Source organism: Nocardia sp. NPDC005366 (genome assembly GCF_040606855.1).
GTDB lineage: Bacteria > Actinomycetota > Actinomycetes > Mycobacteriales > Mycobacteriaceae > Nocardia.
This window is the reverse complement of sequence record NZ_JBEXFQ010000019.1, coordinates 1-56,155: the sequence shown is the minus strand read 5'-3', so window position 1 is coordinate 56,155 and position 56,155 is coordinate 1. Positions and strand designations below refer to the sequence as shown.

At 67.0% G+C, this 56,155-nt stretch carries 55 protein-coding genes (1 of these 55 cut by a window edge); 29 read left to right on the top strand and 26 right to left on the bottom strand.

Annotated features, from left to right (window positions below):
* Positions 1–122 carry the end of a DUF1707 domain-containing protein gene (locus ABZS43_RS21910; RefSeq protein WP_355037774.1) on the top strand. It extends 571 nt beyond the left edge of the window, so the window shows 122 of its 693 coding nt (coding positions 572–693); the start codon falls outside the window, past its left edge; the stop codon is at positions 120–122.
* Positions 123–419: 297 nt separating this feature from the next.
* Here the strand turns inward: ABZS43_RS21910 and ABZS43_RS21905 are convergent, their stop codons facing one another.
* The gene (locus tag ABZS43_RS21905) at positions 420–2,099 is read right to left on the bottom strand and encodes an NTF2-like N-terminal transpeptidase domain-containing protein (protein ID WP_355037773.1); all 1,680 of its coding nucleotides are present in this window, start codon (positions 2,097–2,099) and stop codon (positions 420–422) included.
* A 424-nt stretch (positions 2,100–2,523) separates the two neighbouring features.
* Between ABZS43_RS21905 and ABZS43_RS21900 the strand changes: the two genes are divergently transcribed.
* Positions 2,524–3,132, top strand: coding sequence for a hypothetical protein (locus ABZS43_RS21900; RefSeq protein WP_355037772.1), 609 nt, complete (start codon positions 2,524–2,526; stop codon positions 3,130–3,132).
* Positions 3,133–3,177: 45 nt separating this feature from the next.
* Complete coding sequence (gene aroQ, locus ABZS43_RS21895) at positions 3,178–3,624, top strand: type II 3-dehydroquinate dehydratase (RefSeq protein ID WP_355037771.1); 447 nt, start codon at positions 3,178–3,180, stop codon at positions 3,622–3,624.
* 7 nt (positions 3,625–3,631) lie between these two features.
* Here aroQ and ABZS43_RS21890 read toward each other — a convergent pair whose 3' ends face one another.
* Together ABZS43_RS21890 and ABZS43_RS21885 are read right to left on the bottom strand one after the other, a co-directional pair.
* The gene (locus tag ABZS43_RS21890; RefSeq protein ID WP_355037770.1) at positions 3,632–4,078 is read right to left on the bottom strand and encodes a nitroreductase/quinone reductase family protein; all 447 of its coding nucleotides are present in this window, start codon (positions 4,076–4,078) and stop codon (positions 3,632–3,634) included.
* A 222-nt stretch (positions 4,079–4,300) separates the two neighbouring features.
* The gene (locus ABZS43_RS21885; RefSeq protein ID WP_355037769.1) at positions 4,301–4,681 is read right to left on the bottom strand and encodes a hypothetical protein; all 381 of its coding nucleotides are present in this window, start codon (positions 4,679–4,681) and stop codon (positions 4,301–4,303) included.
* A gap of 428 nt (positions 4,682–5,109) precedes the next feature.
* Between ABZS43_RS21885 and ABZS43_RS21880 the strand changes: the two genes are divergently transcribed.
* Positions 5,110–6,267: an acyl-CoA dehydrogenase family protein gene (locus ABZS43_RS21880; RefSeq protein WP_355037768.1), complete on the top strand. Its 1,158-nt coding sequence runs from the start codon at positions 5,110–5,112 to the stop codon at positions 6,265–6,267.
* A gap of 25 nt (positions 6,268–6,292) precedes the next feature.
* Here ABZS43_RS21880 and ABZS43_RS21875 read toward each other — a convergent pair whose 3' ends face one another.
* Together ABZS43_RS21875 and ABZS43_RS21870 are read right to left on the bottom strand one after the other, a co-directional pair.
* Positions 6,293–7,414 (bottom strand): glycerate kinase, encoded by a 1,122-nt coding sequence (locus ABZS43_RS21875; protein WP_355037767.1) that lies wholly within the window; start codon positions 7,412–7,414, stop codon positions 6,293–6,295.
* A gap of 68 nt (positions 7,415–7,482) precedes the next feature.
* A complete protein-coding gene (locus ABZS43_RS21870; protein WP_355037766.1) occupies positions 7,483–9,090 on the bottom strand; it encodes an alpha/beta hydrolase in 1,608 nt (535 codons plus the stop codon).
* A 156-nt stretch (positions 9,091–9,246) separates the two neighbouring features.
* Here ABZS43_RS21870 and ABZS43_RS21865 point away from each other — a divergent pair, with 156 nt between their 5' ends.
* On the top strand, positions 9,247–9,558 hold the full coding sequence (locus ABZS43_RS21865) for a GNAT family N-acetyltransferase (RefSeq protein ID WP_355037765.1): 312 nt from the start codon (positions 9,247–9,249) through the stop codon (positions 9,556–9,558).
* Here ABZS43_RS21865 and ABZS43_RS21860 read toward each other — a convergent pair.
* Positions 9,552–10,313, bottom strand: coding sequence for a 1-acyl-sn-glycerol-3-phosphate acyltransferase (locus tag ABZS43_RS21860; protein ID WP_355037764.1), 762 nt, complete (start codon positions 10,311–10,313; stop codon positions 9,552–9,554). The genes ABZS43_RS21865 and ABZS43_RS21860 overlap by 7 nt on opposite strands.
* A gap of 86 nt (positions 10,314–10,399) precedes the next feature.
* Here ABZS43_RS21860 and ABZS43_RS21855 point away from each other — a divergent pair, with 86 nt between their 5' ends.
* The 3 genes from ABZS43_RS21855 (at position 10,400) to ABZS43_RS21845 (ending at position 12,486) form a co-directional block, all read left to right on the top strand.
* Positions 10,400–11,044: a YqgE/AlgH family protein gene (locus tag ABZS43_RS21855; RefSeq protein WP_355037763.1), complete on the top strand. Its 645-nt coding sequence runs from the start codon at positions 10,400–10,402 to the stop codon at positions 11,042–11,044.
* Positions 11,045–11,134: 90 nt separating this feature from the next.
* A complete protein-coding gene (locus ABZS43_RS21850) occupies positions 11,135–11,746 on the top strand; it encodes a sigma-70 family RNA polymerase sigma factor (protein ID WP_355037762.1) in 612 nt (203 codons plus the stop codon).
* A gap of 20 nt (positions 11,747–11,766) precedes the next feature.
* Positions 11,767–12,486 carry a zf-HC2 domain-containing protein gene (locus ABZS43_RS21845; protein ID WP_355037761.1) on the top strand — a complete coding sequence of 240 codons (720 nt, stop codon included), beginning with the start codon at positions 11,767–11,769 and terminating at the stop codon, positions 12,484–12,486.
* Positions 12,487–12,541: 55 nt separating this feature from the next.
* On the opposite strand, the gene ABZS43_RS21840 is transcribed toward ABZS43_RS21845, so the two are convergent.
* The 3 genes from ABZS43_RS21840 to ABZS43_RS21830 all read right to left on the bottom strand — a co-directional run bounded on the left by ABZS43_RS21840 (position 12,542) and on the right by ABZS43_RS21830 (position 14,937).
* Entirely contained in the window at positions 12,542–13,315 is a 774-nt protein-coding gene (locus ABZS43_RS21840; protein WP_355037760.1) for an ABC transporter permease, read from the bottom strand.
* The gene (locus tag ABZS43_RS21835) at positions 13,312–14,289 is read right to left on the bottom strand and encodes an ATP-binding cassette domain-containing protein (RefSeq protein ID WP_355037759.1); all 978 of its coding nucleotides are present in this window, start codon (positions 14,287–14,289) and stop codon (positions 13,312–13,314) included. Before ABZS43_RS21835 ends, ABZS43_RS21840 begins: the two co-directional genes overlap by 4 nt.
* A gap of 129 nt (positions 14,290–14,418) precedes the next feature.
* On the bottom strand, positions 14,419–14,937 hold the full coding sequence (locus ABZS43_RS21830) for an EXLDI protein (protein WP_355037758.1): 519 nt from the start codon (positions 14,935–14,937) through the stop codon (positions 14,419–14,421).
* A gap of 189 nt (positions 14,938–15,126) precedes the next feature.
* On the opposite strand from ABZS43_RS21830, the gene ABZS43_RS21825 reads away from it, so the two are divergent.
* Genes ABZS43_RS21825 through ABZS43_RS21810 form a run of 4 tightly spaced genes read left to right on the top strand, consistent with a single transcriptional unit; the run spans position 15,127 to position 19,574 of the window.
* Positions 15,127–16,809, top strand: coding sequence for a thiamine pyrophosphate-binding protein (locus ABZS43_RS21825; RefSeq protein WP_355037757.1), 1,683 nt, complete (start codon positions 15,127–15,129; stop codon positions 16,807–16,809).
* Positions 16,806–17,465, top strand: coding sequence for an SRPBCC family protein (locus tag ABZS43_RS21820; RefSeq protein WP_355037756.1), 660 nt, complete (start codon positions 16,806–16,808; stop codon positions 17,463–17,465). Before ABZS43_RS21825 ends, ABZS43_RS21820 begins: the two co-directional genes overlap by 4 nt.
* A 3-nt stretch (positions 17,466–17,468) precedes the next feature.
* Positions 17,469–18,509 (top strand): 3-oxoacyl-[acyl-carrier-protein] synthase III C-terminal domain-containing protein, encoded by a 1,041-nt coding sequence (locus ABZS43_RS21815; protein ID WP_355037755.1) that lies wholly within the window; start codon positions 17,469–17,471, stop codon positions 18,507–18,509.
* Between the two features lie 27 nt (positions 18,510–18,536).
* On the top strand, positions 18,537–19,574 hold the full coding sequence (locus ABZS43_RS21810) for an aminotransferase class I/II-fold pyridoxal phosphate-dependent enzyme (protein WP_355037754.1): 1,038 nt from the start codon (positions 18,537–18,539) through the stop codon (positions 19,572–19,574).
* A gap of 24 nt (positions 19,575–19,598) precedes the next feature.
* Here the strand turns inward: ABZS43_RS21810 and ABZS43_RS21805 are convergent, their stop codons facing one another.
* Both ABZS43_RS21805 and ABZS43_RS21800 read right to left on the bottom strand, forming a co-directional pair.
* Positions 19,599–19,724: a hypothetical protein gene (locus tag ABZS43_RS21805; RefSeq protein WP_355037753.1), complete on the bottom strand. Its 126-nt coding sequence runs from the start codon at positions 19,722–19,724 to the stop codon at positions 19,599–19,601.
* Between the two features lie 586 nt (positions 19,725–20,310).
* Positions 20,311–20,718, bottom strand: coding sequence for an SdpI family protein (locus ABZS43_RS21800; protein WP_355037752.1), 408 nt, complete (start codon positions 20,716–20,718; stop codon positions 20,311–20,313).
* Positions 20,719–20,861: 143 nt separating this feature from the next.
* On the opposite strand from ABZS43_RS21800, the gene leuS reads away from it, so the two are divergent.
* Positions 20,862–23,708, top strand: coding sequence for a leucine--tRNA ligase (leuS, locus tag ABZS43_RS21795; protein ID WP_355037751.1), 2,847 nt, complete (start codon positions 20,862–20,864; stop codon positions 23,706–23,708).
* 27 nt (positions 23,709–23,735) lie between these two features.
* Here the strand turns inward: leuS and ABZS43_RS21790 are convergent, their stop codons facing one another.
* Together ABZS43_RS21790 and ABZS43_RS21785 are read right to left on the bottom strand one after the other, a co-directional pair.
* On the bottom strand, positions 23,736–24,572 hold the full coding sequence (locus ABZS43_RS21790) for a polysaccharide deacetylase family protein (protein ID WP_355037750.1): 837 nt from the start codon (positions 24,570–24,572) through the stop codon (positions 23,736–23,738).
* 154 nt (positions 24,573–24,726) lie between these two features.
* A complete protein-coding gene (locus ABZS43_RS21785) occupies positions 24,727–25,419 on the bottom strand; it encodes an SDR family oxidoreductase (RefSeq protein ID WP_355037871.1) in 693 nt (230 codons plus the stop codon).
* An 86-nt stretch (positions 25,420–25,505) separates the two neighbouring features.
* Here ABZS43_RS21785 and ABZS43_RS21780 point away from each other — a divergent pair, with 86 nt between their 5' ends.
* On the top strand, positions 25,506–26,843 hold the full coding sequence (locus ABZS43_RS21780; RefSeq protein ID WP_355037749.1) for a glycogen debranching protein: 1,338 nt from the start codon (positions 25,506–25,508) through the stop codon (positions 26,841–26,843).
* Between the two features lie 78 nt (positions 26,844–26,921).
* The gene (locus ABZS43_RS21775) at positions 26,922–27,665 is read left to right on the top strand and encodes a glycoside hydrolase family 25 protein (protein ID WP_355037748.1); all 744 of its coding nucleotides are present in this window, start codon (positions 26,922–26,924) and stop codon (positions 27,663–27,665) included.
* A 107-nt stretch (positions 27,666–27,772) separates the two neighbouring features.
* Here the strand turns inward: ABZS43_RS21775 and ABZS43_RS21770 are convergent, their stop codons facing one another.
* The 3 genes from ABZS43_RS21770 to ABZS43_RS21760 form a co-directional block, all read right to left on the bottom strand.
* Positions 27,773–29,845, bottom strand: coding sequence for a PhoX family phosphatase (locus ABZS43_RS21770; RefSeq protein ID WP_355037747.1), 2,073 nt, complete (start codon positions 29,843–29,845; stop codon positions 27,773–27,775).
* Between the two features lie 208 nt (positions 29,846–30,053).
* The gene (locus tag ABZS43_RS21765; protein WP_355037746.1) at positions 30,054–30,848 is read right to left on the bottom strand and encodes a hypothetical protein; all 795 of its coding nucleotides are present in this window, start codon (positions 30,846–30,848) and stop codon (positions 30,054–30,056) included.
* 94 nt (positions 30,849–30,942) lie between these two features.
* Positions 30,943–31,485, bottom strand: coding sequence for a lipoprotein LpqH (locus ABZS43_RS21760; RefSeq protein ID WP_355037745.1), 543 nt, complete (start codon positions 31,483–31,485; stop codon positions 30,943–30,945).
* Positions 31,486–31,637: 152 nt separating this feature from the next.
* Here ABZS43_RS21760 and ABZS43_RS21755 point away from each other — a divergent pair, with 152 nt between their 5' ends.
* Genes ABZS43_RS21755 through ABZS43_RS21740 form a run of 4 tightly spaced genes read left to right on the top strand, consistent with a single transcriptional unit; the run spans position 31,638 to position 37,082 of the window.
* Complete coding sequence (locus tag ABZS43_RS21755) at positions 31,638–33,092, top strand: hypothetical protein (RefSeq protein ID WP_355037870.1); 1,455 nt, start codon at positions 31,638–31,640, stop codon at positions 33,090–33,092.
* Positions 33,092–34,165: a hypothetical protein gene (locus tag ABZS43_RS21750; protein WP_355037744.1), complete on the top strand. Its 1,074-nt coding sequence runs from the start codon at positions 33,092–33,094 to the stop codon at positions 34,163–34,165. The genes ABZS43_RS21755 and ABZS43_RS21750 overlap by 1 nt, the downstream gene beginning before the upstream one ends.
* Positions 34,165–35,805: a tetratricopeptide repeat protein gene (locus tag ABZS43_RS21745; protein WP_355037743.1), complete on the top strand. Its 1,641-nt coding sequence runs from the start codon at positions 34,165–34,167 to the stop codon at positions 35,803–35,805. Before ABZS43_RS21750 ends, ABZS43_RS21745 begins: the two co-directional genes overlap by 1 nt.
* 29 nt (positions 35,806–35,834) lie before the next feature.
* Positions 35,835–37,082: a CHAT domain-containing protein gene (locus ABZS43_RS21740; protein WP_355037869.1), complete on the top strand. Its 1,248-nt coding sequence runs from the start codon at positions 35,835–35,837 to the stop codon at positions 37,080–37,082.
* Between the two features lie 10 nt (positions 37,083–37,092).
* Here the strand turns inward: ABZS43_RS21740 and ABZS43_RS21735 are convergent, their stop codons facing one another.
* From ABZS43_RS21735 to ABZS43_RS21715, 5 genes are all read right to left on the bottom strand, one after another.
* Complete coding sequence (locus ABZS43_RS21735) at positions 37,093–37,932, bottom strand: alpha/beta hydrolase (protein WP_355037742.1); 840 nt, start codon at positions 37,930–37,932, stop codon at positions 37,093–37,095.
* Between the two features lie 56 nt (positions 37,933–37,988).
* On the bottom strand, positions 37,989–38,285 hold the full coding sequence (locus ABZS43_RS21730) for a hypothetical protein (protein WP_355037741.1): 297 nt from the start codon (positions 38,283–38,285) through the stop codon (positions 37,989–37,991).
* 103 nt (positions 38,286–38,388) lie between these two features.
* Positions 38,389–39,129, bottom strand: a complete 741-nt coding sequence (locus tag ABZS43_RS21725; RefSeq protein ID WP_355037740.1) for an amino acid ABC transporter ATP-binding protein — start codon at positions 39,127–39,129, stop codon at positions 38,389–38,391.
* A 4-nt stretch (positions 39,130–39,133) separates the two neighbouring features.
* Positions 39,134–40,924, bottom strand: a complete 1,791-nt coding sequence (locus tag ABZS43_RS21720) for an ABC transporter substrate-binding protein/permease (RefSeq protein WP_355037739.1) — start codon at positions 40,922–40,924, stop codon at positions 39,134–39,136.
* Positions 40,925–41,139: 215 nt separating this feature from the next.
* On the bottom strand, positions 41,140–41,934 hold the full coding sequence (locus ABZS43_RS21715) for an LLM class F420-dependent oxidoreductase (RefSeq protein WP_355037738.1): 795 nt from the start codon (positions 41,932–41,934) through the stop codon (positions 41,140–41,142).
* A gap of 134 nt (positions 41,935–42,068) precedes the next feature.
* Here ABZS43_RS21715 and ABZS43_RS21710 point away from each other — a divergent pair, with 134 nt between their 5' ends.
* Positions 42,069–43,325 (top strand): serine hydrolase, encoded by a 1,257-nt coding sequence (locus ABZS43_RS21710; protein ID WP_355037737.1) that lies wholly within the window; start codon positions 42,069–42,071, stop codon positions 43,323–43,325.
* On the opposite strand, the gene ABZS43_RS21705 is transcribed toward ABZS43_RS21710, so the two are convergent.
* Positions 43,315–43,935, bottom strand: a complete 621-nt coding sequence (locus ABZS43_RS21705; RefSeq protein ID WP_355037736.1) for a TetR/AcrR family transcriptional regulator — start codon at positions 43,933–43,935, stop codon at positions 43,315–43,317. The two genes, ABZS43_RS21710 and ABZS43_RS21705, sit on opposite strands and share 11 nt — an antisense overlap.
* A 159-nt stretch (positions 43,936–44,094) precedes the next feature.
* Between ABZS43_RS21705 and ABZS43_RS21700 the strand changes: the two genes are divergently transcribed.
* The 4 genes from ABZS43_RS21700 (at position 44,095) to ugpC (ending at position 47,809) form a co-directional block, all read left to right on the top strand.
* On the top strand, positions 44,095–45,150 hold the full coding sequence (locus ABZS43_RS21700; RefSeq protein ID WP_355037735.1) for a zinc-binding dehydrogenase: 1,056 nt from the start codon (positions 44,095–44,097) through the stop codon (positions 45,148–45,150).
* Between the two features lie 37 nt (positions 45,151–45,187).
* A complete protein-coding gene (locus tag ABZS43_RS21695; RefSeq protein WP_355037734.1) occupies positions 45,188–45,688 on the top strand; it encodes a nuclear transport factor 2 family protein in 501 nt (166 codons plus the stop codon).
* 124 nt (positions 45,689–45,812) lie between these two features.
* Entirely contained in the window at positions 45,813–46,601 is a 789-nt protein-coding gene (locus ABZS43_RS21690) for an SDR family NAD(P)-dependent oxidoreductase (RefSeq protein WP_355037733.1), read from the top strand.
* 116 nt (positions 46,602–46,717) lie between these two features.
* A complete protein-coding gene (gene ugpC, locus ABZS43_RS21685) occupies positions 46,718–47,809 on the top strand; it encodes a sn-glycerol-3-phosphate ABC transporter ATP-binding protein UgpC (RefSeq protein WP_355037732.1) in 1,092 nt (363 codons plus the stop codon).
* 57 nt (positions 47,810–47,866) lie between these two features.
* Here ugpC and ABZS43_RS21680 read toward each other — a convergent pair whose 3' ends face one another.
* Complete coding sequence (locus ABZS43_RS21680; protein ID WP_355037731.1) at positions 47,867–48,376, bottom strand: helix-turn-helix domain-containing protein; 510 nt, start codon at positions 48,374–48,376, stop codon at positions 47,867–47,869.
* A 113-nt stretch (positions 48,377–48,489) separates the two neighbouring features.
* Here ABZS43_RS21680 and ABZS43_RS21675 point away from each other — a divergent pair, with 113 nt between their 5' ends.
* A complete protein-coding gene (locus ABZS43_RS21675) occupies positions 48,490–49,659 on the top strand; it encodes an acetyl-CoA C-acyltransferase (RefSeq protein WP_355037730.1) in 1,170 nt (389 codons plus the stop codon).
* 39 nt (positions 49,660–49,698) lie between these two features.
* Here ABZS43_RS21675 and ABZS43_RS21670 read toward each other — a convergent pair whose 3' ends face one another.
* Positions 49,699–49,989, bottom strand: a complete 291-nt coding sequence (locus tag ABZS43_RS21670) for a hypothetical protein (RefSeq protein ID WP_355037729.1) — start codon at positions 49,987–49,989, stop codon at positions 49,699–49,701.
* A 115-nt stretch (positions 49,990–50,104) separates the two neighbouring features.
* On the opposite strand from ABZS43_RS21670, the gene ABZS43_RS21665 reads away from it, so the two are divergent.
* Complete coding sequence (locus ABZS43_RS21665) at positions 50,105–51,073, top strand: o-succinylbenzoate synthase (RefSeq protein ID WP_355037728.1); 969 nt, start codon at positions 50,105–50,107, stop codon at positions 51,071–51,073.
* Between the two features lie 24 nt (positions 51,074–51,097).
* On the opposite strand, the gene ABZS43_RS21660 is transcribed toward ABZS43_RS21665, so the two are convergent.
* Both ABZS43_RS21660 and ABZS43_RS21655 read right to left on the bottom strand, forming a co-directional pair.
* Positions 51,098–51,616, bottom strand: a complete 519-nt coding sequence (locus ABZS43_RS21660; RefSeq protein ID WP_355037727.1) for a TIGR04338 family metallohydrolase — start codon at positions 51,614–51,616, stop codon at positions 51,098–51,100.
* A 103-nt stretch (positions 51,617–51,719) separates the two neighbouring features.
* On the bottom strand, positions 51,720–52,562 hold the full coding sequence (locus ABZS43_RS21655; protein ID WP_355037726.1) for a DUF2786 domain-containing protein: 843 nt from the start codon (positions 52,560–52,562) through the stop codon (positions 51,720–51,722).
* 172 nt (positions 52,563–52,734) lie between these two features.
* On the opposite strand from ABZS43_RS21655, the gene ABZS43_RS21650 reads away from it, so the two are divergent.
* The 3 genes from ABZS43_RS21650 (at position 52,735) to ABZS43_RS21640 (ending at position 56,054) form a co-directional block, all read left to right on the top strand.
* Complete coding sequence (locus tag ABZS43_RS21650; RefSeq protein ID WP_355037725.1) at positions 52,735–54,036, top strand: ABC transporter substrate-binding protein; 1,302 nt, start codon at positions 52,735–52,737, stop codon at positions 54,034–54,036.
* Positions 54,037–54,163: 127 nt separating this feature from the next.
* On the top strand, positions 54,164–55,108 hold the full coding sequence (locus tag ABZS43_RS21645; protein ID WP_355037868.1) for a sugar ABC transporter permease: 945 nt from the start codon (positions 54,164–54,166) through the stop codon (positions 55,106–55,108).
* A 79-nt stretch (positions 55,109–55,187) separates the two neighbouring features.
* Positions 55,188–56,054 carry a carbohydrate ABC transporter permease gene (locus tag ABZS43_RS21640; RefSeq protein WP_355037867.1) on the top strand — a complete coding sequence of 289 codons (867 nt, stop codon included), beginning with the start codon at positions 55,188–55,190 and terminating at the stop codon, positions 56,052–56,054.
* The last annotated feature ends 101 nt before the right edge of the window (positions 56,055–56,155 follow it).

Sequence of the window (56,155 nt, the reverse complement as noted above, 5' to 3'; positions counted from 1 at the left end):
AGGTCCGCACCGGTCCCCCGTTCGGCCCCCTCCACCTCGTCGTCCACGGCAGCATCCGCTTCGGCTCCGTCACCGCCAAGCACCCCCTGCGAGCCCACTGGCGAAAACTCCTCGGCCAGTGAGCCGTATCGGACATAGCACCGGCAGCCGCCTACGGAGGAACCTCCTGTTATGACCGCCGCCGAGCGTCGTGACGAGCCCATCAAGGGTCACACGGTGCTGGTGCCGACGCCCCCCGGAGGGCGGGTTCACAGCTCGTGATCTGCCCCGCCTGATGGAGGTCGTCGATGCGCGCTTCGAACTGTTGGACGGTTGCTGGCGCCGCACCCGAGGTCGTCCACCTGGTCATCGAGGTGATGTCACCCGGGACGAAAACCAAGGACCGGGTGCTTCGTCCCGCCCGGCAGGCGCGGTCGAACTCAGGGTTCCGGGGTTGCCAGGGACTGGAGCATGCGGGCGGCCATTCGGGTGGTGGCGTCACCGCTGTCGATGTCGTTGATGTGGATGGCGAAGGCGAGGTCGCCCATGGTGGCGATGAGCCACCCGTCGGCGCCCGCGGTCGCGGCGAAACCGGTGACGTCGCGGTAGGAGCGCAGGCTGGTGAATTCCGGGCTCGCGGCGCCGTCGCGCAACATGGTGCGCAGACGGTCGGCGACATCGCCGGGCAGGGGGTCCAGTTTGGCGTCGGTGCCGCCGGGGCGACCGACCTCGATCGCCGGTGCGGGCACCTCACCGCGCGCGATCGCCGCCGCCGCGATGGCCATGCCGAAGGGGCTGGCGAGCACCGCGTCCGAGCCGCCGCCCTGACGGACCTGTTCCGCGCTGCGGCCCGCGATGGCGAGTCGTCCGGTGACTTCGTCCAGGCCGGGGATCTGGAAATCTATGCCGACGCCGAGTTTGCTCGCGGATTCGGCCGCCTCCTGTACCGAGATGTCCTGCGGCTGCTTATGTTCGGTGACAGCGGCGATATTGCGGAACAGCTCGATATTGCGGCCGACCGGATACAGCCCGGTGAACGCGACCGAACCGTGCTCGCTGGCCTGGCTGTTCTGGGCGACGGCGACCACCGCGCCGCTGGACGGCTGGATCGCCACGATCGAGGCGGGCGTACCGACGCTGACCACCGCGTCCTCGGCCGCGCGCTGCAATCGTTGATCCATCGCACCGGCGATATCGGGTCCGGGCGGGCCCTGGTATCCGGCCACCTGTCCGACGAATTTGCCGTCGGCCTCGAAAATCTGCACGCCCCAGCCGGAATGCTGCTCCTGGCTGTCCTGCCACACCTTGCGCAACGCGTCGAGTTGCGGCGACCAGACCCGGCGATCCGAGGAGATCAGCCGCGGCTGCTTTTCCATCACCACACCGGGGATGGGCGCCATGGCCGATTCCAGGATCGCGAAATCGCCTTCGCGCAAATTCACCGCGACCACCGGTTTGCCCTCCGAGGTAGCCAACTGCTGCATCAGCGACGGCCCGGTGATCAGGGGCGCGACCGGCTCTATGGCCTTGGCTAGCGCGTTGGTCGACGCGACCGGATCCGAGGTCTTGGTCGGATCCAGTTTGATCACGTTGATGATCTGCTCGTGCATCAGCGGAGCGCCGGTGATGTCGACGACCCTCGGCGCGGGCGCGGGCAGGGTGCGCACCAGCTTGACGGTGCGGTTGTTCGACAGTTGCGGCATGACGATGTCGGGTTCCCAGGAGATGCGCCAGCCGATCGCGAGTTTGCGCACCGTGCCCTGCAGGCTGTAGTCCCAGTTCTTGTTCTCGCCGAAGTTCCAGTCGACGTCCATGCTGAAGATCGCCGATTCCGCGTCGAGGCCGATGAATTGGGTCTTCCGGTAGTCGACCTTGCCCGGTTGCAGGCCCTCGAACATTTGCTTGAGAGTTGCTTGCGCGCCGTTCGGGTACGACGTCAGCTCCGCCGCCTCTTTGTAATCCTGTTTGTCCAGCAGTTCGGTGAACCGCTCGACGATGCCCTCCGCCTCATTGGGTCGCGCCTGGAATCCACACGATCCCAGCACGATCGCTACAGCCGCCACCCCCGCGAGTGCCAATGCGCCCCGGACGCTGAAGCGGCGGGATCCCCGACCATCCATATCGCCCACTCTTCACTCTTGTCACTCCAGTAACAAGACCACCGTACCTGAAATTACCTGCTCGTTGGTGCCCCGTAGCCGGGCCGTGACCCATGCTCAGCGGTATCGATTGTGCCCGAAATCTCGTTATCGAGCGGCCGATCATGGACGCGGTCCAGTCACGAGGCGATAACCGGCGCCGCTACCGTACCGGCCCGAACGCCCCGATGGGGAATTACCGCGAACGCCGCCGCCGAGGAACCACACCGGCTCCCCACCGCCGCCGCCCGACGACACCTCCGACCGGGGGATTACCCCATCGGAGGCCAGTTCACGCAGAGCAGAACCGCCGTGGCCTTTTGCGACGTAATCTTGTAATCATGACACTGCGGTACGTGCAGAACCCCTGCCCGAAGCGCGGAATCCCGAGAAGAAGGTGACCCCCATGAGACATGAACACCGGGGACGGAGTTTCGGAAGGCCCGGCGGCTGGCAACAGGCGGACCTGCCCGACCCAGCGGATGTGCCCGACTGGTTCGCCGGAAGATTGCCGAACGACTGGTTCGTCGGACAGCCGCTGATCGAGATCGACCGCGACGAAATCGTCGTCATCGGCGAACTACCCCTGCCACAACCCGAGAAGTCCGCCGAAGGCGACACGAAGGAAGACGCCGGCGCGCCGACCGATGAGCTGCCCCGCGCCACCAAGGAGGGTGCGGTCGCGCGATTCCGCGAATCGACCCGCCCGGCCCGGATGCAGATCGCGGGTGAGGCGCAGCACCGGTACGGACGCAACGTCGCCTGGGGCGTATCCGTAGACGGCGAGCGGATCATGTTCACCCATTTGGCCGTCCCTGTCATGACGAGGCTGCGCCAGCCGGAACGCAAGGTGCTCGACACCCTTGTCGATTCCGGGGTCGCCCGCTCCCGCTCCGACGCGCTGGCCTGGACCGTGAAACTCGCGGGCAAGCACGCGGAGTCGTGGCTGGAGGAATTGCGCACCGCCATGCGCAAGGTGGACGATCTCCGGTCCGAAGGTCCCAAGGGCCTCTGACACCGGGCACGTGGACCACTCCGGGATCGGGGTTAGGGTTGCCCCATGGCAGATACCGCCGCCCCGATCCTGATTCTGAACGGCCCGAACCTGAACACGCTCGGCATTCGCCAGCCGGAGGTGTACGGGTCGGAAACCCTCGATGACGTCATCGAACTCTGCCGCAAGACCGCGGCCCGATTCGATCGGGAGATCACCGCGTTCCAATCGAATTCCGAAGGCGCGCTGATCGATCGCATCCATCGGGCGCGCGGGGCCGAATCGGCGATCGTCATCAATCCCGGCGGTTTGACCCACACCTCGGTGGCGCTGCGCGACGCGCTGGTCATTCCCGAGGTGCCGATCGTCGAGGTGCACATCAGCAATGTGCATGCCCGCGAGGAATTCCGGCATCACTCCTATATCTCCGGAATCGCCACCGCGGTGATCGCGGGTATGGGCATCAAGGGCTACGCGGCGGCCGTGGAATTCCTGGCGACGCGCACGCCCTGACGCCGCCTCACGCGATCCGGAAGACCGGGAATCCCGGCGCGATGTCGGCCAACTGCTCATTGGTGGCGTCCTTGGTGACGCCTTCGAAGAATTTGCCGACCTCCCACCCCCATTTGCGCAGGTAGAGGCGCAGCAGCGGAACCTTGTCCGCGTCGGCCACCTCGACGGCCCCGAAAGTCTCGACCTTGCGGCCGAGCCGCAGTTCCCCTTCGCCCGCGACCCGCAGATTGCGCACCCACTGGGTCTGCCCGCGCGGGGCGACCAAGTAGCGCGTGCCGTCCTCGTCGACCAGCAGGTTGACCATCGTGGTCCGCCACTCGCCGCTCTTGCGGCCCTTGACCGCGAGCAGTCGCGACCCCATCACGCTGATGCCGAGTTTGGGCAGCAGGTTGAAGAAACGGTTCATCACGGATTCGAAACCGGCGGGGGCGATATAGCGGGTGCTTGCGTTCATGTCGTCTCCTCGTTGTGAGCACTGCTCTCTCTTGAGATCAGTGTTCCACGCCGAATTCGTTACGTCAAGAGCAGTGCTCTCTACTTGTGGCATTCTTCGAAGTCGCGATGGAGGTCGTCTTCTCCACCGCTCCGTTTCCACCGCTCCGTTTCCACCGATCCGTTTCCACCGCTCGGTTCTCGCTGGCATCGATGATGTGCTCGGCGCCGGCGGCCATCATCCTCAGGCTCGCCGTATCCGCCCATCCGCCAGCGGCATTCGCCCTGGCGAATTCGGCATGAAATGGGGGAACGCCGCACTGGACCGGATGGCGAACGGCACGAATCGGGCGACATCGTGGCCGGAGCGTTCGATCACAGCCGTCGCCTGGTCGAAAGCCAGCAGCCACGGGTGGAATATGGTCAGCAGCGCCTGGTAGAAGATCTGCGCGAGACCGTCGTCGACGCCGAGATATTCCTGGGGGCTCAATCGCCGCAGCAAGTCGGCGTGCGCGTCGAAAATCTCGCGCGGTCCGCTGTAGAAGATGTAAGACGCAGGATGCGCGATATCGTCGCCCGCCGACATCACACCGCCGGAAAGGAATTCGGCCCCGCGCTCACGCACCCAGGCCGACGGATCGGGGCGTGGTCTGCTCGGACATAATCTGTCCCTTCGGTTCTCGATTCGGCGGTGATCGGCGACGATTCGATAGTCGTCCGCGCAGGTAATGTCGGGAAGACCGAACGTCGGGGTGGGTTGCCTACCTCGAGGTTCGAAATACCGTCGGAAAGGGTGCGCGACCATGAGCAGTGATACAGATCACGAGGTCTGCGGCATGTCGGTGGCGATCGATGTGATCTGGGGGAGGAATTGCGCCTCGCGCTGCGCCCACTCGGGGCGTGGGGCGAGAAGAACCGCCGCGAACTGCTCGGCAATATGGCCTCGATGAGCTGAGCACCCGCCACGGCGAGCAGCGTGTGGATTCTCCGTGCGCGACGGTGCCCGCCCCATTATCCGACTCCCTGCTGATCTCGAACGGAAGCGCGCAGCCGATGACCACCCTCACCGAGGAAGAACAACTTCTCGTCGCCACCGTCCGCCAGTTCATCGATCGCGAGGTGAAACCGAATGTCGCCGCGCTCGAGCGCGCCGACGAATATCCTGGCGCGCTCATCGATCACATGAAGCGGATCGGCATCTATGGGCTGGCGATTCCCGAGGAATACGGCGGCGCGGCGGTCTCGATGCCCTGCTATGTGCACGTCACCGAGGAGTTGGCGCGCGGCTGGATGAGTCTGGCGGGCGCGATGGGCGGGCATACCGTCGTCGCCAAACTGCTGCTCACCTTCGGCACCGACGCGCAGAAGCGGCGATATCTGCCGCGCATGGCCACCGGCGAACTGCGTGCCACCATGGCGCTCACCGAACCGTCCGGCGGGTCGGATCTCCAGGCGATGACCACCCTCGCCCGCCGCGACGGCGACCAGTATGTCGTGAACGGGTCCAAGACCTGGATCAGCAACGCCCGCCGATCCGGGGTGATCGCACTGCTGTGCAAAACCGACCCGGCCGCAGTGCCACGGCACAGCGGCATGTCGATCCTGCTGGTCGAACACGGGCCGGGCCTCACCGTCTCTCGCGACCTGCCCAAACTCGGCTACAAGGGTGTCGAGAGTTGCGAATTGTCGTTCCAGGACTACCGCACGGGGGTGGACAGCGTGCTCGGCGGCGTGGAAGGGCGCGGTTTCGCCCAGATGATGAAGGGGTTGGAAACCGGACGCATCCAGGTCGCCGCGCGCGCCCTCGGCGTCGGTCGTGCCGCACTGGAGGATTCGCTGGACTACGCCAGGCAGCGCGAGACTTTCGGCGTGCCCATCTGGAAGCACCAGGCCATCGGCAGCCAACTCGCCGATATGGCAACCAAACTCGCCGCGGCGCGGCACCTGACGCTGGCTGCCGCCGAACGATTCGACGCCGGACAACGCTGCGATATGGAAGCGGGGATGGCAAAGTTATTCGCGTCGGAATCGGCCATGGAGATCGCCCTGTCGGCCATCCGTATCCACGGCGGCTACGGCTACTCCACCGAGTACTCCGTCGAACGCTACTTCCGCGACGCGCCGCTGATGATCGTCGGGGAGGGCACCAATGAGATCCAGCGCAATGTCATCGCCGCACAACTCATCGAACGGGGTGTCGAATCGATCTAGTACCCGCCGAGCGGAATCCCGGCGATCACGCGCGCAGGTGTTCGCGGGCGATCATCTCGCCGACTCGTTCCAGCAGTGGCCGCGCCGCCGTCATACACCGCAGCGGATCGGATTCCAGCTCGGCGAGGGCATAGCAGGCCGCGAAACCGGCCGCGCGTATTCGCTCGGGGGGCAGGAGGTTGCGGCCGACGGCGGCGATAACGGGGACACCCGCCGCGCGGGCCGCCGCGCACACACCGATCGGGGCCTTACCGTGCAGGCTCTGCTCGTCGAGCGAACCTTCGCCCGTCACGACGAGATCCGCGCCGTCGAGCAGTGCCGGGAAATCGAGCAGATCGAGGATCACGGCGATACCGCCGCGCACCTCGGCTCCCAACAGCGCCATCGCGCCGAAACCGGTGCCGCCCGCCGCGCCCGCGCCGGGCCGATCGGCGAATTCCGGACCCACGAGCGCGGCCCAATTCGTCAGTGCCGCTTCCAGACTCGACAGCTGGCCGGAATGCGCGCCCTTCTGCGGCCCGTAGACCGCGACGGCTCCGTGCGGCCCGAGCAGCGGGTTGTCGACATCGCAGGCGAGGATGAACCGCGTGTCGGCGACGCGGGGGTGGATTCCGGTCCGATCGAGCGTGAACGCGTCCGCCAAGGCGGCTCCACCGCGCGGCAGATCGCGTCCACGACCGTCGAGCACGCGCACACCGAGCGCCTGCGCCATACCCGCGCCGCCGTCGCTGGAAGCACTGCCACCGAGACCGATCACGACCTCGACGGCACCGTGATCGATGGCATGGGCGATGACGACGCCGAGGCCGAAGGTGCTCGCGCCGAGCGGATCATGAACGCCCCCCGGTAATTTCGCGAGTCCGACCGCCGCGGCCAACTCGACCACCGCCGTACTCCCCCGCATCGCGTAGGTCGCGATGCCGACCACACCGGTCGGCCCCGGCGCGGCCACCTCGACCCGTTTCCACCCCGCCGCGACGAACGCGTCGACGGTCCCCTCGCCGCCGTCGGCGACCGGCATCCGCGCCAGCTCGATCTCCTGGCGCGTCCGCGCGATTCCCGAGGCGATGGCCTCGGCCACCTCGGGGGCGGTCAACGATCCTTTGAATTTGTCGGGGGCGAGCACCACCCGGGGCGCGGAGGTCATCCCGACATTCTGGGGCCGCTCACCCCACCCCCGCCACCGATGGCGCGCGGCGTTTCCTCCGAGCGAACTCAGCCGAGCGGTGCCTGATCGGCCCGGTTGATCGTGACCTGACCGGTCCGCAGGTAGGTGAGCACGGCGTCGTCGACGGCGGGATTGGCACGCCCGAAGGTGCCGTGGTCACCACCGTCGACGGTGATGAGGGAACCGTTCAGCGCCTGTGCCATGGCCGGTCCGCCCTCGTATTTGGTCAGGGCGTCGTGGCGGCTCTGCAACAGCAGCGGCCTGGTCCGCAGTCCCGCGCCGGATATCGGCACCGGTTCGGCGACCGGACGCCATCCCCCGCAACTCATCCCCGAGCGGACCAGATCGGCGCGGGCGTCCATCGCGTTGCCGCCGGAGGCGATGGTGGCCGCGGCGGAGGCGAGCAGTTCGGGGCGCGGCTGCACCGCGTTCTCGTTGCAGGTGATGGCGGAGAAGACGAAACGTCCGGTGGGATCGGTCGCGGTGGCGCCCTCGATGGCCAGCAGGCGCTGCACATTCGCCGGGTCGATATTGGCGTCGGCCATCGCCCTGGCGAAGATCGGCCAATACGCGCGGGTATAGGTCGCGACCGCCGTCGCGCCGACCAGCGGCACCTGCGCGGACGCGCCGCCCGAGAGCAGGGTCCGCACCAGGTTCTGTACCTTGCCCGCCTGTTCCACGGTTCCGTTGACCCCGTCGCGCGCGATTTCGGCGAGCGGCTCGGGCAGTTGGCCCGGCAGATCGGAGACACTCGCGGGCGGCGGCGTCAGATTGGCGTACCAGCCGCCGCCCTGATCCGAGACCAGTCGCACCCAGTTCCGATAGACCTGCAAGGGGGTGTCCCCGAGGTGGTACTCGCCGTTGTGCTCGGCGATCCAGGTGAACAGATCATCGAGTCGGCGCTTACCCGCGACCTGCTGCTGGGCGAACTCCTCGGTCCACACCCACCCCGGATTCACATTGGAGTCGAGCACCATCCGGTCCACCCGCCCCGGAAACAGCGACGCGTACACCGCCCCGAGGTAGGTGCCGTACGAGGTACCGAGGAAGTCGATATGTTCCAGGCCGAGCGCCGCGCGGACCGCGTCCATGTCGCGGGCGGTGTTCTCGGTGGTGATGGTGTCGAGATAGCCGGGCTGGGAGGTATCGCACGCCTTCTTGATCGCGTCACGGCTGCCGCCGCCGAGCGAAACCTCTTCCCCCGCGGCATCGGTCGTTTCGGTGGCACAGTTCAGCGGTGTCGCCCAACGCAATCCGCGCGGCTGCACCGCGATCAGATCGAATTCCGCGGCGAGTCCCACGGGCAGCACATCGGCGCGGCGGGCCCAGTAGTCCAGCGCGTCCGCACCGGGGCCGCCCGGGTTGGCGAAAATCGCGCCCCGGCTCGTTCCGGTGGCCGCGATCCGGCTGACGGTGAGTTCGATGCGGGGGCCGTCGGGTTCTCCGTAGTTCATCGGCACACTGACGACCGCGCATCGCACCGCGCGATCCGGACTCACCGATCCTTCGGGACAGGCGCCGAACTGCGCGGTGGGCGCGGCATCGGCGAATCCGGTGACCAGCGAAGCGCCGAGCGCCGCGGCGACGACCACCGCGCCGAACGCGCGCGAAATGCGCAGTGCCCTAACCGACTCGCGTCCGAATGTCCTCATCATGTTCGCACCTCCGCCGGGCCGATGCCGTGCGGCATGCGACGCGACCAAGAGCATTCTGCGCAGGTCGCGCACCATTGGACAAGTCGAACGACGAATTCATTACCGGCGGCTGCGTCGTGTTGAGCGGCCTACCACCGGGCAGAGTAGCGTCGAGCCATGTCGACCGAGGTCACCAACAACACCGCACTGGAACGCTTCGAGATCTTTGTCGACGGTGCCATCGCCGGCTACGCGGAGTATCAGGACACCACCTCGGAGCGCGGATTCGTACACGCCGAGATATACCCCCGGTACGAGGGGCAGGGCCTCGGCCGCACCCTCGTCCGGTCAGCGCTCGACAGCTCCCGCGAGCAGGGGTACGGAATTCTGCCCCTGTGCCCGATGGTGCGCCATTTCGTGGAGACCCACGGCGAGTACGTGGCATCGGTGCCGCAGTGGGCGCGCGAAGGGCTCGGCCTGCCTCAGTAGTTCGCGATCGCTCCCTCGAGCGCCAGTTGCAGATCCGTGCGGGCCACGCGGGCGATATCGCCCGGTTTGGCGGGTAGTTCGGCGATGGGCGGCTGGAAATAGAAGCTGGCGGATTTCGCCTCCTCCTTGGTCGGCAGGATCGACGGATCGTCGCGGGGCCCGTAGCTCAGCCCGATACTCACCAACGCCGGACGCACGCCGAGTCTCATCGCGCGGAAGGCGATATGCCCGATGCCGCTTCCCACCGCCTGCACCTGCGTCGGATCGACCTCGTTACAGGTGCCCTCCGGAAATATCGCGAGGTTGTCACCGCGCGCGAGCCGCTGCGCGCAGATATCCATCATGCGCTGACCGGCCGCGTTCACCGCTCTGATCCCATGGTCCTTGCCCCGGAAAACCGGAATCCCGCCCATCATGTCCACTTTGCGCCGCTGGCCGGGTTCGGCGAACAGTTCGTCCTTGGCCAGCACACGTACCTTGCCGATGACCGACCGCAGTGGGCTGCGCCACGCTGTCGCGGCCACCGTGTACGGATCGCTCTGGGACAGGTGGTTGATCGAATAGATCGTCGGCCGCCCCGATCTCACCAACGCCAGCAGCTGGTCCCGCGCGCCCGCCGCGTAACTGATCCGCGGCTGGTAACGCCGCCCGAGCAGGGCATACGCAGCCAAGGCTTTCAGCCGATTCTGCCGATGATCGAGATAGAAGTCGTACACGGTGTCGGCATTGTCGAGGATCACCTCGGGTGGTTCCATGACGCCGAGCCTACGATGCCAACGCTCTCGGGACGATCGGGGCGACCACCAGTGCGGAAAGCCGATCCAGCTGCGATGATGTCCAGGTGGCACGCGGAGACGAACCGGATGAGCGGCAAACTCACGGCGGGCACGGTGATCGACGCCGTCGGGATTTCCGGCAGGGCGAGCAGGTGGTCCGTGCGGGATCCCTGCTGGTCTCGTCGACCGAGCTGGTCGAATCGACTTTCCGGCGGACCGTCGTCTACATCATCGAGCACAACGAGGGCGGCAGTCTCGGTGTGGTGCTGAACCGTCCCAACGAGGCCGCGGTGCACGAGGTGCTGCCCCGCTGGTCCGAACTGGCCGCCGTACCCCGCACGCTGTATGTCGGCGGCCCGGTCAAACGCGACGCGGCACTGTGCCTCGGCACCCTGCGCGTCGGTGTGTCGATCGCGGGCGTTCCCGGTCTGCGCCGGATCGACGGCCGGGTGGTGCTGGTCGATCTGGACGCCGATCCGGAGCGGATCGCTCCGGTGATCGAGGGCATCCGGATTTTCGCCGGCTACGCGGGGTGGACCTTCGGTCAGCTGGAGGGCGAACTGCAGAACAACGACTGGATCGTGGTGTCAGCGCTGCCATCGGACCCGATCAGCACCGGCCGCGCGGATCTGTGGGCCGATGTCCTGCGCAGACAGCCGCTGCCGCTCTCGCTGCTCGCCACCCACCCGATCGAACTCGAACGCAATTGACGCTCGCCGTGAACCGTCCGGGGCCCTGGCTCGTGTACTCCACGAAAAAGGAGACTCCGCATGACACGCGACGACTGATCGGGCGGCTCTATGGGGAACAGACCGGGACGGCCCGAAACCCAGCCCGACGCCGAACCATCGGCACGGACCGGACGTCTGGAGACATTGACTTGGCGCAGGAAACGCGCGACAGCGCCCGACGATCACGCCGATTTGATGCAGGCTCTGTACCGCGAACACGCGGCGGTGCTGTGGCGGTACACCGTCGGCCTCGTACGGGATCCTGGCCGGGCCGAGGACATCGTGCAGGAGACGCTGCTGCGCGCCTGGCAACGACCGAATGTGCTGGACCAATCCACGACATCGGCGCGGGCGTGGTTGTTCACGGTAGCGCGCAATCTCGCCGTGGATGAGCATCGCAGCGCCCGCAACCGGCGCGAATTCCGCACCGACAGCCCACCGGAGCAATCCACTCCCGACCAGTCCGACCGCGCCCTCGACGGCTGGCTGGTGGCGGACGCGCTCGGCAAACTCAGCGCCGATCACCGCGAGGTGATCGTGCGCGCCTACTATCGGGGACTTTCGACACACCAGATCGCGGAGGAACTCGATATTCCGCCCGGCACGGTGAAATCCCGGATGCATTACGGCATGCGGGCACTACGACTCGCTCTACAGGAGATGGGGGTGACGAACAAATGACGGAGATCGCAGGAGGGAGTGTGTCGGGATCGACCGACGGCTACGCCACGTGGGATGCACCGTACGTGCTCGGCTCCCTCAGCCGAACCGAGCGCCGGGAGTACGAGGATCATCTCACGGGCTGCCCCGAATGCCAGGCGGCCGTCGCCGAACTGGCCGGATTGCCCGGCATGCTCTCGCTCGTCGATTCCGAGACGGCGTTCGCCCTGCTCGATATGCCCGCGCAGCCGACGAGGGAATCGGATATCCCGCCGGCGCCGCAACTGCTGCCCCGGCTCGCCGACGCGGCCGAACGCAGGCGCAAGCGCGGCCGGTGGACGGCGTTCGGCGGCGCGATCCTGGCCGCCGCCGCAGCAGCGGTCATCAGTGTTCCCATCGGCGCCTCGCTGGTGTCATCGAATGATCCGGCGACCACCGATCAGGTGGTGTTCGCCGAACGCGCGATGGAACCGCTCGAACCGACCCCGGTTTCGGCGGGGGTCAAGATCCTCACCGCCGATGGCCGCACCCGCGTCGTGATGACGTGCACGTACGCGCCGGGCGCCTACAACTACGCCTGGAATTTCGGCCTGACCGTCACCAGCAAGGACGGTCGCACGTTCGATCTCGATCAATGGCCCGCCGGGCCGGATACCGTCCTGACCGTCGACAGGACCATCGATCTGGCGCCCGACCAGATCGGCAGTGTGCAGATCAAGTCGATGACCTCGGGCCGGGTCGTCCTCTCCGCGACGGTCTGATCCCTACGAGAACGATCCCCGGCGGATTCCGCCGGGGATCGTTCTCCTACCGCGATCAGCGTGTGGTCTGCTTCGCGAAAATCGACGACGACCACAGGTAACCGCCCACCCCGATGCCGGTGCACCACGCGATCGAGAGATAGCCGTTATTGCCGATCTCCGAACCCATCAGCAGCCCGCGAATGGTTTCGGTGATGGGGGTGAAGGGCTGGTATTCGGCGAATTGGCGCAGGCCGACCGGCATGGTGTCGGTCGCGACGAGACCGCTTCCGAGGAATGGCAGCAAGAGGATCGGGAACGGCGTATTGCTCGCGCTCTCCGGATTCGGCGCGAGCAGTCCCAGCGCCACCGCCAGCCAGGTGAACGACAGCACCACCGCGACGACGAGCGCGAACACGGCAGCCCATTCCACCGCGTTCGCGTTGGGGCGGAATCCGATCGCCAGCGCGACCAGCAGCATGAGCACGGATCCGAGGACGGCCTGGATCAGGGTGCCGAGGACGTGTCCGGTCAGCATGGACGACGGCGCGATATCCATGGTGCGGAACCGATTGGCGATGCCCTTGCTCGTGTCGGTGGCGATCGACACCGCCACCGCCACGGTCATATACGCCGGAATCAGCAGCAACATGCCAGGGGCGAGGTAGTCGATGTAGTTGCCGCCGGAGGATTTCTCCAGCGCGCCACCGAAGACGAAGTCGAACACCAGCAGCAGCACCACCGGCATCAGGACGACACTGAAGGTCATACTCGGATAGCGCTTGGCGTGCAACAGATTCCGCCGCAACATGGTCACGGAATCGGTGAATGCGTAGGTAGTGGCACTCATGCCGCTGCCTCCTTGTCGGCGGTGGAATATCCGGTGAGGGTGAGGAATACGTCGTCGAGATCGGGGGTGTGCACGGCGAGCCCCTCGACCTCGATGTGATCGGCGTCGAGACGATCGAGGACCGCGCGCAGGGCGGCGACGCCGCCGTCGCTCGGCACGGCGAGGGTGAACTCCTCGTTCGCGTCTTCGGCGAGCAACCGAGCGCGGTCGCCGAGGGATCGCGCGGCGGCCTCCAGTCTGTCGCGGTCGGCGAATCGCAGACGGATATGTCCGCCCGGCACGAGCCGCTTCAACTCGGCGGCGGTGCCCTCGGCGACGAGTCGGCCGTTGTCCAGCACCGCGATACGGTCGGCGAGTTGATCGGCCTCCTCGAGGTATTGGGTGGTGAGGAAGACCGTGACGCCGTCATCGTCGACGAGTCCGCGGATGATCTGCCACATGGTCCGCCTGCTGCGCGGATCGAGGCCGGTGGTCGGCTCGTCCAGGAAGATGACGCGCGGATCGCCGACCAGGGTCATCGCGAGGTCGAGCCGCCGCGTCATACCGCCGGAATACGAACCCGCCGTCTTGTCGGCCGCCTCGACCAGGTCGAAACGTTCCAGCAGTTCGGCGGCGAGCCGCTTGGAGTCCCGGCGCGGCAGATGGTGCAGATCGCCCATCAGCAGGAGATTCTCGCGTCCGGTGAGCAATTCGTCGACGGCCGCGAACTGTCCGGTCACCCCGATCAGTCCGCGCACCGCACGCCGCTCGGACGCGAGATCATGTCCGCCGATTCGGATTTCACCCGCGTCGGCGGAGATCAGGGTGCTGAGGATCTGCACCGTGATGGTCTTGCCCGCGCCATTGGGGCCGAGCAACGAGTAGATGGTGCCTTCGGGGACCGTGAGATCGATGCCGTCGAGCACCGTGTGGTCGCCGAACCTCTTGCGCAGGCCGAGCGCCGAGATCGCGGGTGGGTGATGCCCGTTGACCATGTTTCTTCCCTTCAAATCATAAATTGATGCGAATGAGCGCATGTTTGATCGGCACCGCCCCCACTGGGCGCGGCGATCGTGTCAGTTATCGGTTATTGCGTTGTCCGAGAAAGTGTTCGAACCAACCGGTCAGATGTCGAGATCCTCCACCGGCGGTCGGTCCGCGATATCGGCGACCCGTTCGTAGAGCTTGTCCGGAATTTTGCCCTTCAGTTCGTCGAGTGCGTCGACCACTTCGAAAACGAAGTCGCCCCAGTCCTGTTCGCCGACGCCGAGCATGCGACGCCAGTTCTTGAGATCGTTGAGCCAGTTCTTGGCATCGGTCGGATAGTCGTCCCAGTTGGCGTACTGGGCATGCATGGCGATCTTGCCCTTGCGGGTGCGGTACACCCGGACGTGTTCCATCCTGGTCGCGTTCTGATCGCTCCACTCGCCGAGCAGCGCGCCGGAGAAGCGGATCTGCCTGACCCCGTTGTGGCCGACCCGGAGCACGATCTCGTCGAAACCCTCCCGCCTGCCCTCCTCCAATTCGATGAAGCGGCGCAGGGCCGTCGTCACCGCGCCGGAGAGGTTCCCGCCGACCAACTCCTGCGCCCGCTGGAACAGGGGGAGATCGTCGTCGGAAACGTAGATGGTCTTATTCGGCATGTACCCACTATACGTAGATGTATACGTACATTGCAAGAGTTGTTCGGGCGCCGGTCCGGCCGCCGCCCGAAAAAAGTTCCGACGATGTTGAACCCCCCGGCGGGCCGGGACGTATCCCTCGTGTACGAGGCACATGGTTTCGACGCGCGCACGGCGCCGTCAGAAGCGTCGCTGCGGGAAGGAGCGCTTATGCCGAGCAGGGTCGTGGATTATCTGGTTCGGGCGGTATCGACCGCGGGGACGGATCATATCTTCGGCGTCGACGGGGCCAATATCGAAGATCTGTACGACGCCGTCTTCGACGCCCCCGACGCCGTCACCGGGGTGATCGCCAAACACGAATTCTCGGCGGCCACCATGGCCGACGGATATGCCCGCAGCACCGGCGGACTCGGCATCGTGGCCGCGACCTCCGGCGGCGGGGCGATGAATCTCGTTGCTGGACTTGCCGAATCGTTCACCTCGCGCGTTCCGGTACTTGCCCTTGTCGGGCAGCCGCCGACCGCGCTCGAAGGCAGGGGGGCATTCCAGGATTCGAGCGGATTGGCGGGCACCATCGACGCGGCCCGGCTTTTCGGCGAAATCAGCCGATTCTGCGCCCGCGTCGAGCACGCCAGCGAACTACCCGATCTGCTGGCCAGGGCGATCGACGCGGCCAGGCGCGGCGGCCCCGCCGTACTACTGCTGCCCAAGGATGTCCAGCAGTCCGAGATCGCCTGCCCGCCGTTCCTGATGCCGCCGAGGACTCATCGCCACGACGAACCCGGATCGGCCCGCGTGCGTGCGGCGCTGATCGAAGCCAAACGCACCGGCAAGGTGGTCATCGTCGCGGGCGATCAAGTAGCCCGCGATGACGCGCGCGACCAATTAGCCGCACTCGCAGCGGCATTGGACGCGGCGGTCGGCGTCACGCCCGACGCCAAGGATGTCTACGACAACACCGATCCCGCCTTCTGCGGCGTCGCGGGCAGTATGGGACATCCCGAACTCGCCGCGGCGATCCGGTCGGCCGCACTCTGCCTGCTCATCGGCACGCCGATGCCGATCACCGCGAGCACGGGCCTCGACGAACTGCTGAAGGACACCACCGTCGCCGGCATCGGAGTTCAAGCGCCGTACGTCCCCGCGGTCCACGCCTACAGCACCGACCTGGCCGGCGCACTCGGCGCTCTGGCGGCTGAATTCGTCGGCGCCGCAGCCTATATCGACGATCGACCGGCTGCCCCGCTGACCACGCTCGACGTGCCGGCGGCCAGGGGGCCGGGTCTGCGCTACCGAGAACTGGTCGAAACCATCGACGCCGCACTGCCCGCGGGCACCGACGTCTTCGCCGATGCGGGAAATACCGGCGCCGCCGTGGTGCACCACCTGCGAGTCCCCCGTGGCGGCCGGTTCGTGGTCGCCCTGGGCATGGGCGGGATGGGCTACGCCTTCGGCGCGGGCATCGGTTCGGCATTCGCGCGCCGCCACGGCCCGCACGGGTTGCGGCGCACCATCGTCATCGCGGGCGACGGCGCGTTCTACATGCACGGCATGGAGGTGCACACCGCCCTCGAGCACCGGCTGCCCGTCACCTTCATCGTGCTCAACAACAACGCGCACGCCATGTGCGTCACCCGCGAACAGATCTACTACCGGGATCGGTACAGCTTCAACCGCTTCCGCCCCGCCCAGTTGGGCGACGGCATCGGCGCGATGTTCCCCGAACTGGCCGCCTACTCCGTCCACGACCCGGCCGAACTCACCGATGCGCTCGGCCACTGCCTCGAAAACCCCGGCCCCTCGTTCATTTCGATCGATTGCGATCCGGACGAGATCCCACCGTTCGTCCCGTTCCTGACATCCCTCGAATCCACCAGGAGGAACCCGTGACCATCAGCGCGCTGCCCGCCCTCAGCGATATCCCCGATGACGTGGTGCCAGGGGTGCTCCGTATCGAGAACTCCGATAAGGACGCCACCACGCCGATCATCGTGGACATGCTGCGATCGGTCTATCCGCACGACCAGATCTTCGGCGAATACTGCCCGGTCCAGGCGTATATCGCGGCCCCGCCCCGCGAGGTCTACGAATATCTCGCCGACACCAGGTCGCTCGAGGAATGGACCTACAGCCTGCGCGGATTCGCCGAAACCGAGGAACCTGGCCTGTGGCTTGCCTACGACCGGCTCGGCGACGCCACCGAGATCTACACCAGGACGGTGGCCAATCCGGAGGCGATGACCGTCGACTACCACTGCGCCTGGGACCAGGGCAAACACCTGTGGATGATCTACCTGATGCGCGTGGTCGACGCGCAGGCGGTCTTCGACAAGCCGGGTTCGGTGGTGCTGTGGGTCAACTGCAAACACCCCTTCTACGACAAGAACCCCTATCCGGAAACGGCTCCCCCCAAGCGCCCGGTCTGGGTCGGCGACTTCTGGGATATGTTCTCCGCCGGACACCAGCTGGAAATGGACAACCTCAAGGCGATCTGCGAGTACCGCGCCGCGCACGGCCTGCCGATCACACCCGAATGGATGCGGTGACCCATGACCAACCCCGATGCTTTCGGCCTGCCCACCGTCAGCCTGATCGACGTGGCGAGCTATCTGCCCGGCGAGCCGGTCGGCACCGAATACTTCACCCAGTACTCCCGGTCGGACCGGATGGCGAAGAACGTCATGTTCCGCTCGCCGTCGGGACGCCACCACGTGGCCCGCGACGAGACCGCAGTGGATATGGCCGAACGCGCCGTCGCGCCCCTGATCGAACGGCACGGCTCCGCGTTCGTCTCGGGCGTCGACGTGCTCATCACCCACACCCAACTGCCGGACAATCCGGTTCTCGGCGCCGGACCCGAGATCGCGCGGCGGCTCGGCGCCCGCCCGAGTTTCGTCTACGACGTGCACAACGGCGGCTGCGCGGCCTTCGTGCACATGATGTCGATGGCGCGCATGGTGTTGCAGACCACCGACGCACGCACCGCGCTGATCGTCGCCACCCAGAACTGCGCGGGACCGGTTTTCACCCAGAGCGAGATACGCAAACTCGCCCAGGCTCCTGTCCCCGGCGACGGTTGCGGCGTCGGACTGCTCGTGAAGGACGACAGCGCGCCGATTCTCGATATCGAATGCCGCACCTATCCCGAATTCGCCGGTGATATGGACTTTTCCACCAACAGCGAGCGCAAGTACTGGGAGCCCGGCGAGGGTCAGGGCTGCGTCAGCTTCACCGAGTCCAAGGTCACCAAGGTTTTCGCCCGTGGTAATCGGCTGGTGCCGGAGGTAGCGCTCGCGGTCTGCGACCGCATCGGGGTGAAGGGCCGCGATATCGATACCTTCGTCACCAACCAGCCCAACCGGCTGTTCCTGCGCAACTGGCACGACGCGCTGGAACTGCCCGCCGAACGGCATCCCGACACCTTCGACCGATGCGGAAACCTTTTCGCCGCGGGCATTCCCGTCACCCTGGACGTGACGAACCGCGCGGGCGGATTGCGCAACGGCTCGGTGGTGCTGATGTCGGCCTTCGCGCACGCGGGGGATTTCGCCGGGGCGGCGGCCGTTCGCTGGGGTGCGGCCAATGGGTGAGGTGCGGCCAATGGGTGAGGTGCGACGATGAGTATGCGTCTGATCGACGGGGCACCCTCGTCGCGGCGGCACGACACGGGCAGGGCGGTCGCCGCGGAATTCGATCTGAGCCTCAGCGAGAACCCGTTTCCGCCGCTGCCCTCGGTGCTACGTGCCGTGACCGCGGTTCTGGCACAGTCGAATCGGTACCCGGAATTCTATCCGCAGCGGCTGCCCGCACTGATCGCGCGCCATGTCGGAGTCGAACCGGATCAGGTGGTCGTCGGATGCGGCGCCACCGGGGTGGCGATGCAGATCATCCAGTCGCTGACCACACCGGGATCGGAACTGATCGTCAGCTCGCCGACCTTCGACGGCTATCCGATCATGGCCGATATGGCCGGGCTGAACCTGGTCCCGGTGCCGCTGGACAGGGCGGGCGAACAGGATCTGCGGGCCATGCGGCGGGCGGTCGAGAAGCGGACCTCGCTGATCGTCGTCTGCCGCCCGCACAATCCGACCGGCACGGTGATCCCGGCGGGTGAGCTGAAGACGTTCCTGGCTTCGGTACCGAGCCGGGTGCCGGTGGTGCTGGACGAGGCCTACGTCGAATTCCTCGCCGACGCCGATCGGCTCGACACCGCGGGACTGTTGCGTAAACATCCGAATCTGCTTATCTTGCGTACCTTTTCGAAGGCGTACGGACTGGCGGGACTCCGGATCGGGTACGTGTACGGCGGACGTGAGCTGATCGGGCGCGTGCGTCGGCTACAACTGCCGTTCGGTATGAGCACGGCTGCCGTCGCGGCCGTCGCCGCGTCCTACGCGGCTACGCCGGAACTGCGGTTGCGTATCCATCGAATCACCACCGCACGCGAGAATCTACGGAACTCGTTGCGGTCGTGCGGAATCGCGGCCCCGCGCAGTCACGCCAATTTCCTGTATCTGCCGGGTCCCGGCGTCGCCACCGCCCTGCGGCGGGCGGGAATCACCGCGAAGTGCTATCCCGACGGCAGCGCCCGAATCGCCGTTGGCGATCCCACGGCCGACCTGGCGGTGCTCGCCGCGCTGGCCACGATGCGGTGACCAGGGGTGTGGCGGCGACTCACGTCACCGCCACACCGCCGCGGCCGGGTCAGCCACCGCCGCCGCCACAGCCACCGCCGCCACAGCCACCACCACCACCGCAACTACTGCCACCGCCACAACTGCTGCCACCGCCACAGCTACTGCCACCGCCACAACTGCTGCCACCGCCACAGCTACTGCCGCTGTTCCCACCGCCACCGCCACCGCCACCGATGGCCCCACCGCTCGCGGCGGACCAACGCCCCGGGCCGGCCTGGCGAGTTCTGTTCCGCCGCGAACCGATGCTTCGCTGGACCAAGGCCACGTAGCCGATCATGACCGCGATCGCGATCAGACCGAGACCCAGAAAAAGGTTGAACCAGACCACCAAGAGGCCGGCGAAGAATACCGCCGCTAAGGCGTATGCACCCATGGATTCCCTCCCCGTTCGGATGCGTGGACTACAGCGCGCCTGGCCGTCGTCGGCATAGCGCATCGACCCACGGGCGTTCGCACCGGACAGCCCCGGCGCGAACGCGAAGAACAGGATGGTGAGAAGCGAATACCACACCCATGATGGCTCCCCCCGACATCCTCCCCTAAGGAGTCGTGCCGCCAGGGTACGTCCGATCGGGGGAATCCGCCATGAGGTTTCCGCGGTGAACGGGAGCGCCGGGTCGACGGCCAGGGACGGTGCCGAGTCAGTCCTCGGGAGCCGAAAGCGCCGAGTCAGTTCGCGGGGCGCGGGTGCCGATCAGTTCGCGGGGGCACAGGTGTCGCGCAGCGAGCAGGCGCCGCAGGACTGGCCGCAACCGCCTTCCTCGCGCACGGGCACCAGTCCCGCGATGGCCCGGCCAGCGGCGTTGACTCCGGCACCGAGCGTGAACAGCGCGACGACCATGGTGACAGCGGCGACGCCGAGGGCGACGCCCCAGTTCGCGGCAGAGGCGATCAAACCACCCGCGAAGAGCAGCAGACCCGCGGCAACGGAGGTCGGTGCCGCGACATAGTTCGCGATCCGGAAGGTCTCCTCGGTAGCGAGGGCGTCTTCGGTGTGGACCCCGACGAACCTGTTACGCGGAAGTTTGCCGGTCAGTCCGAGCACACCGGTCGCGATGGCGACGAGGGCCAGTACGAACAGGGCGAGAGCGACGACGAACACCCTGGCAGGGTATCGCACCGGCCCACACGGATCGCGGGGCGCTCCCGATTTTCGGTCCTGCGACCCGGACGTTCTACCCTGTTACACGTAGTTTGTCCCGGAAAGTTTGTCCCGGAAATCCGCGAGAACAAGAAGGCAGGACCGTGCAGGACACTCGTGCAACCGAAAGCGATGTACCCGAGCACAGGTACAACGCCGACCTCGCGGGCCGCATCGAGCGCCGGTGGCAGCGGCTATGGGAGCAGCGCGGCACCTTCCACGCGCCCAACCCGACCGGCCCGCTCGCCGGTGACACCCCGCCGGACAAACTGTTCGTGCAGGACATGTTCCCCTACCCGTCGGGCGCGGGCCTGCACGTCGGACATCCGCTCGGCTATATCGCCACCGACGTCTTCGCCCGGTACCACCGGATGAACGGCCGCAACGTGCTGCACGCCCTGGGCTACGACGCCTTCGGCCTGCCCGCCGAGCAGTACGCGGTGCAGACCGGGGCGCATCCGCGCGACACCACCGAAACCAATATCGCCACCATGCAGCGGCAGCTGGACCGGCTCGGCCTCGGCCACGACCGTCGCCGCTCGTTCGCGACCACCGATCCGGAGTACTACCGCTGGACGCAGTGGATCTTCCTGCGTATCTACAACGCCTGGTACGACCTGGAACTGGGCCGCGCGCGGCCGATCTCGGAACTGGAAGACCAATTCGCCTCCGGCGCCCGTCCCGCTCCCGATGGTCAGGACTGGGCGACGATGTCACCGTCCGACCGCATGGCCCTGATCGACTCGTATCGTCTTGTGTATCAGACCGATTCGGTGGTCAACTGGTGTCCCGGCCTCGGCACCGTGCTGTCCAACGAAGAAGTCACCGCGGACGGCCGCAGCGAACGCGGCAACTTCCCCGTCTTCCGTAAGCGCCTGTGGCAGTGGATGATGCGTATCACCGCCTATTCCGACCGGCTGGTCGACGATCTCGAACTGCTGGACTGGCCGGACAACGTGAAGTCCATGCAGCGCAACTGGATCGGGCGTTCACGTGGGGCGCAGGTGAAATTCGACGCCGACGGCGAGCAGATCGAGGTTTTCACCACCCGCCCCGACACCCTGTTCGGCGCGACGTACGTGGTGCTGTCCCCCGAACACGATCTGGTCGACAAACTCACCGCGGCGACCTGGCCCGATGGCACCGACGCGCGCTGGACCAACGGGGGCGCGGCCACCCCGGGCGACGCCGTCGCCGCCTACCGCGAGGCGATCGCGGCGAAGTCGGATCTGGAACGTCAGGAGAACAAGGAGAAGACCGGCGTCTTCCTCGGAAGCTACGCCGTCAACCCGGCCAACGGCGCGTCCGTTCCTGTCTTCATCGCCGATTACGTGCTCAGCGGCTACGGCACCGGCGCCATCATGGCGGTGCCGGGGCACGATCCGCGCGACTGGGATTTCGCCACCGCCCTCGGGCTGCCGATCCTGGAGGTCATCTCCGGCGGTGACATCACCGAAGCGGCCCACAGCGGCGACGGCGCGCTGATCAATTCCGGCTACCTGGACGGCCTGTCCGTCGAGGAGGCGAAGGCGACGATCATCGCCCGCCTCGAGCAGGACGGCCACGGCAAGGGCACCATCCAGTACAAATTGCGCGACTGGCTGTTCGCCCGCCAGCGCTATTGGGGCGAGCCCTTCCCGATCGTGTACGACGAGCAGGGCGCACCCCATGCCCTGCCGGAATCCATGCTGCCGGTGCTGCTTCCGGAACTGGACGATTTCGCGCCGGTGACCTTCGACCCGGACGACGCCGACTCCGAACCCTCCCCGCCGCTGGCCAAGGCCGCCGACTGGGTGCATGTCGAACTGGATCTGGGCGACGGACCCAAGAAGTACCGGCGCGACACCAACGTCATGCCGAACTGGGCCGGAAGTTCCTGGTACCAATTGCGTTACGCGGACCCGACCAACACCGACGCGTTCTGCGCGAAGGAGAACGAGACCTACTGGCTCGGCCCGCGCACCGCCGAACACGGCCCGACCGATCCCGGCGGCGTCGACCTGTACGTCGGCGGCGTCGAACACGCCGTACTGCATCTGCTGTACGCGCGCTTCTGGCAGAAGGTGCTGTTCGATCTCGGCGATGTCAGCGGCTGCGAACCGTATCGGCGACTGTTCAACCAGGGCTACATCCAGGCCCACGCCTACACCGACGAGCGCGGCGCGTACGTGCCTGCCGCCGAGGTCGTCGAACGCGACGGCACGTTCTACTGGACCGACGCCACGGGTACCGAGATCCGGGTCTTCCAGGAGTACGGCAAGATCGGCAAATCGCTGAAGAACGCCATCTCCCCCGACGAGATGTGCGACCTGTACGGCGCCGACACCTTCCGCTTCTACGAGATGTCGATGGGTCCGCTGGACACCTCGCGGCCGTGGGCGACCAAGGATGTCGTCGGCGCGCACCGGTTCCTGCAACGCATCTGGCGACTGGTGGTGGATGAGGAGACCGGCGCGGTGCGCGTCACCGACGAGGTGGCCTCCGACGAGACCCAACGCCTGCTGCACAAGACGATCGCCGGCGTGGACGAGGATCTGGCCGCGCTGCGCGACAACACGGCGGGCGCGAAACTCATCGAACTCACCAACCATCTCACCAAGACCTATCCGGGGGGAGCTCCCCGGCTGGTGGTGGAATCGCTGGTATTGATGCTCGCGCCGCTGTCACCGCATATCGCAGAGGAACTGTGGGAGCGCCTCGGCCACCCCGAATCCCTGGCGCACGGCCCGTTCCCGGTGGCCGATCCGGCACTGCTCGTGGATGAATCGGTGGAGTACCCGATCCAGGTGAACGGCAAGGTACGCAGCCGCATTCGCGTTCCCGCCGACGCCGACAACGCGACCATCGAGGCCGCCGCGTTGGCCGAGGAGAAGATAGCCGCCATCCTGAACGGGGCCGCCCCGCGCAAACTGATCGTGGTGCCGGGCCGGTTGATCAATATCGTCGCGTGATCGTGCCCGAACCGGAGATCGGGCGATTCAGCGCGGAGGCAGCAGCACGTCGTTCAGCGTGACCATCGACAGATTGCGCTCCCTGATGATGTCGACCAACTGCCCGTAGCAACGGGTGACGGCGGGCGCGTTGGCGTGACCGATGACGATGGTCTGCGGATTGAAATACTTACGTGCGCATTCGATCAGGTACTCCTCGGTGATCACGCCGGAATCCGAGAGGGAGCCGTACCACATGGTCGGCACGGTGTAGCCGAGATCGGCGGCGACCCGGTCGACGGTGGCGTTGTGCCTGCCGAACGGCGGTCGATAGTACGGAGTGCCGTCCACGCCGAAATTGTTGCGCAAGTGCGTTTTCGCGCGATCGAGCTGCGAGGCGACAGCGCTGGCGGAGATGGCGGTGAGATCCGCGTGATCCCAGGTGTGGTTGGCCAGCTGGATCTGTCCCGAGTCCACCAGCGGGCGTAACTCGTCGCGATGGATCGCCCACGAGTCGTAGTAGGCGGTGACGAAGAAGGTGAAGCGGGCGCCGGTGTCCTTCGCGAAGCGGATATAGGCGCCGACCACCTCGGGGCTGGCGCCGTCATCGACGGTCAGCGCCATACTGGAACCCGCGCCGGGCAGCGCGGTGATGGTCTTGGCGGCGATGGGCGTCTTCGGCCCGGAGGGCGGCGGCGGCAATTGGGGGCGCGACGGCGGCGCAGGCGGAAGCACCGGCGCACCGCCTGCCGATCCGGTGTCGATCGGGCCGCCTCCGGCCACCGCACAGCCGGTCAACGCCATCGCGGTACCGGCGACAAGCATCGACAACACACGACGTCTTTCCACGATCCATACCTTCGGCTCTGCTCGGACCTGATACATGTCCCCGGTCGGCGAACCGCGACGGCGGACGAACAGCCGGGACTGTATCGACCCGATCTGTCCGTTGGATGAACCACCGCGCACCCGTAAGCAAATTGAGACAATTCGGACCTAACGGGCCTGTCCGATCCGAAGGTAGGTCGGGCGGCCCCGATCAGTACGGCCGCAGCACTATCTCGGTGGGATGTCCGTCGCGGGGCGTCTCGATGGCATTGCGCACCGCGCCGGCGACGGTCTGCGGGGTGAGGAATTCCTCCGGCCGGTACTCGCGACCCTCGCCCGCGACGATCGCGCGCTGCATATCGGTGTCGATACGCCCCGGATGGATCGAGGTCACCCGCAGATTCGGCTCTTCCTGACGCAGAGCGTCACCGAAGGCGCGCAATCCGAATTTGCTCGCCGCGTAGGCCGACCAGCCCGGGTGCGCGCGCAGGCCCGCTCCCGAATTGATCAGCACCACATGCGCGTTCGCGACGCGCAAGGCGGGAAGCAGCAGACGCGTCAGTTCCACCACCGCGATGAGGTTGGCCTCCAACGTAGTACGCCACTGCTCGACCGAGGATTCGGCGACCGTACCGAGATCGGCGATTCCGGCGTTGTGCACCAACACATCCAGCCGCCGAATGGGGGCAACGGCCGCGGCGACGGCGTCGTAATCGGTCAGCGAGACCGGCCATCCGGTGGCATCGGGAAGTTCCGCGAGAATTCCGCGCAGCGAGTCCTCGGATCGGGCGCCGAGCAGCAACTCGTGCGTCGGCGCCAGCTCACGGGCGATGGCAGCCCCCAATCCACGGCTGGCGCCGGTGATCAGAGCGGTCGGCTTCGGCATGCTGGTGACGGCGGTCATGCGCCCCACGGTAGTGGTCACGGCGCGGTGCCGAACGACACACCGCCCGGCAGGCGTATTCGAAGGTGCCATCGCAGAATGGGGGGATGGCACATCCGGGGTTCACCCCTACACAGCTCGCGGCCCGCGCCGCTTATCTGCTGCGGGGCAATGATCTGGGCACTATGACCAGTGCCGCGCCCCGGCTGTATCCCCACATGTGGAGTTGGGACGCCGCCTTCGTCTCGGTCGGGTTGGCGCCGCTCAGTGTCGAACGCGCGGTGATGGAACTGGACACCCTGCTGTCGGCGCAGTGGAAGAACGGCATGATCCCGCACATCGTCTTCGCCAACGGCGTCGACGGCTACTTTCCCGGACCGTCGCGGTGGGAGTGCAGGAAACTGGCCGTCAACGCGCCGGACGGCCCGGATACCTCGGGCATCACCCAGCCGCCGGTACACGCCATCGCGGTGCAGCGCATACTCGACCATTCGCGTAGGCACCGCCGCAGCACCAGGGCGGTGGCCGAGGAATTCCTCAACCGGCGCTGGCCGGATCTGGTGCGCTGGCACCGCTGGCTCGCCCACGCGCGCGATCCCAAGGAGAGCGGGCGCATCACGCTGTATCACGGCTGGGAATCCGGAATGGACAACTCGCCGCGCTGGGACCGGGCCTACGAGAATGTGGTCCCCGGCGACCTGCCGCCGTATCGACGCGAGGACACCGCGATCATCTCCGACCCGACGCAGCGACCGAGCGACCGCGAATACGACCGCTACCTGTGGCTGGTCGAACAGATGCGGCGCGCGGGATACGACGATTACCTGCTGGCGTCGAGTATGAGTTTCGCGGTGGAGGACGTATTCGTCTCCGCGATCTTCGCGCTGGCCTGCGAGGTGCTCGCCGATATCGGCGAGGAGTACAAACAGCCCAAAGCCGACGTGCGCGATCTCTACTCCTGGGCCGATCGCTTCCGTGCCGGCGTTGCGGCGACCGCCGATACCCGCACCGGCGCGGCCCGCGATTTCGACATCCGCGGGCAACGCTGGATCAATACCGAAACCCTGTCCGTCTTCTCCCCTCTGCTGTGCGGTGGCCTGCCCCGCGATACCGAACGCAGCCTGCTTCGCCTGTTCGAGGGGCCGCGCTACTGCGGTCACCCGGATCTTCGCTACGCCCTGCCGCCGTCGACCTCGCCGGTATCCAAGGATTTCCGGGCGCGCGAGTACTGGCGGGGCCCGGTCTGGCCGGTCATGAGCTGGCTGTTCTCCTGGGCTTTCGCCCGCCGCGGCTGGGCCGAACGCGCCTATACGCTGCGCGCCGAAGGTCTGCGCCAGGCGAGCGACGGAAGTTTCGCCGAATACTACGAACCCTTCACGGGCGAACCACTCGGCAGCATGCAGCAGTCCTGGACCGCCGCCTCGGTACTGGACTGGCTCGGTTAGGGCATTCAGCGAACGATACGCAATCGCGCTGATAGCCACACTGGTGACAGTAGAAGCGATTGGCTATCGTCGAATCTCATGCACCGGACTCGATGGAGATCGATTCGCGTACTCGCGTTGTCCAGCGCCACGCTGGGCAGCATTCTGACAGCAACCGCACAGACAACCCCCGCGGCGCCGAGCGGGCCGGACGTGTCGTCCTGGCAGCATATCGATGGCAGGCTGATCGACTGGTTCGCCGTGCGCAGGGCCGGACATCAGTTCGCCATGCTGAAGGCGACCGAGAGTCTCAACTACATCAACCCCTATTTCGTGCCGGACAGCCTGCTGATGCGGGCAGCCGGCGTCGCGCGCGGTACCTACCACTACGCCCAGCCCGGCCTGCCGCCGGAACCACAGGCGGCGCTGTACGCGGCGACGGTGCTCGGCCAGAACGGCCCGCTCGACCTGCCGCCGGTCCTCGATATGGAACATTCCGGCGGACTCGACCCGGCCGGACTCATCAACTGGACCCACCGGTACCTGAACACGGTCCGGACCCTGACCGGCCGCATGCCGATCATCTACACCTATCCGAATTTCTGGAAGACGGCGATGGCGAATACCGACGAATTCACCGCCTATCCACTCTGGATCGCCGACTACCGGGGCAACGACCAACCCGAGGTGCCGGGCGGCTGGCCGACCTGGACATTCTGGCAGACCACCGATCGCGGCAGCGTCCCCGGCATTGCGGGCGGCACCGACCTCAACGTATACAGCGGCGCCCAAGGCGATTTCGCGCAATACGCGAATATGGGAGGTCTCACGGGCAGTGGCTGAACCGCACCGGTTTCCGGCTGCGAGTCCCCGGCCGATGACCCGAATCCCGTCGCACCGCGAAAGGTGAGACCGCTACCCGACCGTTCGGGTAGCGGTCCAGCAGACAGCTACACCCCGATGCGGCCGTTGTTCTTCCACACCACCGCGACCGAGGGACGCGGCTGCGCGTTCCCCCCGTCGGGCCAGTGCGACAGCGGGTTCTCCGGGGTGGCGTCGTCGGCTTCGCCCGGATGCTGCACGCAGACGAGCACGCGAGATTCGGTGACGATCGGACCGCAGGTCTCCGCACCCCTCGGTACCGTCAAGAACTGTTTGGTCTCACCGCGATTGGGTCCGTCGAGGACCACCGAGAACAGGCCGTCATTGGATTTGAGGGCATTGCCGTCGGTGGCGATCCACAGATTGCCGTAGGCGTCGAACGCCAGATTGTCCGGGCACGAGATCGGGCTGACCTTGGTTTTGTCGAAGCCGGCGAAGTAGGTGTCGGCGGCAGCCGGATCGCCGCATACCAACAGCAGCGACCAGGTGAATTCGGTTCCGGTGTGGTCGTCGTCGATTTCGAGAACCTGACCGTTCTTGTTGAGCTTGCGCGGATTGGCCTCGTCGGGGCCCGCGACCGAGCCGTCCTTACCGCGATTGTCGTTATTGGTCAGGGCGACGTACACCTTGCCGGTGTAGGGGTTGGCCTCGAAATCCTCGGGACGGTCCATTTTGGTGGCGCCGACCTTGTCGGCCGCGAGCCGGGTGAAGACCGCGACCTCCGCCGCGGACATGCCGTCGACCAGTGAGGTGCCCTTGCCGTCGGCTTCGGTCCTCAACAGCGGAATCCACTGTCCCTTACCGGTGAAACCCTTGTCGGAGGGCACCGTGCCCGAGCCGTCGATCTTATCCGGATGATCGCCGGTCAGCTTGGCGACAAACAGCGTGCCCGCGTCGAGAATGGTCATATTGTGTCGCGTGCTCGCCTGTCCGCTGCCCGCCTGGATCTTGCGGGAGGAGACGAATTTGTACATGTAGTCGAATCGCTCGTCGTCACCGGTGTAGGAGACGACATCGCCCGCCTTGGTCACGTAGATGGTGGCGCCCTCGTGCTTGAGCCGTCCCATCGCCGAATGTTTCACCGGTGTCGAGGCGGGATCCCACGGGTCGACCTCGATGACGTAGCCGAATCGGTTGCCCTCGTTGGGTTCCTGTGCCAGATCGAAACGCTTGTCGGTGCGCTCCCACTGGTTCGCCGTGGCGCCCTTCGGATATCCGTAACGCTTGGCGCGCGGCTTGCCGAGCGGATCGCTGACCTTGTCGCCGTTGGCGAAGTAGCCGTGGAAATTCTCCTCGCCGGAAAGCACGGTGCCCCATGGGGTCACGCCGCCCGCGCAGTTGGCGATGGTGCCGAGTACCTTGGTGCCGCTCGGATCGGCGGTCGTCTTGGTGAAGACACTGCCGGCGGCGGGGCCGGTCAGCGTGAATTCGGTGTCGGCGGTGATCCTGCGGTTGTATTTGCCGAAGACGGGAGTCAGTGTGCCGGTGGCTGTTTCGCCCTTCACCTCGACGACGGTGAGTCCGTGCGCGGCTTTGGTGATCGCGATCTGCTCGTCGGTCGGCGCGTCCTTGTTGTAGCCGCGGAACATCTGCGGACCGGTGGTGTATTCGTGGTTGACGACGAGCAGATAGGAATTCGGCTGACCATCGATCGGCAGCAGCGCCGCGAAGTCGTTGTTGTAGCCGAACTGCTTGCTCTGCGCGGCGGCCGTCTGCTTGTCGAAGTCGAAGGCGGGCGCGTCGGCGAAAATCGGGTCGCCCCAGCGGATCACGACGGACTGCTGGTATCCGTCGGGGATCACCAGCGCGTCTTCCTTATTGGGCGCGACCGCGGTGAACGCGGTTCCGGTGCCGACGGATCCCGCGGGGGCATAGGTCGGAGTGACCGAACCCACCGCGGCGTCGTCGTCCCCGCAGGCGGCGAGCGCACTGCCCGCGCCGACCGCGAGTACCGCGGCGGCGCCGCCCTTGATGAGGCCGCGCCGGTTCAGGGAGCTGACGATATCGCCGAAGTACGCGCCCGCGGAGGTATTGGGCGCCTCGTGGAAGCACGCGTTGGCGCATTTGTATTCACAGGTCACGGACGCACGCGCGGACTGGCCGCCATGCTTCACGAAGAGGGCGAGGGGTTTCGAGATCACGATGACTCCCTGGATTGGTCCGACGCGCCGCACGCTAAACGTCTCAGACTAGCCAGAGGAAAAGCGCAGGTGAACGACTGACCAATTAGCGAACCGTCGGTTGGCTGTTGCGGTGCCGACACGAGAATCCCGACGTCCGCGCGGTATCGCGAACGCCGGGACCGGCGGAGATCTGTCATGGTTGATGTCGGATTCGGGGCGCTGGAATTCAGGCATTGACCGGCAGCGACAGCACGACCTCCCGCTCGTTCTCGGGCAGGTAGTGCACCTGCACGATCCGGCCCACCTGCACATTGCCGACAGCGGTCGGTGGCAGGAACTTCTGCACGCGGGTGCCGAAGGTGGAACCGTCGGGCCTGGTGACGATCAGTCCGAGTTCGATCTTGGAATGCCCGTCGCGGATCTCGCCCGGTACCGACAGCGACTGCACCACCGCCTGCGCCCGGATACCGCGTTCGGCGATATCGAGTGTGGCCTCGGTCGTGAATCCCTTCCTGATCATGGACGCGTTCATCGCCCGCTGCGCCTGCGCTCCGTTACCGGACAGATCGACCTCGACCTTGTCGGTGCGACCTGGCAGGTACCGCACCGGAAGCACAACCCCGGGCCGAAGCAGCGCGAGTTCGGTCAGCGGCACGATCATCCGCGCCGCGGAGTGGAAGACCTTGCCGTCCGCGCCCTCGACGCTGAACTCGATGCGCACCTGCGGCTGGTCGTTCAGGGTCACACCGGTGTGGTGGAACGATTTCACGGTCCCGAGGCCGATCAGGCCGCCTTGGAATTCGGAGCTGTTCAGGCCGGTGAACGCCTGCAGGATGCCGTCGCCGGTGAAGGCGAAAACCACCGGGACGACGGTGAGCGCGATGATCGGCAGGGCAATCTGCCAGCCGATCCAGCCGATTTCGTAGGGGTACTCGCTGTCGAAGGTGAATCCGTGCCAGAGGTAGTAGCCGATCGCGAGAGCGCCGAAGAGCAGAGCGATGGCGCGGGCCTTGGTCTTCATGATGGTCCTTTACTGCGGGAGTCCGGGGGATCGCACTCGAATCCGCGCTCCCCGCGATTGCATGCGGGAGCGCGGAATTCGAGGCGTGGTGGGGTCAGGCGCCGACGATGGTCGTGCAGGCGAAGGTGATCTCGAATTTCGAGTTGGTCGGGCCGGCGAGGGGGTTGGTCAGATCCGGGGCGCCGACGCCCTCACCGGTCACCTTGTAGGTGTTGCCGTCCTTGACCACCTTGGCCGAACCGCCCGGCTGGCCCTTGCCGTAGGCGACCGCGTAGGGCAGGCCGTTGGAGCCGCCCTTGCTGCCCGCGATGCCGACCGCCTGCACCGTGTCGCCCTCGATGCTCGCGCTGACGCTGAGCTGACCGTAGGTCGAGCTGTTGGTATCGGTCAGGGCCAGCGCCAGGGTGCTGCCCTGCTTGGCGCAGGTGGTGTCGAACTTGGCGTCGAGCGCCTTGCCATCGACCGCGGCGGCGGACTTGCCGCCCGCGGGCGTGCCGGGGGCCGCCGAGGTGGCGTTCGTGGCCGTAGAGCTGGGGGCGGAGCTGCTGGAATCGTCGCTGCATCCGGTGACGAACAGGGCGACCGCGGCGGCGGAGGCGGCGACTGCGGTGGTGGCGAAGCGGATCTTGGTGTTCATTTCGGTTGTCCTTCTCTTCTCGGTGTGTCCGGCGCCCCGGTGGGGCCGTTGAGAAAAAGGTATGGAGACCGCGCGCCCTACCGATCCCAGGTTTCGGCGGTCCGCATTCGGCGAGACTCCGTTAACCTGGTCGAATGCGACGACCGCGCGCCATGGTGCTCGATGAGGTGTGGCGCAGGCTCGATGGCGTCGAACCGCTCAGCGGACCCTCCGGAGGGCCGCTGCGCCGCACCGTGAAGCTCGTGCTCGATCCGCTCGTCATCCGGCCGGTGCAGAACCCGAGCTGCGCGGGGCCGATCCTCACCGAGGACGGTGCGACGTTGCTCGCCACCAGAATTCACGCGAGCGCCGACGTGCTGCGAGCGACGGCCGCCTGGTTCACACTGCTCAAACAGGTGCGGCGGACACTGCGGATCACCGAGGGTCATCCCCAGGATCTGTACTTCCAGCGCTGTTTCGAACTCGCGACGACGGAGGGGATGCCCGACCCGTCGCGGGACCGCGCATCCGCCGAGGAGACGCTGCGCGATATTCACGAATTCGCGGCGGGACGTACGACGCAGGCGTTGAAACAGCACGTCACCGACGAGTCGACGGCCCGTGACCTCGCTGGACTCATCGAACTCGCGTGGCGACGGCGACCGGCGGCGACCCCGCCGCGCGCGACCCATGCCGCCGAGCTGACCGCATTACTCGACGCCGCGTCGGACGCCCGATGGGAAGGCGACGGTGGCGACGGTGGCGACGGTGGCGACGGTGGCGACGGTGGCGACGGTGGCGACGGACAGGAATTACTGGACCGCCTCGTCGCCGCGCACGCGGGCACCCATTCCGGCATGGCCCTGTGGCGACGCGAAACCGCGCCGAACGCACAGCAACTCGGCCTGACCGAACACCCTGTGCCGCGACAGCCCGCGCTCGGCGCGTCGGCATCGACCTCGCGGCTCGCCCTGCCCTTCGACCGGACCGTCTACGAGCGCGTATTCACCGTGCTCCAGGCTTCGAGTGAACGGGCCGAACTCCCGCCCATTCCCGAATTGGTCACGACCGAGATCGCCCGCAGCTGCGCGCCGTGGGCGCTGCTGGACGAATCGCTTCGGGTCACCGCCGCCGCCGGTGTGGCATTGGCCGAGGGACTCGCGCCGGTCGACGCGCGGCAGCCGCTCGGTCCGCGGCGGATGGCCGTGGCCTCCGCCCCGCTCGAGGTCACCGTGCCACCGGAACCGTCCGGCGCGAACGGATTCGGTTCCGGTGCGGAGACCTCCGCGCAGCGTGCGATCAACAGCCGCTGGCAGCGCGAGGCATATGTCCTACAGGCGCGGCGGCTCATCCTCGACACCGCCTCGGCGATCGCGCCGGACAATCCCCTCGCCACGATCGCAGCCGAACTCCGCACGCCGTGGCGGCCGTACCTGCGCCGACTGTGGGTTCGCCTGCACGGCCGCGACGTGCGCGAGGCGGGTGTCTTCGAACCGGACGAACTGTGGGATCTGCTCGACGGCGTCGCCCGATCGGTCATCCTCGATCACCGGACCAGGGTGAAGAACGCGCTCAGCGCCCTCGCGCTGGCCGCCGACCCGGATTCGACCGAATCGAGGGCGAGCTGATGACCGAGGTGAGCATCCGGCCGGTCGCCGACGGACTATTCGTCATCGCCCCGGCGGGCGCGCCGACGGTGCTCGACGGCGCGCCGAACCTCGATGTCCTCGCGCTCGAAGTCGGCGGCGGGCATCTGAGCTGGAGTCTGCTGGACGCGGAACCCATCCCGGCGGCGGTCATCGACCATCCGGACCACGCGCAGGAATGGCTCTGGGCCGTCTACGGCGAATCCGTCGCCCTTGCCGTCGCCGACCGTCGCACCCTCGAATTACCCGCGCGCCCTGCCCTTCCCGATCTGCTCGCGAAGGCGTGGCGGCTGGCCTATGCGCACTGGGCGGCCCGGTGGTGGCCCGCCTCGACCATCGACGGAATCGCGGCGTTGGACCGCCGACTGCTCGAGGAGGAGATCGCGGATTTGACCGAAGCATGCGATCCGATCGTCGACGGGGCCGATGCCGCGATGCCCGTCATCGCGGCGCGGGCCGTTGAGGTCAGCGGGCGCCAGGATGATTACGCGCTCGCCGCCGGTGGTGACGCTGACGGCGGCGCTCTGACGCTGGCCCGCGGTGTGGGCGGCTGGGATTGGCGTGGCTGCCCTCCTGGACTCGTCGACGCCTCGGAACGTGCCGTGTCCTGGGAGGTGACACGGGATTCGGGGACGACGACGGTGCTGGTGCGCGCGGTCGCCGCACCGGATCTCGCCTCCGGCATACCGCCACATCTGCGGCCTCGGGCGATTGTCGGCGCGGCGGGCGACGGCCCTTCGGCCGCGTTCCCGGTGGGCGCGGCGGACTCGAGCGGCGTATCGGGCACGACATCGACCGAGATCGATCTGTCGCTGGTCGGCGACACCTGGGTCGGACGGAGTTCGGTGGCAGCGGGTCCGGTGACCGAGGTGGGTATCTCCGTGCCGGGGTTCGGCCTGCCCGCGCTCACCGCGCCCGAGGATCCGGAGATCCGCGCGCGGATACGCGATCTGGCGATCGCCAGGCTCGCCCGCGCGGCGGATGCCGACGACACCGCCTTCGACGCACCACTGCTTGCCGAGATCGCCGCCGCCGCGACAGATTCGGATTTCTGATGGGCCAGCAGACGCCCGACGACGGCCGCGAGGTCCTGTTGGAAGGCGCCGCCGCCTACCAACGCGGCGAGGTCGCCGAGGCTCTGCGGATCTTCGAGCGGGCCGCGCGCACCACGACGGGCGGACTACGGGTGAGCGCCCTGATCAATGCCGCGAGTATGGCCGACGAACTCGGCGACCACCGAACCGCGATCGGCTGGTATCACGAAGCGCTGTCGGAGATTCCGGCGGACGCGATCGAGAAGCGCGCCTCGGCACTGGTCAACTATTCGCAGGCGCTCCAACACGTCGGCGAATTGGACGACGCGCAATCCGCGCTGGAGCAGGCGCGCACGCTGCTGACCGACAACGACGAATTCGGCACGCTGCGCGTCGCCTGTCTGCTGTCGCTGTGCGCCGTGGCGTTCCACCGCGGGCAATGGCATCACACCATCGAACTGGCCACCGAATCACTGGACGCGGCAGTGCGTTTCGCACCACATCTGGCCGGACATCCCTTGATGAATTTGGCGGGCGCGTACTTCGAGACCGGTCATCGCGAACTCGCGATCGATTTCGCCACGCAGGCGATGGCCGCCTTCGAATCCGCGCAGGACCGCAACGGCGTCGCCGAAACCCAGCAGAACACCGCCACCATGCTGCTGCGACTGGACCGTCTCGACGAGGCCGAGCCGCTGCTGCTGGCCGGACAGGAATATTTCGAACGCGCCGGACTCGGCTATCGCGCCGGGGTCGGACTCAAAGCCATGGGATTTCTCGCCGAAGGCCGCGACGAGCTGGATCGCGCTGACGACTGCTACCGCAGGGGATACGAGTATTTCCACGCCTCGGGCGCGGTGCTCGACGCCGCCGATGTGCAGGTCCGATTGGCGACCATCGCTTTCCGCACCGGACGGATTCACGAGGGCGAACAACTGATCGCCGCGGCATTCCACGCCTACGCCGCACGGGGCCTCGGGCTACACTGCGCGCAGATCGATTTCTGGCACGCGGCACTGCTCGAGACCGTACTCGACACCACGAATCCGCCGGATGCCGAAATCTTGTCCGCCGCGACGGATCTGGCGGTGACCTCGGCCGTGGCCATCGATGCCGTCCGCCACACCTTCGGCAACGGCAACCAGCGTGAACAGTGGAATCGCCGGATCGCGGATCCGGCCATGCGCATGGCCTTTCGATTCGCGTACCTGTCCGGCAACGGGCCGATGCTCACGGATCTGATCGAAACTCGCTGCGCTGGAACAACACTGAATATCGCCGCATGGAATATCGCCGCGCCGGAGCGACATCCCTTCGAGTTGCTCGAGCCGCCGATTTCCGACGGCAACCCCGCGGACCCCGGCCGAGCCGACCACAACGATCCGCAACGATCCCCCGACGAAGCCGCCGCGGACCTATCCGACGGGCCGACGCTGATGGCGGGCGCCGCGTCGCGCACCGCCGATTCCCGCGCCGGGGCCACCGCCCTTCAGCTCGGATCGGCGCTGGCCGAAGTCGCCGCCAGCGCGGGACTTCCGGTTGCGCCGCCACCACGCCTGGCGGTCGGACCCGACGGTCATATCGCGCTCGCCGCCTATATCGCGGCGGCCGAACAGCGGTACGGGCGCAGCGTACGCGACGACCGGGTGATTTCGGCGTGAACGTCGAACAGCCGACGGTCCTGGTGCGCATGGCCGATGCCGGTGATCTGTACATGTCGTGGCGGTGGGTCGGCGATATCGCACCGCAGGGTGCGAGCATGCTGCCGGGAAAGCCGGTCGACGACGCTGTTCGCCTGCTCGCCGAGGCCCTGCCGACCCCGAGTACGCCCGATGGCCTCGAATACGCGCTCACCCGAGGCGCATTCGCCGATCCCGGCACCGAGTACGCACTGGCCCAGTGTCTTTCCCGCGCTCTTCTGCCCTCCGGACTCGCCGAACCGCTGGCGGCGCTGCGTCACAACGGAGTGCGCCCGCGTATCCGCTTGCAGCCCTCGCCCCGGGTGGCCCAGGTGCCGTGGGAGATCATCGCGCCCGCACCCACATCGCGCCTGATCGATCTCGCCGATATCAGCCTGCTCGCGCCCGCGAGCATCGTGCACGCACCGGGGCGCAGCGCCCGATCATGGGAGCACGACCGTGACCTGCCGGTCGTCGCCATCCTCGACCCCCGCATCCCCGGCTTCCGCGCCGACTCCGCACTGGGTTCGGTACTCGGCCGGATGAGCGAACCCACCCCGCTGACCGCACGTATGGCGGAATACGCCGCGCGAGGACGGCTCACCCCGGCGGTCACGCAAGCCACCGAGATCTTCCGCCGCACCGACGTGGACCGCGATTGGCTGAGTGAAACCCTGCGCCGAGGGGCAGCCCGATTGATCTACGTCGGCCACGTCACCGCCGCCGACCCCGAGTCCGGACGCAGCGAGAACGCCGAACTCCACCTGGCCTGCACCGCCGAATCCGTCGGATTCGCCGAACCCGACCGTACCCACCGTCCACTGTCGGCCAAGGATCTCCTGCTCGGCACCCATACGCTCAGCCCGAAACCCCTGGCGGGCAGCGAACTCTGGCCGATGCCGAGCCGGATCGCGCTCATCGCGTGTGAAAGCGGCGGCGATCTGCGATTCTCCGAGGCGCTCGGCCTCACCGCCGCCATGCTCACCGGCGGCGCCGAACTGGTCACCGCCAGCCGCTGGCCGCTCCCCACCGACCTGGCCTTCCAGCGCATCGCGGGCGCGGCCCCCGATTCCCGTCCGCTTCAGGACACCATCTGCGCCATCGACGCCGCCCACGAACTCACCGACCCGGTCACCGCCCTCGCCGACTGGCAACGCACCCGGCTGGCGCACTGGCGCGACACGGGCGACATCGAATACTCCCCCATCCTCTGGGCCGCCTTCGCCACCGTCAGCACGGAATCCAGCCGCATGGGATAGATCTTGCCGCTCAGCCCCGGTGCGCCAGAAGATGTTCCATGAGCAGCATGGTGAGGGCTTCGGGGGCTTGCTCGGGGATCCAGTGGGAGATGTCCTCGAGCATTTCGAAGCGGTAGGGCCCGGTGACATGGTCGGCGGTGGCCAGGGCGGCGGTGGAGCCGAAGGCGGTGTCCTCGGTACTCCACACGTAGAGGGTCGCGACGTCGACGGGCGGGGTCGGGCCCGCGAGATGCATGGCGCGATACCAGTTCAGTGCCGCGGTGAGGGCCGCGGGTTGGGTGAACCGGTGCACATAGTCCTCGACACGTTCCTCGGGAATCTTCCAGTCGAAGATCTTGCGGAGCGCGGCGGCGTTGTCGGCGAGCAGAATGCGTTCGGCCACGCGCGGCCTACGCAGCATCTCGAAGTATTGGGACCGTTGGGCCTGGTCCTCGTCCTCGGTGATGGCGCGCAGGAACGCGGCCGGATGCGGCGTCGAGATCGCGGTGAGGGTGCGGACGCGCGCAGGGAAGGCAGCCGCCGCGGCCCAGGCGACGTAGCCGCCGAGGTCGTGACCGACGAGGTCGAAACACTGCCAGCCGAGTTCGTCGGCGATCGCGGCGACATCGCCGACGAATTCTTCGAGCCGGTACGCCTCGACTCGCTCGGGCCGCACACCGGGCGAATAGCCGCGCTGATCGGGGGCGACGACCCGGCAGCCGCCGTTGCCGAGCGCGCCGAGCTGGAATTCCCACTGGATCGCCGATTCCGGAAACCCGTGCAGCAGCATCACTTCCCTGCCACCGGAACTCCCGCAGGCCAGCGCGTCGAAGGTGCCTGCCGCGGTGGGAATCTCGAGTGCCTCGATCACGCCGCCGACTCTAGCCCCGCCCACCGACGTGCTCGCGGCCCCGAGGGGTAAAACGCTCAGTGCTCGTCGTAGTGGCCGTCGTGCGGCGCGTGCCGGTGCCCGTCGTGGATGTAGTCGACATGGTCGCCGTGGGGCACGGCCACGTGGCCGCAGCCTTCGCCGTGTACGTGCTCATGGGTCGCGTGTTCGGTGTGGCCGACGGCCTCGCACTCGTCGAAGTGGCCGTCGTGAGCGCGGTGCAGATGTCCGTCGTGAACGTAGTCGACGTGATCGCCGTGCGGTACCGCGACATGTCCGCAGTCGGCGCCGTGAACGTGCGAATGCTCGGTGTGCTCGACATGTGCTGTGGTCATCAGAATGCCTTCCTCCATACCGATGGACAGGTGAATCTGTGCACACAAACACATTAGCAGGCATGCATCAGTGCAGGTAGCTACCCATATGCCCGGTATCGGATCAGAGCACCTGGGACAGGAATCTCCGCAGTCGATCGGTCTGCGCGTCCTCGAACAACGCCTCCGGCGAGCCCGTCTCCACCACCTGTCCGGCGTCCATGAACACCACGCTGTCGGAGACGCTGCGCGCGAAGCCCATCTCGTGGGTCACGACGATCATGGACATACCGCCGGAGGCGAGGTCGGCCATGAGCGCGAGTACCCCTTTGACCAATTCCGGGTCGAGCGCGGAGGTCGCCTCGTCGAAGAACATGATCTCCGGGCGCATGGCCAGCGCACGCGCGATCGCCACCCGCTGCTGCTGACCGCCGGACAGATTCGCCGGCCGCGCGTTCACCTTGTCCGCCAGCCCCACGATCTCCAACTGCTCGACCGCCGACGCCCGCGCGGCCTCCTTGGACAACCCGCGCAACTTGCGCGGCCCGAGCGCCACATTCTGTACGACCGTCATATGCGGGAACAGGTTGAATTGCTGGAACACCATGCCGATGCGCTGGCGCAATCGATCCGGGTCCTCGGTGAGCACCGAGGACCCGTCCAGCAGCACATCGCCGCGATCGGGCTCGTGCAGCCGGTTCAGCACCCGCAGCAAGGTCGACTTGCCCGAACCCGACGGGCCGATCACCGTCGCGGTCCTGCCCGCGTCGACGTGGATGTCGATACCGCGCAGCACGTGATTGTTCCCGAGAGTGAGATGCAGGCCGGTTCCGGTCAGGGAGGCGCCGGTACTCGTCTCGCTCATGAAGTCAGCGTCCTTCCGTGATCGTGGCCTGCTCGAGCGCGTCGATGGGCCGATCCGGCCTCCCGGTGCGCATCCGCCGATCGATGTGATTCACCAGATGCGTCAGCGGAATGGTGAGTAGCAGATACACCAGACCCGCTGCCACCAGGGGCGACAGATTTCCGGTCTGCGCGTTGAGATCTCGGCCGACCGCGAACAATTCACGCTGGGTGGCGAGCAGACCGAGGAAGTAGATCAGCGAGGAATCCTTGATGAGCGCGATGAACTGATTCATCAGCGCGGGCAGCACCCGCCGCACGCCCTGTGGAATCACCACCAGTGTCATGGCCTGCGTATAGCCGAATCCGATCGCGCGGGCCGCTTCCAGCTGTCCCGGCTCCACGGACTGGATTCCGGAACGGAAGATCTCGCCGATATAGGCCGAGGCCAGCAGGGCGAGGGCCACCGCGCCGAGCCAATACGGATTGTTGCCGGTCAGATTCTTGACCACCGGCCCGACACCGAGGCCGATGAGCAGAATGATCACCACGGCGGGAAGGCCGCGGAAGATATCGGTGTATACCCGAGCAGGCCAGCGCAACCAGCGGGTTCTGGATATACCGGCCACCGCCAGAAGCATGCCGAGCACGGTACCGAGCACGCCCGAAACCACCGCCAGAATCAGGGTATTGGGCAGTCCGGTCTGCAACAGATCCGGAAAGGCCTTGCGGTACAACGACCAGTCGAAGAACGTTTCGCGCAACTGCCGCACCGTGGACTTCGGCGCGTTCACCGGGGTGTCGTCGGATTGCCGCTCGGCGGCGATGGCCGCGAAATCCGGCAGCTGCGGCACCGGGGCCGCTTTGGAACCCGGCTTCCAGCCCGGCGGGAGCTGACGCGGCACCCATTCGGTGTAGAGACGCGCGTAGGTGCCGTCGGCGATCACCGCGTCGAGTCCGCTGTTGAGCGCATCGATGAGCGGCTGATTTCCTTTACCGACCGCCCACGCGGCGAAATTGTCCAGGCTGAAGGCGTTCTGCGCGACGGAGGTGCCGTCACCGGGTTTGATCGCACCCTCCGCCTGCGCCGACGGTGCGACCCAGGCGTCGACCTGGCCGGATTTCAGATTCGCGTACGCGGTGTTGTAATCCGGGAATTTCACCGGATCGAGACCGAGGGTGTGCACGACATAGTCGTCCTGCACGGTGCCCTGCACCACGGCGATCCTGCTGCCGGAAGTCAGATCCGCGAAACCCTTGATCGGACTGCCCGCGGGAATGACCAGCGCGAAATACCCGAAGTCGTAACCGTTGGTGAATCCGACCAGCTGACGCCGCGCCTCGGTAGTGGTGATGTTGGAGGAACCGACATCGAAACGTTTGCCCGCCACCTGCGCGAGCAAACCGGCGAATTCGGTGCCCGAGAACTGCACCTTCAGACCGATTTTCGCCGCCACCGCCTCGAGTAGCTGATTGTCGAATCCGGTGAACGCCCCCTGCGCGTTCACGCAGATACTCGGCGGGGCGTCGGACAAGGTGCCGACACTCAGCGTCCCCGGGGTGATGAGGCCGAGTCGGGCGGTGTCGACGGAATTCAGCGGCACCACATTCGGAGTGGTGAAACGATCCGGGCCCGCGGTCGCCGAGGACGCCAGATTCGTCGGCGCGGCGGAGGCCGCGCTGATTCCCGGCGGCGAACACAGATCCCGTCCCGCCGCCGAATCGTCACCGGAGCCACAGCCGGTCGCCAGCAGGCCGACGGCGAGCAAGAACACGGCGATCAACGCGGAAGACCGCACAGCGGGCAGACCAGCCATGCTGAAAAACCCTAGCCCCAGGGGGTCTGCAACCCTTCAGCAACCCGGTGCGGCGACGCCCCGGTCCTGGTGATTCGATTTCGATCACGGTGATCGAAATCCGTCCGGCATATCTCACGGTTCACCGGGTGCACCGGCCGCGAAGGCGGAGTCGGCCGGCCGAATGACGCGGTCCGACACGGATCCGACGCGGAGCGGCCGCACGCGACGGTGGATCAGGCGATTCCGGTGACCGGCTCGGGGTTCGTCTCGTCGCGCCAGCGCACGGCCCCCACGACCTCATCCAGGTCGTAGGACGGCCCGCTGACGCCGACCGTGAAGGTCGTGACACCCGCGGACACGAATTCCGCCGCCCGCTCCGCCCCCGGCCATTGCACCGAACGCTCGATACGCGCCTGATCGGTGCCGACAGCCGCGCAGTGATCGGCAAGCACCCTGTTCTTGTGCGCGAGGACATCGAGGTCGGCGAAGGTGTGCCAGATATCGGCGTACCGGGCGACCAAGCGCAGGGTCTTCTTCTCGCCGCCACCGCCGATGAGGATGGGAATCTTCCGCGTCGGCAGCGGATGCAACCGCTTCAGGCGGGTGGTCAGCCGTTCCATATTCTCCTTCAGCAGCGCCAGCCGGGTGCCGGGCGTACCGAAGTCGTAGCCGTACTCGTCGTAGTCGCGCTGGAACCAGCCCGCGCCGAGGCCGAGGATCAGGCGGCCGTCGCTGATGTGGTCGACGGTGCGGGCCATATCGGCGAGCAGATCCGGGTTGCGGTAGCCGCCACCGGTGACCAGCGCGCCTAGCTCCACCCGTTCGGTCTGCTCGGCGAACGCGCCGAGCATGGTCCAGCATTCGAAATGCGCACCGGCCGGATCGCCGCTCAGCGGGAAGAAGTGGTCCCAGTTGAACACGATGTCGACACCCGCGTCCTCGCTGCGCAGAACCGCGTCGCGGATGAGTCCGTACTGTGGCGCGTGCTGGGGTTGCAGCTGAACTCCGATACGAACAGGACGACTCATGTGGTGCTCCTCGTCACTCGGTGGGTTCTCCGATCGAGGCTACCGGTGATCGTCATCGGGCCCGGCGATCGCACGCGGGTGAGGGGCGGCGGACACTCAGCTGCCGATCAGGTCCGGTCGATATGATCGCCGAGGTGAAGGCACTTCCCGACACCTCGGTGACCGTGGCACCCGATCTGGATTCGGTGACGACGGTCGGCCACGAGGACGACCCGGCCGAGGCCGGGCTGACCCGCGCCGATATCGAATCACTGTGGGCCTCGGTGCAGTCGTGGTACCGGCTCGGCACGACCCCGGCGATCCAGATCTGCCTGCGTCGCGACGGACATCTCCTTGTGAACCGCACCATCGGACACGGCTGGGGCAACGGCCCGCGCGACGCACCCGACGCGGAGAAGGTGCTCGCGACCCCCGATACCCCGTTCTGCGGCTTCTCGACGGCCAAGGGCGTGGCAGCCACGGTGATGTTCATGCTGATCGAACAGGGCGCGTTCCGTCTGGAAGATCCTGTGGCCGAATATATTCCGGAATTCGCGGCCAACGGCAAGTCGGCGATAACGATCGGCCATGTGCTGTCGCATGCCGCGGGCGTTCCGTTCGTCACCAAACCCCATCGAGGTTTCCAGCTGATCGTCGACGAGGAACTCGCCGTACGCGGACTGGCCGATCTCGTCCCCAGTTGGCCGCCCGGCCGTTTCCGCGTCTATCACGCGCTGACCAGCGGACTCATCCAGCGCCTGCTGGTGCAGCGGGCCACCGGCAAACGAATGCGCGAACACCTGCGCGAACGAGTGCTCGCCCCCTTGGGTTTCCGCTGGACCAATTTCGGCGTCGACCCCGCCGATGTCGACAAGGTGGTGCCCGGCGTCAAAACCGGTCCCGATCCCTCCCGGCTGTCGATGTTCGTTGCGCGCAAGGCACTCGGCGGCGGCATGGGCAGGGAGTCGCGATCCGACGCCTCGACCGCCTCGTTCCTCACCGCCGAACTTCCTTCCGGAAATCTCGTCACCACCGCGTACGAACTCTCACGCTTCTACGAGATCCTTTCCCGTGGAGGCGAACTCGACGGTGTCCGGATCATCGAGCCCGAAACCCTGCGCGCCGCCGTCGCCCCCGCGCCGTGGCTGCCCGGCGTCGCGGGCAGAGTCAGCCGCGCGGGTTTCGAATTGGGCGGCCGCAGATCGAAATTCGGCCGCGACACGCAGACCCATTTCGGCCGCAGCGGCCTGACCACCCAGTACGGCTGGGCCGATCCGGACCGCGGCCTCGCGGGCGCGATCCTCACCAGCGGGAAATCCACCACGGACACCACCCGCCCCTGGCGTCTGGTCGCCCAGATCTCCGACACCATCGGCCGGCTCGCGCCCGCCGATCGCCTGTTCAGGCCGTAGTCATCCGGGAGTGGCCGGCGCCGGTGGCGTCGGCAGGCACAAGCAGGCGCAGGATCATCTCGACCGTGCGCTCGATGGGCCGGTGCCGTGCGATGGCCGGATACGCCACCGTGCGGACCAGCACAGCGCCGAGCAGCATGTCGAATACGTCGTCAGGATCGACCGCGGGGTCGACGGCGCCGGGCGGGGCGGCGCGCAGGATATCGAGGAATTGCGGTCGCGCCGATACCCGCGGAAAGAGCTCGGGCACCGGCAGCCCGCTCGCGGTCTGGCGGTGGGCGAGCAGGCCCGCGGCGGCCGCGCGTGCCACGGGGGTGGTGAACGCCGCGATATACGCGCGGATGAAGCGACGCACATCGCGTCGGAGATCTCCGGTCGGCCGGACCTGGCGCGGGTCGAATCCGGGGAACGCGGCCTCCTCGATCAGCTCGATCCGTGACGGCCAGCGTCGATAGATCGCCGAGGCGTGCACGCCGGACCGATCCGCCACGGCCTGGATGGTCGTCGCCTCGAAACCCTGTTCCACCAGAAGTTCACGTGTCGTCTCGACCGCGCGTTCGTTGATGCTGGTATCCCGTGGGCGGCCGGGGCGGCGGGGCGGTTCGGTCATATGGCGATCGTAGTAGCCGGATCGGAGACATCCGTTCCCTCTTTCGAGGAGGGAGTCTCCTGTATTGATTCAGGAGACGGTCTTCTATAAATCGAAAAGTGTGGCTACAGTGCGAACAGGGATGCGGACCGTATCCGAAAGAAGAAGAGGGTGAAGCCGATGCGCGCTGCGGTATTGCGGAGCGGCCGGGTCGAGACCAGAGGGATCGATGATCCGGTTCCCGGGCCGGGGCAGCTGTTGGTTCGGTCGCTCGCGTGCGGTATCTGCGCGTCGGATCTGCATTTCATGGACCATCCGGAGGCGGGCGCGTACGACGACACCGGGATGGCGACCTACGACCAGGATGTGGACATCGTGATGGGGCACGAGCTCTGCGCCGAGGTCATCGACTACGGCCCCGGCACCGACCGTCGGATTCCGGTGGGGACGCGGGTGAGTTCACTGCCGATTCTCTCCGTCGGCGGGCGCCGCAGGATCATCGGCCAGAATCCGGATTCGCCCGGCGGTTTCGGTGAATACCTGCTGTTGGACGCGGCGATCACCCATGTGGTGAGGTCGGATCTGCCCAGCGAGGTCGTGTGCGTCGCGGACGGGATCTCCGTCGGCTGGTCGGCCGCGGCGCGAGCTCGGGTGACGACGAAGGAGGTGCCGCTGGTCATCGGGTGCGGCGCGATCGCGTTATCGGTGATCGCGAACCTCGCACGCATGGGCGTCGGCCCCATCGTCGCCGTCGATTTCGTGGCATCGCGCCGGGCGACCGCACGTGCCATGGGAGCGCACATGGTGATCGATCCCGCCGAGATCTCTCCCTATCAGGCGTGGCGCGAGATGGCGACGGCGTCCGCCGCATCCATGGGGGAGATGATGGCGGCGACCGGACTTCCCGGTTGCGTGGTGTTCGAATGTGTCGGTCTCCCAGGGGTTCTCGACTCGATCATCAAGGGGTGCGAGCGCAACACCCGCATCTTCTCGGTCGGCGGTCCGCCCGAGGGCGAGCATCTGCACACCATGATCGCCAAACGCAAGGGCTTGAATATCCAATTCGGCGGCGGCCCGTTACCCGTCCACTGGGACGAGGCGTTCGAGGCGGTGTGCTCGGGGGATCTCGACGTGTCGCCGATGCTCGGCCGGACGGTGGGACTCGACGAGGTGCCCGAGGCGCTCGACGCCGCCCGCGACGCGAACGGCCCGGCGCGCATAGTCGTCGTGCCGTGAACCGGTCGGCACGGACGTACCACGGGGAGGCACAGGGATGACCGAGACCGACGAACTGCGCGCCATGGTCGCGACATTGGCCGCCCGGGTGCGCGCCCTGGAGGACCGGGTCGAGATCATGCAACTGGTCGCCCAGTACGGCCCCGCTGTCGACAGCGGTTCGGGCGAGGCCGCAGCGGCGCTGTGGACCGAGGACGGCGTCTTCGATGTGGCCGGACAGCTGCGCATGGAGGGACGCGACGACATTGTCGCCATGGTCGCCGGCGGCCATCAGAGTTTGATCCGCAACGGATGCGGCCACGTGCTGACGGTCCCGCATATCGTCGTCGACGGTGACACCGCGACCGGTCGCGGCTATGCCCTCAATATCCGGTGGGACGCCGAAGCCGACCGATTCTGGGTGGCCAGGGTCTCGGCGAATACCTGGCGGTGGGTGCGGACCTCGGCGGGCTGGCGCATCGCCGAACGAATCAACGCCAACCTCGACGGCACGGCGGCACATCGCGAGATGCTCGCTCCGCCGGACGGTTCGGCGTGACTACCCGGGACCGGGCGCACCGATGCGTCCGGTCGGCGCGCGAACTCCTGACACCGCATTCCACAGGTCGACCCGCGCCGACTCGGCCGCACCCGCTTCCGCCCACCGTGAAAGGACTCCTTCGATGAACCGGACTCTCAGCGACAAGTACGGACCGTGGGGCGTCGTCGCCGGTGGTTCCGACGGTGTCGGCGCGGCGTTCGCCCATGCCATGGCGGCGCGCGGGATGAACGTCGTGCTGGTAGCGCGGCGGATCCCCGTGCTCGAGGCGTTCGCCGACACGGTCCGCGCCCGGCACGGCGTCGAAGTCCGCACGCTCGCACTCGATCTCAGCGCTCCCGCCGCCGTCGCCGAACTCGCGCGGCACACCTCCGATGTGGAGGTCGGTCTGTTCGTCTACAACGCGGGCGGCGACGATCGCAGCGCGGCCTTTCTCGACAAGGACCTCGATACCCACCTGAACCTGGTCAACCGCAACTGCACCGCCGTGCTCGAAGCGGCCTACCGGTTCGGCGCTCCCATGGTCGCGCGGGGACGGGGAGCCATGGTCCTGGTGACCTCGGGCGCGGCGTGGGCGGGCGGGGCCGCTCTCGCCGCCTACGGGGCCACCAAGGCATTCGATCTCATTCTGGCCGAAAGCCTGTGGGCCGAATGGCGTGGCAGCGGAGTCGACGTCCTCGGACTCGTCCTCGGTAGAACCGACACCCCGTCGATGCACCGGGTCCTCGATGCCAGCGGCGAGCCGCTCGGCGAGCTCGCCGACCCCGATGACGTCGCCGCGGTCGCGCTGGACCACCTCTCGGACGGGCCCACCTGGATCTGGGGCGCGAACCCGACAGGCGGTTCGCCGCTGGGCGCGATGAACCGCCGCGACGCCGTCCTGGCCATGAGCCGAGGCGCGTCGCAAGCCTGACCACCGAGTCGGCCGACTCCACGCTATCGCGACGCGCGCATCCGTTAGGATCGCCGACCAGCCCTGTACTCGGATCGTCCGGCACGTTCCTGCCGGTGATGGGAAGTGAATTCTTCATGGCAACGGTGACCTTCGACAGCGCCACCCGGCTCTACCCCGGTTCGACCAAACCGGCCGTCGACCAGTTGGATCTGGAAATCAACGACGGTGAATTCCTTGTTCTCGTCGGGCCGTCCGGCTGCGGGAAGTCGACATCGCTTCGTATGCTCGCCGGCCTGGAAGAGGTCAACGGCGGGCGCATCCTGATCGGCGACAGGGATGTGACCGACGCCGAACCCAAGGATCGCGATATCGCGATGGTGTTCCAGAATTACGCGCTCTACCCGCATATGACCGTCGCGGAGAATATGGGGTTCGCGCTCAAACTCGCCAAGGTCGCCAAGGCGGAGAAGCAGCAACGAGTACTGGAGGCGGCGAAGCTGCTGGATCTGGAGCCCTATCTGGACCGCAAGCCGAAGGCGCTGTCCGGCGGTCAGCGCCAGCGCGTGGCGATGGGCCGGGCGATCGTGCGCCAGCCGCACGTATTCCTCATGGACGAACCGCTGTCGAATCTGGATGCCAAATTGCGTGTGCAGACCCGCACCCAGATCGCGCAGTTGCAGCGCCGCCTCGGCACCACCACCGTCTACGTCACCCACGACCAGGTCGAGGCGATGACCATGGGCGATCGCGTCGCCGTGCTCAAGGACGGGCTGCTGCAGCAGTGCGCGAGCCCACGCGAGTTGTATCGCGATCCCGCCAACGCCTTCGTCGCCGGATTCATGGGTTCGCCCGCGATGAACATGTTCACGATGCCGGTGCACAACGGCAGCGTGACGCTGGGCGGGTACACGCTGCCGGTGCCGCGTTCGGTGGCCGATATCTGTGAGGGTTCGGTCGTCGTCGGCATCCGCCCCGAACATTTCGAATTCGGCGGCGGGGATGCCGAGGGGATCGAGATGGAGGTCGACGTGGTGGAGGAGCTGGGCTCGGACGCCTACATCTACGGCCGCACCGTCGCCGCGGGTCAGCTCAACGGCGCGGGCGAAACCATTGTGGCGCGGGCGGATTGGCGCAACCCGCCGACCAAGGGCGCGCGGATGCACCTGGCGACCGTCGCGGAGCACATCTACTTCTTCTCCGCTTCCGACGGCAGCCGGTTGAACTGACCCGTCGTGGGTGCGGGAGGCGCGGTGCGGCCTCCCGCACCGTGTCGCGTGGACGGGTCACGCGTCATCGCGAGCGCCCCGCATCGCACGCACATACTCCTCGTTGAGGCGCACCCCCAATTCTTCCAGCGCGATCTCCTTACCCGTCGCGCTGCGCACCTCCACCCGCACCGGAGCGCCCGTCGCTTCCTCCACCAGCAGCAGCGGGGCGGGCCCGGGTTGCAGGTAGGCGTCACCCCATTGCATCAGCGCGAGTAACGCGGGTAGCAGGTCGCGGCCCATCTGGGTGAGCACGTATTCGTGCCTGGTCCGCTTGCCCTCTTCCTGATACGGCCGCTTGGCGAGCAGGCCGGCGTCGGTGAGTTTGCGCAGCTGCGCACTCGCCGCGGCGTCGGTGATGCCGACGCGGGAGGCGAAGCCGTCGAAGCGGCGGGTGCCGTAATAGGCCTCGCGCAGGATCAGGATCGCGGAGCGGGTGCCGATCAGGTCCATCGCCTTCGCGATGGAGCACGCCTCGGGTTTCCACGAACTCAGATCGGCCAACGGTCCTTCCATCACGGCTGCCATGACGCACATCATAGCAAACTCTGGCTTGAGTCGACTATATCTAGGTGTTACCTTAGCTATAGGACAATAGAGTCAGGTAGAGCAGCCGGACTCGCCCTCCGAGAGGAAGCACCATGAGAGACGCGGTGATCGTCGAGGCGGTACGCACCCCGATCGGCAGAGGTAAGCCGAACGGCGCGCTGCACGATGTGCACGCCGTCGACCTGCTCGCGCACAGCCTGCGCGAAGTGGTCGACCGCACCGGCATCGATCCCGCCCTCATCGACGACGTGATCGGTGGCATCGTCACCCAGGTCGGCGAACAGGGCGCCAATATGACCCGCCGCGCGGCACTGGCCGCGGGCTATCCGGAATCGGTACCCGCCACCACGGTGGACCGCCAGTGCGGCAGTTCCCAGCAGGCCATCCACTTCGCCGCGCAGGGCGTCATCTCCGGCGCCTACGACATCGTGGTCGCGGCGGGCGTGGAGTCGATGGGCCGAATTCCGATGGGCGCGAGCATGATCGGCGGTGGTGACTTCTCCGGCGTGGCCTTCGCCGACCGCTACCCGGAGGGACTGGTGTCGCAGGGCATCAGCGCCGAATTGATCGCGGCCCGTTGGGGTCTTACCCGCACGCGGCTGGACGAATTCGCCCTCGCCAGCCACGAGAAGGCGGCCCTGGCGACGAAGAACGGCGCTTTCGCCCGCGAACTCGCCCCGATCGCGGGACTGGAAACCGACGAGGGCATTCGGGTGGGCAGCACCCTGGAAACCCTCGGCAAGCTGCGCCCGGCCTACTACGACGAGGCGATGGCAGCCCGCTTCCCCGAAATCGGCTGGCGGATCACCGCGGCGAGCGCGAGCCAGGTGAGCGACGGCAGCGCCGCCGTGCTGATCATGACCAGCGAACGAGCCGGCGAACTCGGCCTGAAGCCGCTGGCCAGGCTGCACAGCTTCGCGGTGGCTGGCGACGATCCGCTGCTGATGCTGACCGCCGTCATCCCAGCGACCAGGAAGGTGTTGCGGCGCGCCGGACTCCAACTTTCCGATATCGACCTCGTGGAGATCAACGAGGCGTTTTCCCCCGTGGTCCTGGCCTGGGCACAGGACACCGGCGCTGATCTCTCACGGGTCAATGTGAACGGCGGCGCCATCGCCATCGGCCACCCGCTCGGCGCGTCGGGCGCACGGCTGATGACCACGCTGGTCCACGCCATGCGCGAGCGCGGCGCGCGCTACGGCCTGCAAACCATGTGTGAGGCGGGCGGTCTCGCCAACGCCACCATCATCGAGCGACTATGAGAACACGGTGGTACCCGTCTTCCGAGGCGGGTACCACCGTCATATCGAGACCACCACCAGCGCCACCAGCAATCCGGCCAGCCACGATTCGACCAGCAACGGCACCGCGACGATCGGTGCCCACCCGATCGGACGACGCGCCCGGACCCGTGCCAGCACCCGCTCGACGGCCACCACCGCCGAGAACACGACCCCCGACCACGCGACCACGTAGGCGAGTGGCAGATATCGAGCGCTCCCGCCCGGCGCCCGCTCGACCGCGTCGTACACGGGTATGGCGGCCAGAATCAGTCCGCCGACAACGAATGCCAGCGCCGAAGCCGTTGCCACCCTGACGATATCGCTCAGTCCACCCCGCCGATCCGACCGCATACCCCAGCATGACAACCGAGGCGGTCGCGCACCGCCGATCCGGACTTTCCCGGCCGCCGTAGGCTGAGAGCCGATGAGCGACACCGAGCCCGTTGTCTACGCGATACCGCTGCGCACGCGTTTCCGTGGCATCACCGTGCGGGAGGGGATGTTGATCCCCGGCCCGCTCGGCTGGGGAGAGTTCTGCCCGTTCCCCGAATACGACGACAGGGAGTCCGCGGGCTGGCTGGCGACCGCGATGGAACAGGTCGGCGACGGATGGCCGGAACCGGTGCGCGACCGGATCCCGATCAACTGCACGGTGCCGGCCGTAGACGCGCGGCGCGCGCACGAGATCGTCACGAACTCCGGGTGTCGCACCGCCAAGGTGAAGGTCGCCGATCACCCGGATTCACTCTCGGAGGATCTGGACAGGGTCGAAGCGGTCCGCGACGCGCTTGGACCGGACGGCGCGCTGCGGGTCGATGCCAACGCGGTCTGGGATGTCGCCACCGCCATCGCGAATATCACCAGGATCGACCGTGCGGCAGGCGGTCTGGAATACGTCGAGCAGCCCTGCCGGACCATCGAGGAATTGGCCGAGGTACGCCGCAAGGTGAATGTGCGCATCGCCGCCGACGAGTCGATCCGGCGCGCGGAGGATCCGCTGCGGGTAGCGGTCGCGGGCGCGGCCGATATCGCGGTACTCAAATGCACACCCCTCGGCGGTGTCCGGCGAGCACTGCGGGTCGCCGAGGCCGCGGGACTGCCCTGTGTCGTCTCCTCCGCCTTGGAGACCAGCGTCGGGCTGAGCGCCCAACTCGCGCTGGCGGGGGCGCTGCCCGAACTCGACTTCGCGTGCGGACTCGGCACGATCTCGCTGTTCGACGGGGATGTGGTCGCCGAATCGCTGCGTCCGGTCGACGGGTTCCTGTCCGTGCCGAGGACGCCGCCGTCACCGGATCCGGCACTGCTGCGACGGTTCCGGCATCCGGATCAAGAGCGGGTCAGGTGGTGGCGCGACCGTTTCGAGCGGGTTCGGGCATTGCTCGACACATTGTGACGTGGCGATTCGCCCACGAGACGGTCAACAGAAGCGGGCCCCGCAGCCGAGCAGCGACGTCCTGAGTACGAGCGCGGCCTCGGGACCGATCACACCGTCGACCAATTCCACGTAGCGCGTACAGAATTCGGGGCCGTGCGGCGCGACGGTCGCGGTCGCGGTGGCGGGTTCCAGGTGATGCGCGAGTTCGTGCAGCACGACCAGTTCACGTAACGCCCACGCGGTCCCGCCGGTATGCAGGGGCACCGCCAAGACCGCGTCGGCGACCTCGTAGTGCGCGGCGGCCGCTCCGGCACGCGACCGCACCCGCAGGGGGACCGAGGCTCTATCCCATTGCGCCCGTACCCAATTGAGCGCGAGCACCTTGTCAGCATAGACCTGAACCGATGCCACCGAGGCGAAACGGCGTTCGATCGGCAGCGTGATCCGCGAACCGTACAGTTCCACCGTGCGACTGCCCGCTCGGTCGGCGCGATCGAACATCCCGCGCACCAACCGCTCGGCGTCGTAGACCTTGGCGCGCTGGATGTCTCGCACGCTCACGGTCGGTGGCCCCGCGCCCGGTGCGGCACGCCGCGATCCTCGACCGCACCCGCCCGCATCGGTCGCACCGACACCAGACGGCGGCACGCGGTCCGCAGCGGACTCATCCCTGGCCGCCCTCGGTCAACTGTCCACGGGCAGCGCCCAGTTCCGGCGACGCGCCGAGCCGCGCGGCCTTACCCGCCCGATCACCGGCCTGTCGCGCGGCCGCGGAATGCCCCGCCGACGCCTGGGGCCCACGCCACGTACCGCGCGCCTCGGAGGTGCTGGCGTAGAAGTCGGTGAGCTCGAGTTCCTTGTCACGCAGGGCCAGTGCCGTCCCTGTCGCCGTCTCCGAGGTGACCGCCTCGGCCTCGACCTCCGATTTCACCTCGGCGAGTCGGCGTCCGACGCGCGCGGCGAAGGCCATCTGGAAATTCAGCCGGGCTGTCACCGCCGCCACCGGCGCCTGCACCCGCCGCCGCACCCGTCGTCCCCACTTCTTCTCGATGACGATCTTGTCCACCGTGGCCGAGCGGTACTGCCCGGATTTGATGTAGTGATCCGACGCGCGCACCATCTGCACAAGCAGACTGGCGTAGAGCGCCTCGCAGGTATCGATATCGGAATCGAAGCCGAAGGCGTAGACCTGGGTCGAGGTGCGCGCGACATCGCAGCGCACATCGTTGGCCGACGCTATCGCCACGAACAACTGCACGTAGGTGCGCAACCCCTTCTTACCGGGCTCGCCGATCGGAATGATCCGCTGGGTGGGCGTCGACCTGCGTTCCCGCCCGGCCACATGCGCGCGAGCCACCGCGATATCGATGGAGGAACGGGTCGCCAGCCGCTGTGCCGCGGCGAGGAAGGCTTCGGCCTCGTGTTCGTTATCGGTGGATTCGGCCTTGCGCAGCAACCCGCCGATCCGCGTGAGCATCCGGTCGGAACCCGTGTTCGGCGCAGTCATCGCCCCTCAGGGTAATCGTCGCGACAGCGCACAGTGCCCGGCCCGGTGCGGGTATGTCTCACCACAGAAACGATGGAGTAATCGGGCACGCCAGGTGAACACGATGTATCTTGCGTTGTGCACCGCCAGGGTGTGCCGCTGCTCACGTCGTAACCAATGGAGTGTGTCCTCGATGGCTTTGAAGAGGGTGTCGTCCCTACGTTCGTCGCTCGTACCGCGGGCCGCGCTGGCGGCCGTGTCGGTGGCGCTGCTGACGGCGACGTTCACCAGTTCATGCTCCAGCGACAGCGGCGGCAATCCCACCGGCCAGAACCTCACCGGACGTGGCCCGATCACCTACGTCGAGGGTAAGGACACCACCGAGACGGGCGCGGTCAAGCAGCTCATCGAGCGCTGGAACGCCTCACATCCCGACGAGCAGGTGACATTCAAAGAGCAGTCCAACGACGCCTCGCAGCAGTACGACGACCTGGTCGAGCACATGCGCTCCAAGCAGTCCGGTTACGACGTGGTGGCGCTCGATGTGCCGTGGACCGCCGAATTCGCCGCCAAGGGCTGGATCCAGCCGCTGAAGGATTCCTTCGCGATCGACACCTCGACGCTGCTCTCGCCCCCGGTCGCCAGCGCCACCTACAACAACACCCTCTACGCCGCACCGCGCAATACCAACGGCGGCCTGCTGTTCTACCGCAAGGATCTGGTCCCGAACCCGCCCAAGACGTGGGCGGAGATGCTCGGCCAGTGCCAGATCGCCAAGGACAACAACATCGGCTGCTACGCGGGCCAGTTCGCGCCCTACGAGGGTCTGACGGTGAACACCTCCGAGGTCATCAACGCCTTCGGTGGCACCTTCGTCGGTCCCGACGGCAAAACCCCCACGGTGAACAGCCCACAGGCCAAGGCGGGGCTGAGCACCCTGGTGAACGCCTTCAAGAACGGTGATATCCCGCCGGAGGCCATCACCTTCAAGGAGCCCGAATCCAGCAATGCCTTCGCGACGGGGCAGCTGATGTTCCTGCGCTCCTGGCCGTCCACCTTCGGTGACGTCGGCGCCGAATCCTCCTCGGTGAAGGATAAGTTCGGCGTCGCGCCGCTGCCGGGCGAGAACGGTGTCGGCGCCTCGACCCTCGGTGGTTACAACGCCGCCATCAGCGCGTTCTCCAAGAACAAGGCCACCGCGCTCGACTTCCTCCGCTTCCTCATCAGCGAGGACGCTCAGCACATCATCGCCTCTGGCGCCCTGCCCTCGGTGCGCGCATCGATGTACGACGATCCGGCGCTGATCGCGAAGATGCCCTACCTGCCCGCGCTCAAGGATTCGATCGCCAGCGCGGTACCGCGCCCGGTGACGCCGTTCTACCCGGCGGTGTCGAAGGCCATCCAGGACAACGCATATGCTGCGCTGAAGGGAAACAAGTCCGTCGACGAGGCGATCGCCGGTATGCAAAAGGGCATCGAGACGGCCGGATCGTAAGCGGTGCGCACAGCAGCGGACCCGACCAGCCCGTAGGAGTGAGATAACGGTGTCGGATCCTTCGGGAACGGCTACACGCGTGCCGAACGACGAATTCCTTCCGCGTAAACGCGGTTTCGGTGAACGCATAGCGCTGGAATTACGCAAATCCGGTAAAGCCTGGTTACTGGTCGCCCCGGTACTGATCGCACTCGTGGTCGTCATCGGATATCCGGTGGCGAGGGCGCTGTGGATGTCCTTCCAGAAGGACCAGGGCCTCGACCCCGCCACCGGCATGTTCGTCGAAGGCGGCGGCGCCGGCTTCTCGAACTACACGCACTGGCTGCTGCAGCAGTGCCAGGCGAGCGGGGAAACGGTCTCCTGCCCTACGGGCACCCTCGGCTCGCAGTTCTGGATGGCGATCGGGGTCACGCTGTTCTTCACCGTGGCCACGGTCGCGCTGGAAGCGGGCATCGGTCTCGGCATGGCCATGGTGATGGGCAAAACCTTCCGCGGCCGGGCGCTGTTGCGCGCGGCGGTGCTGATCCCATGGGCGATTCCGACCGCGGTCACGGCGCGGCTGTGGGAGTTCATGTTCCAGTACGACGGTGTGGTCAACCGGGTGCTCGGCACCCACATCCTGTGGACCTCGGATGAATGGCCCTCCCGGTTCGCGGTCATCGTCGCCGACGTGTGGAAGACGACGCCGTTCATGGCGCTGCTGCTGCTCGCCGGTCTGCAGGTGATCCCCGCCGACGTCTACGAGGCCGCCAAGGTCGACGGCGCCAGCGCCTGGCAGCGGTTCACCCAGATCACGCTGCCGCTGCTCAAACCGGCACTGCTCGTCGCGGTGCTGTTCCGCACCATGGACGCGCTGCGCATGTACGACCTGCCCGCCATCATGACGCTGGGCAACCCCTCGACCCGCACGGTATCGATCCTGGTCGTCGATCAGGTGCGCCAAGGACCCAACAGCGCCGCCGCGCTGTCCACCCTCACCTTCCTGCTGATCTTCGCGATCGCGTTCGTCCTGGTGAAGGTGCTCGGCGCCAACGCGGTTCGCACCCAGGAAGACCAGCGGAGGGCGGGATGAGCCACACTCTCGCAGCGGTCGTCCCGCCCGACCGGGTGCGGGTGTCCCTCAAGACATCGGAGGCGCACTGATGGCGACCATGACCAAGACCGCCTCGGCCCGACCGGTTCCGTGGACCAAGAAACTCGGCACCGTGCGCCTGTACCTCGGCGTACTGATCGTGCTGGTGTGGGGACTCGCCCCGTTCTACTGGATGGCCGTCACCGCGTTCCGCGACCCCGACTACACCTTCGACAACACCCCGTGGCCGACGCACGTCACGCTGGAGAATTTCCGCAACGCGTTCGACACCAGCCGCGGCAACGACTTCGGCAAAGCACTGGTCAACAGCCTCATCATCGGCTCGATCACGACCGCGATCGCCCTGGTGATCGGCATCTTCGCCGCCTACGCGCTGGCACGACTCACCTTCAAAGGAAGCTACGCGGTCTCGGGACTGATCCTGAGCGCGTCGATGTTCCCGGTGGTCGTCCTGGTCACCCCGCTGTTCCAGCTGTTCACCAACCTGGGCTGGATCGGCGAATACCAGGCGATGATCATCCCGAACATCTCGTTCGTGCTGCCGATGACCGTCTACATCCTCGCCTCGTTCTTCGCCGAACTGCCGTGGGAACTGGAAGAAGCGGCCCGCATCGACGGCGCGAGCAAAGCGCAGGCATTCCGGCTGGTGATGCTGCCGCTGGCCGCGCCCGCGGTCTTCACCACCGCGATCCTCGCGTTCATCGCCGCGGTCAACGAATACCTGCTGGCCCGGCTGCTCTCCAGCAGCAGCACCGAACCGGTGACCGTCGCCATCGCGCGATTCTCCGGTAACAACCCACTGGTCCAGCCCTACGCGGCCATCATGGCGGCGGGCACCATCGTCACCATCCCCCTCGTCATCATGGTGCTCATCTTCCAGCGCCGCATCATCTCCGGCCTCACCGCGGGCGGCGTCAAGAGCTGAGATTTCTGCGGCCCGGGGGCCGCGGGTTCGCGGCCCCCATTGTCTCGCGTCCGAGTGGTCGAGACTCGCGCCTTCGGCGCATGCGCTTCGACCACTCGGAC

What these genes read in the sequence shown, in the direction of transcription:
- ABZS43_RS21905 (WP_355037773.1), bottom strand. Translation starts at nt 2,099, where the DNA reads ATGGATGGTCGGGGATCCCGCCGCTTCAGCGTCCGGGGCGCATTGGCA.
- ABZS43_RS21900 (WP_355037772.1), top strand. Translation starts at nt 2,524, where the DNA reads ATGAGACATGAACACCGGGGACGGAGTTTCGGAAGGCCCGGCGGCTGG.
- aroQ (WP_355037771.1), top strand. Translation starts at nt 3,178, where the DNA reads ATGGCAGATACCGCCGCCCCGATCCTGATTCTGAACGGCCCGAACCTG.
- ABZS43_RS21890 (WP_355037770.1), bottom strand. Translation starts at nt 4,078, where the DNA reads ATGAACGCAAGCACCCGCTATATCGCCCCCGCCGGTTTCGAATCCGTG.
- ABZS43_RS21880 (WP_355037768.1), top strand. Translation starts at nt 5,110, where the DNA reads ATGACCACCCTCACCGAGGAAGAACAACTTCTCGTCGCCACCGTCCGC.
- ABZS43_RS21875 (WP_355037767.1), bottom strand. Translation starts at nt 7,414, where the DNA reads ATGACCTCCGCGCCCCGGGTGGTGCTCGCCCCCGACAAATTCAAAGGA.
- ABZS43_RS21870 (WP_355037766.1), bottom strand. Translation starts at nt 9,090, where the DNA reads ATGATGAGGACATTCGGACGCGAGTCGGTTAGGGCACTGCGCATTTCG.
- ABZS43_RS21865 (WP_355037765.1), top strand. Translation starts at nt 9,247, where the DNA reads ATGTCGACCGAGGTCACCAACAACACCGCACTGGAACGCTTCGAGATC.
- ABZS43_RS21860 (WP_355037764.1), bottom strand. Translation starts at nt 10,313, where the DNA reads ATGGAACCACCCGAGGTGATCCTCGACAATGCCGACACCGTGTACGAC.
- ABZS43_RS21850 (WP_355037762.1), top strand. Translation starts at nt 11,135, where the DNA reads ATGGGGAACAGACCGGGACGGCCCGAAACCCAGCCCGACGCCGAACCA.
- ABZS43_RS21840 (WP_355037760.1), bottom strand. Translation starts at nt 13,315, where the DNA reads ATGAGTGCCACTACCTACGCATTCACCGATTCCGTGACCATGTTGCGG.
- ABZS43_RS21835 (WP_355037759.1), bottom strand. Translation starts at nt 14,289, where the DNA reads ATGGTCAACGGGCATCACCCACCCGCGATCTCGGCGCTCGGCCTGCGC.
- ABZS43_RS21830 (WP_355037758.1), bottom strand. Translation starts at nt 14,937, where the DNA reads ATGCCGAATAAGACCATCTACGTTTCCGACGACGATCTCCCCCTGTTC.
- ABZS43_RS21825 (WP_355037757.1), top strand. Translation starts at nt 15,127, where the DNA reads ATGCCGAGCAGGGTCGTGGATTATCTGGTTCGGGCGGTATCGACCGCG.
- ABZS43_RS21815 (WP_355037755.1), top strand. Translation starts at nt 17,469, where the DNA reads ATGACCAACCCCGATGCTTTCGGCCTGCCCACCGTCAGCCTGATCGAC.
- ABZS43_RS21810 (WP_355037754.1), top strand. Translation starts at nt 18,537, where the DNA reads ATGAGTATGCGTCTGATCGACGGGGCACCCTCGTCGCGGCGGCACGAC.
- ABZS43_RS21790 (WP_355037750.1), bottom strand. Translation starts at nt 24,572, where the DNA reads ATGTATCAGGTCCGAGCAGAGCCGAAGGTATGGATCGTGGAAAGACGT.
- ABZS43_RS21785 (WP_355037871.1), bottom strand. Translation starts at nt 25,419, where the DNA reads ATGACCGCCGTCACCAGCATGCCGAAGCCGACCGCTCTGATCACCGGC.
- ABZS43_RS21780 (WP_355037749.1), top strand. Translation starts at nt 25,506, where the DNA reads ATGGCACATCCGGGGTTCACCCCTACACAGCTCGCGGCCCGCGCCGCT.
- ABZS43_RS21775 (WP_355037748.1), top strand. Translation starts at nt 26,922, where the DNA reads ATGCACCGGACTCGATGGAGATCGATTCGCGTACTCGCGTTGTCCAGC.
- ABZS43_RS21765 (WP_355037746.1), bottom strand. Translation starts at nt 30,848, where the DNA reads ATGAAGACCAAGGCCCGCGCCATCGCTCTGCTCTTCGGCGCTCTCGCG.
- ABZS43_RS21760 (WP_355037745.1), bottom strand. Translation starts at nt 31,485, where the DNA reads ATGAACACCAAGATCCGCTTCGCCACCACCGCAGTCGCCGCCTCCGCC.
- ABZS43_RS21755 (WP_355037870.1), top strand. Translation starts at nt 31,638, where the DNA reads ATGGTGCTCGATGAGGTGTGGCGCAGGCTCGATGGCGTCGAACCGCTC.
- ABZS43_RS21750 (WP_355037744.1), top strand. Translation starts at nt 33,092, where the DNA reads ATGACCGAGGTGAGCATCCGGCCGGTCGCCGACGGACTATTCGTCATC.
- ABZS43_RS21745 (WP_355037743.1), top strand. Translation starts at nt 34,165, where the DNA reads ATGGGCCAGCAGACGCCCGACGACGGCCGCGAGGTCCTGTTGGAAGGC.
- ABZS43_RS21740 (WP_355037869.1), top strand. Translation starts at nt 35,835, where the DNA reads ATGGCCGATGCCGGTGATCTGTACATGTCGTGGCGGTGGGTCGGCGAT.
- ABZS43_RS21730 (WP_355037741.1), bottom strand. Translation starts at nt 38,285, where the DNA reads ATGACCACAGCACATGTCGAGCACACCGAGCATTCGCACGTTCACGGC.
- ABZS43_RS21725 (WP_355037740.1), bottom strand. Translation starts at nt 39,129, where the DNA reads ATGAGCGAGACGAGTACCGGCGCCTCCCTGACCGGAACCGGCCTGCAT.
- ABZS43_RS21720 (WP_355037739.1), bottom strand. Translation starts at nt 40,924, where the DNA reads ATGGCTGGTCTGCCCGCTGTGCGGTCTTCCGCGTTGATCGCCGTGTTC.
- ABZS43_RS21715 (WP_355037738.1), bottom strand. Translation starts at nt 41,934, where the DNA reads ATGAGTCGTCCTGTTCGTATCGGAGTTCAGCTGCAACCCCAGCACGCG.
- ABZS43_RS21705 (WP_355037736.1), bottom strand. Translation starts at nt 43,935, where the DNA reads ATGACCGAACCGCCCCGCCGCCCCGGCCGCCCACGGGATACCAGCATC.
- ABZS43_RS21700 (WP_355037735.1), top strand. Translation starts at nt 44,095, where the DNA reads ATGCGCGCTGCGGTATTGCGGAGCGGCCGGGTCGAGACCAGAGGGATC.
- ABZS43_RS21695 (WP_355037734.1), top strand. Translation starts at nt 45,188, where the DNA reads ATGACCGAGACCGACGAACTGCGCGCCATGGTCGCGACATTGGCCGCC.
- ABZS43_RS21690 (WP_355037733.1), top strand. Translation starts at nt 45,813, where the DNA reads ATGAACCGGACTCTCAGCGACAAGTACGGACCGTGGGGCGTCGTCGCC.
- ugpC (WP_355037732.1), top strand. Translation starts at nt 46,718, where the DNA reads ATGGCAACGGTGACCTTCGACAGCGCCACCCGGCTCTACCCCGGTTCG.
- ABZS43_RS21680 (WP_355037731.1), bottom strand. Translation starts at nt 48,376, where the DNA reads ATGGCAGCCGTGATGGAAGGACCGTTGGCCGATCTGAGTTCGTGGAAA.
- ABZS43_RS21675 (WP_355037730.1), top strand. Translation starts at nt 48,490, where the DNA reads ATGAGAGACGCGGTGATCGTCGAGGCGGTACGCACCCCGATCGGCAGA.
- ABZS43_RS21665 (WP_355037728.1), top strand. Translation starts at nt 50,105, where the DNA reads ATGAGCGACACCGAGCCCGTTGTCTACGCGATACCGCTGCGCACGCGT.
- ABZS43_RS21655 (WP_355037726.1), bottom strand. Translation starts at nt 52,562, where the DNA reads ATGACTGCGCCGAACACGGGTTCCGACCGGATGCTCACGCGGATCGGC.
- ABZS43_RS21650 (WP_355037725.1), top strand. Translation starts at nt 52,735, where the DNA reads ATGGCTTTGAAGAGGGTGTCGTCCCTACGTTCGTCGCTCGTACCGCGG.
- ABZS43_RS21640 (WP_355037867.1), top strand. Translation starts at nt 55,188, where the DNA reads ATGACCAAGACCGCCTCGGCCCGACCGGTTCCGTGGACCAAGAAACTC.